This is a genomic window from Nocardioides sp., assembly GCF_030019515.1.
Lineage (GTDB): Bacteria > Actinomycetota > Actinomycetes > Propionibacteriales > Nocardioidaceae > Nocardioides.
On the sequence record NZ_JASEEQ010000014.1, the window covers coordinates 57,672 to 114,274 of the forward strand.

The 56,603-nt window shown below is 71.5% G+C and carries 53 protein-coding genes and 1 pseudogene (2 of these 54 cut by a window edge); 13 read left to right on the forward strand and 41 right to left on the reverse strand.

The genetic code is table 11. The features are described 5' to 3' along the window. The 14 genes from QMC84_RS18125 to QMC84_RS18190 form a co-directional block, all read right to left on the reverse strand. On the reverse strand, positions 1–262 hold the start of the coding sequence (locus QMC84_RS18125) for a cytochrome P450 (protein ID WP_300377142.1). Its footprint begins 914 nt before the window's first position; only the first 262 of its 1,176 coding nucleotides appear in the window; it begins with the start codon at positions 260–262; its stop codon lies off the left edge, out of view. Then, on the reverse strand, positions 234–635 hold the full coding sequence (locus tag QMC84_RS18130; RefSeq protein WP_300377144.1) for a cytidine deaminase: 402 nt from the start codon (positions 633–635) through the stop codon (positions 234–236). Before QMC84_RS18130 ends, QMC84_RS18125 begins: the two co-directional genes overlap by 29 nt. Beyond that, positions 635–1,903: an ABC transporter permease gene (locus QMC84_RS18135; protein ID WP_300377146.1), complete on the reverse strand. Its 1,269-nt coding sequence runs from the start codon at positions 1,901–1,903 to the stop codon at positions 635–637. Before QMC84_RS18135 ends, QMC84_RS18130 begins: the two co-directional genes overlap by 1 nt. Beyond that, a complete protein-coding gene (locus tag QMC84_RS18140) occupies positions 1,900–3,018 on the reverse strand; it encodes an ABC transporter permease (protein ID WP_300377148.1) in 1,119 nt (372 codons plus the stop codon). The genes QMC84_RS18135 and QMC84_RS18140 overlap by 4 nt, the downstream gene beginning before the upstream one ends. Then, positions 3,015–4,565, reverse strand: a complete 1,551-nt coding sequence (locus tag QMC84_RS18145; protein ID WP_300377150.1) for an ABC transporter ATP-binding protein — start codon at positions 4,563–4,565, stop codon at positions 3,015–3,017. The genes QMC84_RS18140 and QMC84_RS18145 overlap by 4 nt, the downstream gene beginning before the upstream one ends. 126 nt (positions 4,566–4,691) lie before the next feature. Continuing rightward, positions 4,692–5,759 (reverse strand): BMP family ABC transporter substrate-binding protein, encoded by a 1,068-nt coding sequence (locus tag QMC84_RS18150; protein WP_300377152.1) that lies wholly within the window; start codon positions 5,757–5,759, stop codon positions 4,692–4,694. 142 nt (positions 5,760–5,901) lie between these two features. Further along, positions 5,902–7,110 carry an amidohydrolase gene (locus QMC84_RS18155; protein ID WP_300377154.1) on the reverse strand — a complete coding sequence of 403 codons (1,209 nt, stop codon included), beginning with the start codon at positions 7,108–7,110 and terminating at the stop codon, positions 5,902–5,904. A gap of 67 nt (positions 7,111–7,177) precedes the next feature. Further along, entirely contained in the window at positions 7,178–8,164 is a 987-nt protein-coding gene (gene meaB / locus QMC84_RS18160) for a methylmalonyl Co-A mutase-associated GTPase MeaB (protein ID WP_300377156.1), read from the reverse strand. Next, the gene (scpA, locus tag QMC84_RS18165) at positions 8,164–10,326 is read right to left on the reverse strand and encodes a methylmalonyl-CoA mutase (RefSeq protein WP_300377158.1); all 2,163 of its coding nucleotides are present in this window, start codon (positions 10,324–10,326) and stop codon (positions 8,164–8,166) included. Before scpA ends, meaB begins: the two co-directional genes overlap by 1 nt. Further along, positions 10,323–12,050 (reverse strand): methylmalonyl-CoA mutase family protein, encoded by a 1,728-nt coding sequence (locus QMC84_RS18170; RefSeq protein ID WP_300377160.1) that lies wholly within the window; start codon positions 12,048–12,050, stop codon positions 10,323–10,325. Before QMC84_RS18170 ends, scpA begins: the two co-directional genes overlap by 4 nt. A gap of 63 nt (positions 12,051–12,113) precedes the next feature. Beyond that, the gene (locus QMC84_RS18175) at positions 12,114–12,857 is read right to left on the reverse strand and encodes a hypothetical protein (protein WP_300377162.1); all 744 of its coding nucleotides are present in this window, start codon (positions 12,855–12,857) and stop codon (positions 12,114–12,116) included. Positions 12,858–12,930: 73 nt separating this feature from the next. Continuing rightward, entirely contained in the window at positions 12,931–13,707 is a 777-nt protein-coding gene (locus QMC84_RS18180; RefSeq protein ID WP_300377164.1) for a succinate dehydrogenase/fumarate reductase iron-sulfur subunit, read from the reverse strand. A gap of 10 nt (positions 13,708–13,717) precedes the next feature. Continuing rightward, positions 13,718–15,577, reverse strand: coding sequence for a fumarate reductase/succinate dehydrogenase flavoprotein subunit (locus tag QMC84_RS18185; RefSeq protein WP_300377166.1), 1,860 nt, complete (start codon positions 15,575–15,577; stop codon positions 13,718–13,720). After that, positions 15,577–16,359, reverse strand: a complete 783-nt coding sequence (locus QMC84_RS18190; RefSeq protein ID WP_300377168.1) for a hypothetical protein — start codon at positions 16,357–16,359, stop codon at positions 15,577–15,579. Before QMC84_RS18190 ends, QMC84_RS18185 begins: the two co-directional genes overlap by 1 nt. Positions 16,360–16,551: 192 nt before the next feature. On the opposite strand from QMC84_RS18190, the gene QMC84_RS18195 reads away from it, so the two are divergent. The 4 genes from QMC84_RS18195 to QMC84_RS18210 all read left to right on the forward strand — a co-directional run bounded on the left by QMC84_RS18195 (position 16,552) and on the right by QMC84_RS18210 (position 20,382). Beyond that, positions 16,552–16,704: a hypothetical protein gene (locus QMC84_RS18195; protein ID WP_300377169.1), complete on the forward strand. Its 153-nt coding sequence runs from the start codon at positions 16,552–16,554 to the stop codon at positions 16,702–16,704. A gap of 194 nt (positions 16,705–16,898) precedes the next feature. Then, positions 16,899–17,600 (forward strand): succinate dehydrogenase cytochrome b subunit, encoded by a 702-nt coding sequence (locus tag QMC84_RS18200; protein ID WP_300377171.1) that lies wholly within the window; start codon positions 16,899–16,901, stop codon positions 17,598–17,600. 20 nt (positions 17,601–17,620) lie between these two features. Beyond that, positions 17,621–19,639, forward strand: coding sequence for a fumarate reductase/succinate dehydrogenase flavoprotein subunit (locus tag QMC84_RS18205; protein WP_300377290.1), 2,019 nt, complete (start codon positions 17,621–17,623; stop codon positions 19,637–19,639). Continuing rightward, positions 19,639–20,382: a succinate dehydrogenase/fumarate reductase iron-sulfur subunit gene (locus QMC84_RS18210; RefSeq protein WP_300377173.1), complete on the forward strand. Its 744-nt coding sequence runs from the start codon at positions 19,639–19,641 to the stop codon at positions 20,380–20,382. Before QMC84_RS18205 ends, QMC84_RS18210 begins: the two co-directional genes overlap by 1 nt. Positions 20,383–20,393: 11 nt before the next feature. Here QMC84_RS18210 and QMC84_RS18215 read toward each other — a convergent pair whose 3' ends face one another. From QMC84_RS18215 to QMC84_RS18235, 5 genes are all read right to left on the reverse strand, one after another. Then, positions 20,394–21,431 carry a TIGR03032 family protein gene (locus tag QMC84_RS18215; protein WP_300377175.1) on the reverse strand — a complete coding sequence of 346 codons (1,038 nt, stop codon included), beginning with the start codon at positions 21,429–21,431 and terminating at the stop codon, positions 20,394–20,396. Continuing rightward, complete coding sequence (locus tag QMC84_RS18220) at positions 21,428–23,266, reverse strand: ELWxxDGT repeat protein (RefSeq protein WP_300377177.1); 1,839 nt, start codon at positions 23,264–23,266, stop codon at positions 21,428–21,430. Before QMC84_RS18220 ends, QMC84_RS18215 begins: the two co-directional genes overlap by 4 nt. A gap of 103 nt (positions 23,267–23,369) precedes the next feature. Next, complete coding sequence (locus QMC84_RS18225) at positions 23,370–23,894, reverse strand: 2'-5' RNA ligase family protein (protein WP_300377179.1); 525 nt, start codon at positions 23,892–23,894, stop codon at positions 23,370–23,372. Between the two features lie 10 nt (positions 23,895–23,904). After that, a complete protein-coding gene (gene trpS, locus QMC84_RS18230; RefSeq protein WP_300377181.1) occupies positions 23,905–24,963 on the reverse strand; it encodes a tryptophan--tRNA ligase in 1,059 nt (352 codons plus the stop codon). Then, positions 24,869–26,536: a cellulase family glycosylhydrolase gene (locus tag QMC84_RS18235; protein WP_300377183.1), complete on the reverse strand. Its 1,668-nt coding sequence runs from the start codon at positions 26,534–26,536 to the stop codon at positions 24,869–24,871. The genes trpS and QMC84_RS18235 overlap by 95 nt, the downstream gene beginning before the upstream one ends. Positions 26,537–26,609: 73 nt before the next feature. Here QMC84_RS18235 and QMC84_RS18240 point away from each other — a divergent pair. Further along, positions 26,610–27,065, forward strand: a pseudogene (locus QMC84_RS18240) (GNAT family N-acetyltransferase); the annotation flags it as partial. A 74-nt stretch (positions 27,066–27,139) separates the two neighbouring features. Here QMC84_RS18240 and QMC84_RS18245 read toward each other — a convergent pair. Further along, entirely contained in the window at positions 27,140–28,375 is a 1,236-nt protein-coding gene (locus QMC84_RS18245) for an MFS transporter (RefSeq protein WP_300377185.1), read from the reverse strand. A 127-nt stretch (positions 28,376–28,502) separates the two neighbouring features. Here QMC84_RS18245 and QMC84_RS18250 point away from each other — a divergent pair, with 127 nt between their 5' ends. Next, a complete protein-coding gene (locus QMC84_RS18250) occupies positions 28,503–29,114 on the forward strand; it encodes a TetR/AcrR family transcriptional regulator (RefSeq protein ID WP_300377187.1) in 612 nt (203 codons plus the stop codon). Between the two features lie 10 nt (positions 29,115–29,124). Here the strand turns inward: QMC84_RS18250 and QMC84_RS18255 are convergent, their stop codons facing one another. From QMC84_RS18255 to QMC84_RS18290, 8 genes are all read right to left on the reverse strand, one after another. Next, entirely contained in the window at positions 29,125–29,520 is a 396-nt protein-coding gene (locus QMC84_RS18255) for a sensory rhodopsin transducer (protein WP_300377189.1), read from the reverse strand. A 33-nt stretch (positions 29,521–29,553) separates the two neighbouring features. Continuing rightward, complete coding sequence (locus QMC84_RS18260; protein ID WP_300377191.1) at positions 29,554–30,663, reverse strand: sugar ABC transporter permease; 1,110 nt, start codon at positions 30,661–30,663, stop codon at positions 29,554–29,556. 98 nt (positions 30,664–30,761) lie between these two features. Then, on the reverse strand, positions 30,762–31,478 hold the full coding sequence (locus QMC84_RS18265; RefSeq protein WP_366145765.1) for an ATP-binding cassette domain-containing protein: 717 nt from the start codon (positions 31,476–31,478) through the stop codon (positions 30,762–30,764). Positions 31,479–31,567: 89 nt separating this feature from the next. After that, the gene (locus tag QMC84_RS18270) at positions 31,568–32,659 is read right to left on the reverse strand and encodes a sugar ABC transporter substrate-binding protein (protein ID WP_300377193.1); all 1,092 of its coding nucleotides are present in this window, start codon (positions 32,657–32,659) and stop codon (positions 31,568–31,570) included. Positions 32,660–32,714: 55 nt separating this feature from the next. After that, positions 32,715–33,485, reverse strand: coding sequence for an SDR family oxidoreductase (locus QMC84_RS18275; RefSeq protein ID WP_300377195.1), 771 nt, complete (start codon positions 33,483–33,485; stop codon positions 32,715–32,717). Continuing rightward, the gene (locus QMC84_RS18280) at positions 33,485–34,147 is read right to left on the reverse strand and encodes a bifunctional 4-hydroxy-2-oxoglutarate aldolase/2-dehydro-3-deoxy-phosphogluconate aldolase (protein ID WP_300377197.1); all 663 of its coding nucleotides are present in this window, start codon (positions 34,145–34,147) and stop codon (positions 33,485–33,487) included. Before QMC84_RS18280 ends, QMC84_RS18275 begins: the two co-directional genes overlap by 1 nt. Positions 34,148–34,155: 8 nt before the next feature. After that, complete coding sequence (locus QMC84_RS18285; protein ID WP_300377199.1) at positions 34,156–35,115, reverse strand: sugar kinase; 960 nt, start codon at positions 35,113–35,115, stop codon at positions 34,156–34,158. Continuing rightward, positions 35,108–36,244 (reverse strand): mandelate racemase/muconate lactonizing enzyme family protein, encoded by a 1,137-nt coding sequence (locus QMC84_RS18290; RefSeq protein ID WP_300377201.1) that lies wholly within the window; start codon positions 36,242–36,244, stop codon positions 35,108–35,110. Before QMC84_RS18290 ends, QMC84_RS18285 begins: the two co-directional genes overlap by 8 nt. 100 nt (positions 36,245–36,344) lie before the next feature. Here QMC84_RS18290 and QMC84_RS18295 point away from each other — a divergent pair, with 100 nt between their 5' ends. Continuing rightward, entirely contained in the window at positions 36,345–36,989 is a 645-nt protein-coding gene (locus tag QMC84_RS18295; RefSeq protein WP_300377203.1) for a GntR family transcriptional regulator, read from the forward strand. 33 nt (positions 36,990–37,022) lie between these two features. Here QMC84_RS18295 and QMC84_RS18300 read toward each other — a convergent pair whose 3' ends face one another. Together QMC84_RS18300 and QMC84_RS18305 are read right to left on the reverse strand one after the other, a co-directional pair. After that, the gene (locus QMC84_RS18300; RefSeq protein WP_300377205.1) at positions 37,023–37,544 is read right to left on the reverse strand and encodes a hypothetical protein; all 522 of its coding nucleotides are present in this window, start codon (positions 37,542–37,544) and stop codon (positions 37,023–37,025) included. Next, positions 37,537–39,750, reverse strand: coding sequence for an NADP-dependent isocitrate dehydrogenase (locus QMC84_RS18305; protein WP_300377207.1), 2,214 nt, complete (start codon positions 39,748–39,750; stop codon positions 37,537–37,539). Before QMC84_RS18305 ends, QMC84_RS18300 begins: the two co-directional genes overlap by 8 nt. A 197-nt stretch (positions 39,751–39,947) precedes the next feature. On the opposite strand from QMC84_RS18305, the gene QMC84_RS18310 reads away from it, so the two are divergent. Beyond that, positions 39,948–41,003, forward strand: coding sequence for an MIP family channel protein (locus QMC84_RS18310; RefSeq protein ID WP_300377209.1), 1,056 nt, complete (start codon positions 39,948–39,950; stop codon positions 41,001–41,003). Here QMC84_RS18310 and QMC84_RS18315 read toward each other — a convergent pair. Next, a complete protein-coding gene (locus QMC84_RS18315) occupies positions 40,984–41,667 on the reverse strand; it encodes a hypothetical protein (RefSeq protein WP_300377211.1) in 684 nt (227 codons plus the stop codon). The genes QMC84_RS18310 and QMC84_RS18315 overlap by 20 nt on opposite strands. Positions 41,668–41,739: 72 nt before the next feature. On the opposite strand from QMC84_RS18315, the gene QMC84_RS18320 reads away from it, so the two are divergent. Beyond that, on the forward strand, positions 41,740–42,726 hold the full coding sequence (locus QMC84_RS18320) for a malate dehydrogenase (RefSeq protein ID WP_300377213.1): 987 nt from the start codon (positions 41,740–41,742) through the stop codon (positions 42,724–42,726). Between the two features lie 30 nt (positions 42,727–42,756). Here the strand turns inward: QMC84_RS18320 and QMC84_RS18325 are convergent, their stop codons facing one another. The 6 genes from QMC84_RS18325 to QMC84_RS18350 all read right to left on the reverse strand — a co-directional run bounded on the left by QMC84_RS18325 (position 42,757) and on the right by QMC84_RS18350 (position 48,612). Further along, on the reverse strand, positions 42,757–43,788 hold the full coding sequence (locus QMC84_RS18325; RefSeq protein WP_300377215.1) for a hypothetical protein: 1,032 nt from the start codon (positions 43,786–43,788) through the stop codon (positions 42,757–42,759). Between the two features lie 40 nt (positions 43,789–43,828). Continuing rightward, a complete protein-coding gene (locus QMC84_RS18330) occupies positions 43,829–44,161 on the reverse strand; it encodes a DUF3017 domain-containing protein (RefSeq protein ID WP_300377217.1) in 333 nt (110 codons plus the stop codon). Beyond that, positions 44,158–45,009 (reverse strand): bifunctional methylenetetrahydrofolate dehydrogenase/methenyltetrahydrofolate cyclohydrolase, encoded by an 852-nt coding sequence (locus tag QMC84_RS18335; protein WP_300377219.1) that lies wholly within the window; start codon positions 45,007–45,009, stop codon positions 44,158–44,160. The genes QMC84_RS18330 and QMC84_RS18335 overlap by 4 nt, the downstream gene beginning before the upstream one ends. Before the next feature lie 22 nt (positions 45,010–45,031). After that, positions 45,032–46,612, reverse strand: coding sequence for a bifunctional phosphoribosylaminoimidazolecarboxamide formyltransferase/IMP cyclohydrolase (gene purH / locus QMC84_RS18340; RefSeq protein ID WP_300377221.1), 1,581 nt, complete (start codon positions 46,610–46,612; stop codon positions 45,032–45,034). Between the two features lie 108 nt (positions 46,613–46,720). Next, positions 46,721–47,347: a phosphoribosylglycinamide formyltransferase gene (gene purN / locus QMC84_RS18345; RefSeq protein ID WP_300377223.1), complete on the reverse strand. Its 627-nt coding sequence runs from the start codon at positions 47,345–47,347 to the stop codon at positions 46,721–46,723. After that, positions 47,344–48,612, reverse strand: coding sequence for a DUF6350 family protein (locus tag QMC84_RS18350; protein WP_300377225.1), 1,269 nt, complete (start codon positions 48,610–48,612; stop codon positions 47,344–47,346). Before QMC84_RS18350 ends, purN begins: the two co-directional genes overlap by 4 nt. A gap of 93 nt (positions 48,613–48,705) precedes the next feature. On the opposite strand from QMC84_RS18350, the gene QMC84_RS18355 reads away from it, so the two are divergent. The 3 genes from QMC84_RS18355 (at position 48,706) to QMC84_RS18365 (ending at position 51,960) form a co-directional block, all read left to right on the forward strand. Beyond that, a complete protein-coding gene (locus QMC84_RS18355) occupies positions 48,706–50,535 on the forward strand; it encodes a hypothetical protein (RefSeq protein ID WP_300377227.1) in 1,830 nt (609 codons plus the stop codon). Between the two features lie 125 nt (positions 50,536–50,660). After that, complete coding sequence (locus QMC84_RS18360) at positions 50,661–51,173, forward strand: SigE family RNA polymerase sigma factor (RefSeq protein ID WP_300377229.1); 513 nt, start codon at positions 50,661–50,663, stop codon at positions 51,171–51,173. Then, a complete protein-coding gene (locus QMC84_RS18365; RefSeq protein ID WP_300377231.1) occupies positions 51,166–51,960 on the forward strand; it encodes a hypothetical protein in 795 nt (264 codons plus the stop codon). The genes QMC84_RS18360 and QMC84_RS18365 overlap by 8 nt, the downstream gene beginning before the upstream one ends. Positions 51,961–52,072: 112 nt before the next feature. Here QMC84_RS18365 and sucD read toward each other — a convergent pair whose 3' ends face one another. The 3 genes from sucD to QMC84_RS18380 all read right to left on the reverse strand — a co-directional run bounded on the left by sucD (position 52,073) and on the right by QMC84_RS18380 (position 54,735). Then, complete coding sequence (sucD, locus tag QMC84_RS18370) at positions 52,073–52,966, reverse strand: succinate--CoA ligase subunit alpha (protein ID WP_300377233.1); 894 nt, start codon at positions 52,964–52,966, stop codon at positions 52,073–52,075. Positions 52,967–52,985: 19 nt separating this feature from the next. Next, on the reverse strand, positions 52,986–54,146 hold the full coding sequence (sucC, locus tag QMC84_RS18375) for an ADP-forming succinate--CoA ligase subunit beta (protein WP_300377235.1): 1,161 nt from the start codon (positions 54,144–54,146) through the stop codon (positions 52,986–52,988). A 157-nt stretch (positions 54,147–54,303) separates the two neighbouring features. Then, positions 54,304–54,735 (reverse strand): cobalamin B12-binding domain-containing protein, encoded by a 432-nt coding sequence (locus tag QMC84_RS18380; RefSeq protein ID WP_300377236.1) that lies wholly within the window; start codon positions 54,733–54,735, stop codon positions 54,304–54,306. Between the two features lie 186 nt (positions 54,736–54,921). Here QMC84_RS18380 and QMC84_RS18385 point away from each other — a divergent pair, with 186 nt between their 5' ends. Beyond that, positions 54,922–55,884, forward strand: a complete 963-nt coding sequence (locus QMC84_RS18385; RefSeq protein WP_300377238.1) for a M23 family metallopeptidase — start codon at positions 54,922–54,924, stop codon at positions 55,882–55,884. A gap of 4 nt (positions 55,885–55,888) precedes the next feature. Here the strand turns inward: QMC84_RS18385 and pcrA are convergent, their stop codons facing one another. Beyond that, positions 55,889–56,603, reverse strand: the final stretch of a protein-coding gene (gene pcrA, locus QMC84_RS18390; RefSeq protein ID WP_300377294.1) for a DNA helicase PcrA. The gene runs 1,694 nt beyond the window's last position; the window shows 715 of its 2,409 coding nt (coding positions 1,695–2,409); the start codon falls outside the window, past its right edge; its stop codon occupies positions 55,889–55,891.

The window sequence follows — 56,603 nt, forward strand, 5'->3', positions numbered from 1 at the left end:
GCTCGTTCTCCATCATCTGGTTGCGGTGGAGCAGGTTGAACGGCTCGAGGTGGTCGAGCGGCTCCTTGTCCTTCCAGAGCCGGCCCAGCCGCCGGTCGCGCTGCACCTGGCCGACCGTCGCGTGCGCGAACGTCAGGTACCGGCCCGTCGGCTCGTGCCACGCCACCGGGTGCCGGGCGCGCTCGCGCGCGAAGTGCGGGTAGGGGTCGGCGACGACGGCGGGGTCGGTCAGGTCAATCGAGGTCGTCGGGACCGAACGCATCCGGCAGCACCTCGTCCATCCGCTTGACACCCGAGACCGTCCACAGCAACAGGCCCGGTCCGCCGTTCTCGTGCAGCAGCTGCCGACACCGCCCGCAGGGCATGATGATCTCCCGCTCGCGGTTGACGCACACGAAGTGGGTCAACCGGCCGCCGCCGGTGATGTGCAGCTGGCTGACCAGCCCGCACTCGGCGCACAGGCCGACGCCGTACGACGCGTTCTCGACGTTGCAGCCGACCACGGTGCGGCCGTCCTCGGCGATCGCCGCGGCGCCGACCGGGAAGCGCGAGTACGGCACGTACGCGTGCGACATCGCCTCCTCGGCCGCCGCCTTCAGCGACTCCCAGTCGAACGCGGTGTCCTGGGTGCTCACTAGCCTGCGCTGCCCTTGCGGTAGATCTGCCCGTCGGCTGTCGGCATCCGTAGTCGTTGCGAGGCGAAGGCGAGCACCAGCAGCGTGATCACGTACGGCGTCATCCGGGTGAAGTCACCCGGCACCTCGTCGATCGCGAAGTACAGCGCGCCGAGCGCGAGCGCCACGAACCCGGTGATGACCGCGGCCCGCTGCTGGCCCTGCCGGGCCTGCCAGACCGCCATCGCGAGCGCCAGCGCCGCCAGCGCGAGGAGCAGCGCGTGCACCGACTCACCGCCCTGGCGCAGGCCGAGCGTCTCGGTGTAGCCGAACAGGCCGGAGCCCGCGAGCAGGCCGCCCGGGCGCCAGTTGCCGAAGATCATCGCCGCGAGGCCGATGTAGCCACGGCCACCGGTCTGCCCGTCGCGGTAGTTGCTGGACGCCACCATCGCGAGGAACCCGCCCGCCAGGCCGGCCAGGCCGCCGGAGACCAGCACGGCGGTGAACTTGTAGCGCAGCACGTGCACGCCGAGCGACTCGGCCGCGACCGGGCTCTCACCGCAGGAGCGCAGCCGCAGGCCGAACGGCGTGCGCCACAGCAGCCAGTAGCTCAGGAGCAGCAGCAGCATGGCGAGGATCACCAGCAGCGACAGGTTCGTCACCAGGGCCCGCAGCACCGCCGCGAGCTCGGAGACGACGAAGAGGTCCTTCTTCTCGACGTCGAGCAGGTTGCTGCTCAGCGAGTCGACGGTGATCGTCTGCACGTCGGGGATCTTCGGCGACTGCGTCTGGCCCCCGCCGGGCAGCCCGACGAAGGTCAGCGAGGCGAGGTACTGGACCGCGCCGAGCGCGATGATGTTGATCGCGACACCGGAGATGATGTGGTCGACGCCGAAGATGACGGTGGCGACGGCGTGCACGAGACCGCCGAGGACACCCAACAGGATCGCGCCGGCGACGCCCGCCCAGGCACCGTAGTGGTAGCCGAAGTAGCCGGCCCCCCAGGTGCCGAGGATCATCATGCCCTCGAGACCGATGTTGACGATGCCGGCCCGCTCCGACCAGAGGCCGCCGAGACCGGCGAGCATGATCGGCACGGTCGCGATGAACATCGCCGAGACGGTGCCCGACGAGGTCAGGTCGTTGGCGCCGGTGATGATCTCCAGCACCGACAGCGCCGCCAGGATCACGAAGAACGCGACGACCAGCCACCAGCGCGGCAGTCGGCGACGCGGCTTGGCGACGGCGGCCGGTCGGGCCGCGTGGGTGGCGGTGGCAGGGACACTCATGCCGGGACCTCCTCGGCCTTGTCGTTGGACGCCTCGCCGCGTTCGCTCTCGAGGGCGCGGGCCACCTGTTGCTGTTCCAGGCGCTGACGGTACCGGCGCACGATCTCGTAGGAGATCACCACGGTCAGCACGATCACGCCCTGCGTGATGGCGACGATGTCCGGCGAGACGCCGACCAGGATCTGCAGCGGGTTGGACTGCTCGTCGAGGTAGGCGAACAGCAGCGCGCCGAGCGCGATCCCGATCGGGTTGTTGCGGCCGAGCAGGGCGATCGCGATCCCGGCGAAGCCGAGGCCGGACTGGAACGTCGAGCCGTAGGTGTAGGAGTCGCCGAACAGGATCGGGAGGCCGACCAGGCCGGCAATGGCTCCGGAGATCAGCATCGCGGTGACGGTCATCCGCTTCACGCTGATGCCGCTCGCGACCGCGGCGGTGGTCGACTGCCCGGTCGCGCGCAGGTCGAAGCCGAACCGGGTCCGGTTGAGCACGAACCAGAAGGCGAAGCCGACCACGGCGGCGATGATGATGAAGCCGTAGACGCTGCTGGTGCCGTCGCCGAGGCCGATGTTGGGGATCCGGCTGCCCTCGGGGATCTGCTTGGTGCCGATCTGGTTGCTGCCCTCCTCGCGGACCGCGACCTGGCGCAGCAGGTAGGCGACGAGGCCGGTGGCGATCGCGTTGAGCATGATCGTGGAGATGACCTCGCTGACGCCGCGGGCGGCCCGCAGCACGCCGGCGATGCCGGCCCAGATCGCGCCGACCGCCATCGCGCAGACGATCGCCAGCGCGGTGTTGAGGTAGCCCGGGAGCCACGCCTCGCCGGCCACGACCGCGGCGGTGAAGGCCGCGACGCGGTACTGCCCGTCGACGCCGATGTTGAACAGGTTCATCCGGAAGCCGACGGCCACCGCGATGCCGGAGAGGTAGAGCACGGTGGCGTTGTCGATGATGTTCGCCAGGTTGCGGGTCTCGGGGACCGAGAGGATCTGGTCCCACACGTCGAGCACCGGGTCGCCGGCCGCCAGCAGCACCAGGCTGGTGATCGCGAACGCCGCGACCAGGGCCAGGACGGGTGTGCTGATGGCCAGCATCAGCCGGGTCAAGCGGCCGATCATGCCGGTGCCCCCGCCCCGGTCATCGCCGAGCCGAGTTGCTCGGGCGTGACGTCGTCGGGGTCGAAGCTGCCGACCAGGCGGCCTCGCAGGATGACCTCGATCCGATCGGAGAGCCCGATCAGCTCATCGAGGTCGGCAGAGATCAGCAGCACGGCCAGCCCTTCGCGTCGAGCCCTCTTGATGTGGTCCCAGATCGCGGCCTGGGCGCCCACGTCGACCCCGCGGGTCGGGTGGCCGGCGATCAGCAGGATCGGGTCGCTGCTCATCTCGCGACCGACGATCAGCTTCTGCTGGTTGCCGCCCGACAGCGCCCGCGCCAGCACGTCGGGGCCGGGGGTGCGCACGTCGTACTCGGTGATGATCCGCTGGGTGTCCTCGCGGGCCGCGCCGCGGTGGATCAGGCCGTGGCGTACGCCGGGCGGGCGGGTCTGGTGGCCGAGGATCCGGTTCTCCCACAGTGGGGAGTCCAGCAGCAGCCCGTGCCGGTGCCGGTCCTCGGGGATGTAGCCGACGCCGGCCTCGCGGCGCTGGCCGGTCGAGCGGTCGCTGAGGTCGGTCCCGTCGAGCTCGATCCGTCCGGTCGCCCCGGGACGCATGCCCATGATCGACTCGACCAGCTCGGCCTGGCCGTTGCCCTCGACCCCGGCGATGCCGAGGATCTCGCCGCGGTGGATCTTGAACGAGATGTCCTCGAGCAGCGGCCGACCGCCCGGGTTGGGCAGCGAGAGGTCCTCCACCGAGAGCAGCACGTGGTCGGTGACCGTGGAGGCCTCGGTGGACGGCGAGGGCAGCTCGGAGCCGACCATCAGCTCGGCGAGCTGGCGGGCGGTGACGCCGGCCGGGTCGACGGTCTTCACCGTCGTGCCCCGCCGGATCACGGTGATCTCGTCGGCGACGGAGAGCACCTCGTCGAGCTTGTGGGAGATGAAGATGACGCTGAGCCCCTCGTTCTTGAGCTCGCGAAGGTTGCCGAACAGCTCGTCGACCTCGTGCGGGACGAGCACGGCGGTCGGCTCGTCGAGGATGACGATCTGCGCGCCTCGGTAGAGGACCTTGAGGATCTCCACGCGCTGGCGGGCGCCGACACCGAGGTCCTCGACCAGGCGGTCGGGCTCGATGCCGAGGCCGTAGGCGTCGGAGATGCGCTGGATCTCGGCGCGCGCCTTGGCCCCGATGCCGTGCCGCTTCTCCGCGCCCAGCACGACGTTCTCGAGCACGGTGAGGTTGTCGGCGAGCATGAAGTGCTGGAAGACCATGCCGACGCCGACCTTGATCGCGTCGGCCGGCGAGTGCAGGGAGACCTGCTGGCCGTTGATCTCGATCGTGCCCGAGTCGGGCGGCTGCACGCCGTACAGGATCTTCATCAGCGTGGACTTGCCGGCGCCGTTCTCCCCGACGATGGCGTGGATGGTGCCGCGACGGACGTCGATGTTGATGTCGTCGTTGGCGATCACGCCGGGGAACCGCTTGCCGATGCCGCGCAGGCGGACGGCGATGTCCGGGGCTGGGGAGGTGGGCTCCGTCGCGGACGGGGCAGGAGTGGGCACGATCCGTGACCTCCTTGTCAGGCTCGAGCGCTGACGCTACCGGTTGGGCGGCGTGGGGGCGCGACGGGCCCGCGGGGCAAGGTGCCCCGCGGGCCCGTCACTGATGATGCGTGGTTCAGCCGTGGATCACTTGGGCTCGGTCGGGACCGTGATCTTGCCGTCGATGATCTGCTGCTTGTAGTCGTCGAGCTGACCGGTGATGTCATCGATCATGCCGCCGCTGGTGGAGTAGCCCACCCCGTCGACCGACAGGTCGTAGGTGGTGACGCCGGTCGGGAAGCTCCCGTCGTTGACCTGCTTGAGGTACTCGTAGACCGCGACGTTCACGTTCTTGAGCATCGAGGTCATGATGACGTCCTGGACGGACGGGTCGGCGGTGTTGTACTGGTCGGAGTCGACGCCGATGGCGAGGTTGCCCGACTCGGAGGCCGCCTCAAAGACGCCGCCACCGGAGCCACCGGCGGCGTGGTAGACGATGTCGGCGCCGGCGTCGTACATGCCCTGCGCCGCGGTCTTGCCCTTGGCCGGGTCACCGAAGCCGGAGAAGTCCGGAACCTGGGTCAGGTAGGTGACGTCGACCTTGACCTTCGGGTTGACGGCGGCGACACCGGCCTCGTAGCCGGCCTGGAACTTCTGGATCAGCGGGGTCTCGACGCCGCCGATGAAGCCGACGTGGTCGGTCTGGGTCTTCAGCGCGGCAGCCGCGCCGACCAGGAACGAGCCCTGCTCCTCGGCGAAGACCAGGCTGGCGACGTTCGGGACGTCCGCGAGGCTGGAGTCGTCGATGATCGCGAAGTGCACGTCCGGGTACTCCGCCGCGACCTTGCCCACCGACGCGGCGTAGGCGAAGCCCACCGCGATGATCGGGTCGAAGCCGGCGTCGGCGAAGGTGCGCAGGCGCTCCTCGCGGGCGTTCTCGGCCTCGCCGTCCTCAGCCTCGGACTCGTTGGGGGTCATGCCGAACTCCTCGACCGCCTGGTCGAGACCGGCGGCCGCCGAGTCGTTGAAGGACTGGTCGCCGCGTCCGCCGACGTCGTAAGCCATGCCGACCTTGACGTCGGACTGAGGGGCGGAGGAGCTCGGGGTGTCAGACCCGGTGGTGCTGCTCTCGCCGTCACTGTCGCTGCTGCCGCATGCGCCGAGGGCCAGGATGCCGGCCGTCAGCAGGGCTGCGAACTTCGTGGTGCGTCGCAAGACGCCTCCTTCGTGTGCTGTGGACGCCCTCCCGGGCGCGAAACACCGCCACACTAGGGCCTGCATCCTGCCCTCACAGCCACATCACGAAGTTGTTATCGAGTCGATGCCAGACGACGCGAAGATCCTCATAAAGGTCCCCCTACGAGGTGACCAAGGACCCTGCCGCAACGTGCGCGAGGACCTTAGCGCCGATGGCCACGGCCCGCTCGTCGACGCGCAGGTTCCCCTGGTGCAGGTCGTACGTCGGGCCGCCCGGCGTCCGCGTGCCGAGGCGGCCCATCGCGCCCGGCACCCGGTCGAGGTACCAGCCGAAGTCCTCGCCGCCGAGGCTCTGCTGGGTGGGAACGTGCCCAACCTGCCCGACCACCCGGTCCACGGCGTGACCGAGCAGCACGATCGACTCGACGTCGTTCACGACCGGCGGCACGCCGCGCTGGTAGTCGACCTGCGCGTGCACGCCGTACGGCGCGACGATCTGCTCGACCAGCACCGGCACCAGCTTCTCCGCCTCCGACCAGGCGATCGCGTCGAGCATCCGCACGGTGCCACCGATCCGGCCGGTGGCGGGGATGACGTTGTGGGCGGATCCGGCGCGCACCACGCCCCACACCACGCTCACGCCGGCGCGCGGGTCCAGCCGCCGGGACAGGATCGAGGGCAGCTCGGTGACGACCTTGCCGAGCGCGTAGGTGAGGTCCTCGGTGAGGTGCGGGCGGGAGGTGTGCCCGCCGGCCCCGGTCAGCGTCACCTCGAGGTGGTCGGCGGCTCCGGTGATCGGCCCCTCGCGCAGCCCGACCCGGCCGACGTCCAGGCTCGGGTCGCAGTGCAGGCCGAACAGCTGGGCGACGTCGGCGAGGGCGCCGAGCTCGATCAGGGAGAGCGCCCCTCCGGGCATCACCTCCTCGGCCGGCTGGAAGAGCAGCCGCACCCGGCCGGGTAGCAGTCCCTCGTCGTGCAGCCGGGCGAGCGCGATCGCGGCGCCGACCAGCGCCGTGGTGTGCACGTCGTGGCCGCAGGCGTGCGTCACACCCTCGACGGTGCTCGACCAGGGGTCGTCGGTGAGGTCCGGCACGGGGAGCGCGTCGAGGTCGGCCCGCAGCGCGATGACCGCGCCGCCCGTGCCGATCTCGGCCAGCAGCCCGCTGCGGGGCAGCTCGGTGACCCGCCATCCGCTGCGGCGCAGCCGAGCGGCGACCAGGGCCGTGGTGCGCAGCTCGCGCCAGGAGAGCTCCGGGTGGGCGTGCAGGTCGCGCCGCAGCGCGATCAGCTCGTCGTGGGACTCGCCGACGGTCGTCTCGATGAGCGAGTCGACGCGCGTCGGCGGCGGGGTGGGCTCGTCCTCGGGCATCGAGTCGAGGTTAGTTCACCTGCCGTTCGCCCGCCGCATCGTGTCTCGCGGCGGGCCCGGGCGGCGGTCAGCGACCGTCGTCGAAGGCGGCGAGGATCCGGTCGGCTGCGACCGTCGCGGGCAGCTCGCCGGAGAGCACGGCGTCGCGCAGCTCCTCCCGGATCACGCGGACCCCGGGCGAGTGCCGCAGCCGCTGCTCGAGCTCGTCGCGGACCAGCGCCCAGGTGAAGTCCAGCTGCTGGTGGGCCCGCTTGCGGGCCAGGCCGTCGGTGCCCAGGTGGCTGCGATGCGAGAGGACCCGTGCCCACACGTCGTCGACGCCGACGTCGTCGAGCGCGGAGCAGGTCACCACCGGCGGGGCCCACTCGTCGCGGCCACGCACCAGGCGCAGCGCGCCCGCGAGGTCCCGGGCGGCGACCCGGGCCTCCTGCTGGCGGTCGCCGTCGGCCTTGTTGACCGCGATCACGTCCGCGATCTCCAAGATGCCCTTCTTGATGCCCTGGAGCTGGTCGCCGGTGCGGGCGAGGGTGAGGAACAGGAACGTGTCGACCATGCCCGCGACGGTGACCTCGGACTGGCCGACGCCGACGGTCTCGACGAGCACGACGTCGTACCCGGCGCCCTCGAGCACCCCCATCGCCTGCACGGTCGCGCGGGCGACCCCGCCCAGCGTGCCCGCCGACGGCGAGGGGCGGATGAACGCCCTCTGGTCCTGTGCGAGCCGGGCCATCCGGGTCTTGTCGCCGAGCACCGAACCGCCGGTGCGGACCGAGCTCGGGTCGACGGCGAGTACGCCGACCCGGTGCCCGGCGGCGGTCAGGCGGATGCCCAGCGCCTCGATGAACGTGGACTTGCCGACCCCGGGCACGCCGGAGATCCCGACCCGGACCGCGTCGCGGTCGTCGTGCGCGAGCTCGGTCAGGAGCTCGCGGGCCTGGGCCCGGTGCTGGGGACGGGTGGACTCGACCAGGGTGATCGCCCGCGCCACCGAGGCCCGCCGGCCCTCGCGGATGCCCTCGACGAGGCCGTCGACGAGGCCCGGGACGTCCGGCATCAGTGGCCGAGCTGCTCGCGCAGCCGGGCCAGCAGGTCGAGGGCGGACTCGGCGATGACCGTGCCGGGCAGGAACACCGCGGCGGCGCCCATCTCCCTCAGGGTCGAGACGTCGTCGGGCGGGATCACCCCGCCGATCACGATCATGATGTCCGGCCGGCCCTGGTCGGCCAGCGCCTTCTTCAGCGCCGGCAGCAGGGTGAGGTGTCCGGCCGCGAGCGAGGAGACCCCCACGATGTGGACGTCGGCGTCCACCGCCTGCTGGGCGACCTCCTCGGGCGTGGAGAACAGCGGCCCCACATCGACGTCGAAGCCCAGGTCCGCGAACGCGCTGACCACGACCTTCTGACCGCGGTCGTGGCCGTCCTGGCCCATCTTCGCGACCAGGATCCGCGGGCGCCGGCCCTCGGCCTCCTCGAACCGCTCGGTCTCCTCCAGCACCTGGGCGACGACAGCGTCGCCGGCCCGGTCCGCCTCGGCCCTATACACGCCGCTGATGGTACGGATCACCGCCTGGTGCCGCCCGTAGACCTTCTCCAGTGCGGCGGAGATCTCCCCGACCGTCGCCTTGGCGCGGGCGGCGTCGACGGCGAGCGCGAGCAGGTTCCCGTCCAGGCCGCCCGACGGGCCCTGGTCGGCGGCGCTGGTCAGCGCCTCGAGGGTGCGCTCGACCTCGTGGTCGTCGCGCTCGGCACGGAGCCGCTCGAGCTTGGCGATCTGCTGACGGTAGACGTCGTCGTTGTCGACCTTGAGGACGTCCAGCCGGTCCTCGGCGGCCAGCCGGTAGGTGTTCACGCCGATCACCTTCTGGCTGCCGGAGTCGATCCGCGCCTGGGTGCGGGCGGCGGCCTCCTCGATCCGCATCTTCGGGATGCCCTGCTCGATCGCGGCCGCCATGCCGCCGGCCTGCTCGGCCTCGAGGATGTGCGCCCAGGCGCGCTCGGCCAGGTCGTGGGTGAGCCGCTCCACGTAGTAGGAGCCGGCCCACGGGTCGATGGTGCCCGTGGTGCCGCTCTCCTGCTGGAGCAGCAGCTGGGTGTTGCGGGCGATCCGTGCGGAGAAGTCGGTCGGCAGCGCGATCGCCTCGTCCAGGGCGTTGGTGTGCAGCGACTGGGTGTGCCCCTGGGTCGCCGCCATCGCCTCGATGCAGGTCCGCCCGACGTTGTTGAACACGTCCTGCGCGGTCAGCGACCAGCCCGAGGTCTGGCTGTGGGTGCGCAGGCTGAGCGACTTGGGGTTCTGCGGGTCGAACTGGCGCACCAGCCGGGCCCACAGGGCCCGCGCGGCGCGCATCTTGGCGACCTCCATGAAGAAGTTCATGCCGATCGCCCAGAAGAACGACAGCCGCGGCGCGAACCGGTCGATGTCGAGGCCCGCGGCCAGGCCGGCGCGGATGTACTCGACGCCGTCGGCCAGCGTGTAGGCCAGCTCCAGGTCGTTGGTCGCCCCCGCCTCCTGCATGTGGTAGCCGGAGATCGAGATCGAGTTGAAGCGCGGCATCCGCTCGGCGGTGTACTGGAAGATGTCGCTGATGATCCGCATGCTCGGAGCCGGCGGGTAGATGTAGGTGTTGCGGACCATGAACTCCTTGAGGATGTCGTTCTGGATCGTCCCCGCGAGCTGCTCCGGCTTCACCCCCTGCTCCTCGGCCGCGGCGATGTAGAGCGCCATGATCGGCAGCACCGCGCCGTTCATGGTCATCGAGACCGACATCGCGTCGAGCGGAATGCCGTCGAACAGCGTGCGGGCGTCGTAGATCGAGTCGATCGCCACGCCGGCCATGCCGACGTCGCCGCGCACCCGCGGGTGGTCGGAGTCGTAGCCGCGGTGGGTGGCCAGGTCGAACGCGACGCTCAGGCCCTTCTGCCCGGCCGCGAGGTTGCGGCGGTAGAAGGCGTTGGACTCCTCGGCGGTGGAGAAGCCGGCGTACTGCCGGATGGTCCACGGCTGGGTGGTGTACATCGTCGGGTACGGGCCGCGCAGGAACGGGCTCAGGCCCGGCAGCGTGTCGAGCGCGTCGAGGCCCTCGAGGTCGGCGGGCGTGTAGAGGCCCTTGATCTCGATGCCCTCGGGGGCCAGCCAGGAGCGGTCGTTCCCGTCGGCGGCGGCGCCCGCCTCCGCACCGGTGAGCGGCAGCCCGCGGAAGGTCTTCGGGACGGTCACGACAGCTTCTCCCTCGTCCGGGTCAGGAAGTCCAAGGCGTCGGCCCCGAGCGCACAGGAGTCGTCGACCGCCTCGGCGAGCGGGCCGGCGGGCTTGCCCGCCAGGATCACGTGCCGGGCGCCGGCCGCGCGCAGGGCGGCGGCCGCGTCGGCCCCCCACTCGGCGTAGGTGGGGTCCGAGCCGGCCAGGCAGACCACCGGCTGACCGGCGTACGCCGCGGCCACCTCGCCGGGGTCGGCCGTGGGGCCGGCGACCTCGACCGCGACGCCGCCGGCGGCGAGCAGGTTGGTGGCGAACGTCGCGCGGGCGGTGTGCTGGGCGACGGTGCCGAGCGTCGCCAGGAACACCGGGGCGGCGACGGGGTCGTCACGCAGCGCCTCGAACGCCGCCCCGTAGGCGCGCACGTCGTTCCAGCCGTCGTACGCCGCACGCTGCGGCAGCACCTCGGCGGCGTTCGGGAACTCGGTGAGGCCGGTGACCGGCCGCTTGCGCCGGGCGATCTCGGCGTCGCGCCTGGCCACGGTCTCGGCGATCGCCTCGTCGAGGACCCGGTCGGCCTCGGGATCCTCGTCGAGCCGCCCGAACAGCTCCCAGGCCGTCAGCGCCAGGTCGTCGGTGAGCTTCTCGACGGCGTAGGCGCCGCCGGCCGGGTCCGCGACGTGGGCGACGTGCGCCTCGTCGATGAGCAGGTGCGAGGTGTTGCGCGCGACCCGGCGCCCGAGCTGCTCGGGGCGACCCAGCGGGCCGTCGAAGGGCAGCACCGTGACGGAGTCCGCGCCGCCGACGCCGGCGGCGAAGGCCGCGACCGTGGTGCGGAGCATGTTCACGTACGGGTCGTAGCGGGTCATCATCGGGCGGCTGGTGACCACGTGCTGGCGCTGGGGGACGTCTCCGGCGCCGCTGAGCTCGAGCACCCGCGCCCAGAGCCGCCGTGCGGCACGGAGCTTGGCGATGGTCGGGAACTGCTCGGCGGTGGCCGCGTAGCGGAACTCGACGAGCCGGGCCGCCTGCTCGATCGCGATGCCGGTGTCGGCGAGCGTGCGCAGGTACGCCGCGCCGGTCGCGACCGACCAGGCGAGCTCCTGGACGTCGGAGGCTCCCCGGTCGTGCACGACCGTGGCGTCGACGACGAAGCCCAGCACGCCGTGGTCGACCGCCTGGCGAGCGGCCTCGGCGGTGGCATCCTGCGCGGGCACGCCGAGGTTGGTCCCGGGGTGCAGCTCCCGGCCCTCGGCGTACGCGAGGAGAGCCGCGGGGTCGATCCCGTCGAGCACGACCGGGGCGAGGTCGAGCCGGACGCCCTCGAGGAGCGTGCCGAGATCGGTACCGCGCTGGAGCCACAGCGACGTGACGCCGCCCTCGAGGTCGACGAGGACCTCCTCGTTGGCGGCCTTCGCGTCGGCGCCGTCGACGTGCACCCGGACGTCCCAGTCACCCTGTCGGGGCGGGCGCCCAGTCGTCCGCACCTCCTCGAGCAGCGCTCGGGTCCCGAGCGGGGTGACGCCGATGCCGTCCAGGGTCGGGCGGGTGAGCTTCTTCCAGACCAGGTCGTCGGGGTCCTCGTCGGTCAGCCGGCGCGCCTTGCGCAGCACGGCGGCCGCGCCCTTCTCCCAGTCCGCGATCGTCCAGGCGTCCTCCGGGTCGGCGAGGTCCAGCGCTCCCTGCTCAGGCTCGAGCTGCGCAGGCTCCTCGAGGCCGCCTTCCACTCCACCGTCCACACTCATGCCCCGAACGATAGGTGCGCGGTACACCGCGAGGCCACGCGATGTGACGTTTTCGAGAGGAGGTCACGACCTAGGTCCCGGTGCCGCGGGCACAATGCCGGGGCTCCCGCGGGACGTCGCCAGCCAGGCCTCGACCGCATGCTGTACCGCCTCGTCGCGGGACAGCTCGCCCCGCACCGCGTCCACCCGCGTCGCGAGCGTCGCCGGGATCGTCACGGATGCGGTGCCCGCCGGGGGACCGAGCCGGCTGAGCGCCGAGACCACGACCGTGCCGAGGACGTCGAGGATCGCGAGCACGCCCATCCCGCGCAGCACGACGCCCGGCGGGTCGTCCTGGGTCACCAGGAGCGCGGACAGGGCGACGGCGAGCACGGTCGCGAGCGCCAGCGTCCCCGCCAGCAGCCACCGCACGGCCGGGCGACCCCGGGCGCCGAGCACGAGCAGCAGGCAGGCCTGCGCCAGCGTCGCGGCGGCCGTCGTCCCGACACCGAACGTGCGGCCCACCAGGTCGACCGCGTCCTGGCCGAGGTCGGCCCAGATGAGTACCAGCCCGGTGAGGATCGGGACGGCCACGACCGCGCCGCCAGCGACCCCGACGAGCTGGTACGGCGTACCGCCTGTCGCGAGGTAGCAGAGCACCGCGACGCTGGCGACGCCCACGAGCACGGTGGTCAGCAGCACCCGCCCCTCGGTGCGTCCGAGGGCACCGCCGCCCAGCAGCGCGACCACCCCCAGCAGCGCGGCCAGTGAGAACGAGCCGATCGTCAGGCGCACGATGTGCGTGCGAGCACCCGCCGTTGCCGTCATGCTCCATCGTCGCTCCGGGCGGTCCCGACCGGCAGCGGCACACGGCCCCCTTGGCGAGGACGTTGTACCTGCGCTACGCCTCGCTACGCCCGTCGTTGTCGCGGTTGCGGAGGCCGATCTTGCTGCCCAGCCAGACGAGCGGGTCGTACTTGCGGTCCACCACGCGCTCCTTCATCGGGATGATCGCATTGTCGGTGATCCGGATCCCCTCCGGGCACACCTCGGTGCAGCACTTGGTGATGTTGCACATCCCGAGGCCGGCGGCCCCCTGGGCGAGCGCGCGGCGGTCGTGGGTGTCGAGCGGGTGCATGTCGAGCTCGGCGTACCGCAGGAAGAACCGCGGTCCGGCGAAGGCGGGCTTGTTGTCCTCGTGGTCGCGGATCACGTGGCAGGTGTCCTGGCACAGGAAGCACTCGATGCACTTGCGGAACTCCTGGCCGCGCTCGACGTCGACCTGCGCCATCCGGCGCTTGCCGTCGGCGTCGCGCGGCGGTGGCGCGAACGACGGCAGCTCGCGGGCCTTCTCGTAGTTGAAGGAGACGTCGGTGACGAGGTCGCGGATCACCGGGAACGATCGCATCGGGGTGACCGTGACCGTCTCCGCCGGGTCGAAGTCGGAGAGCCGGGTCATGCACATCAGCCGCGGCCGGCCGTTCACCTCGGCGCTGCAGGAGCCGCACTTGCCGGCCTTGCAGTTCCAGCGGACCGCGAGATCACCGGCCTGGGTCGCCTGCACCCGGTGGATGGCGTCGAGGACGACCTCGCCCTCGGAGACCTCGACGTCGTAGTCGCCGAGGTCTCCGCCGCCCTGGTCGCCGCGCCAGATCCGCATCTTCAGCGTGTAGCCCATGACGGCCCCTTCACTCGAAGAACTTCTTGAGCTCGTCCGGCATCACCGGGAGCGGTTGGTGGGCGAGGTCGACGGCGGAGCCGTCGGCGGCCAGCCGGAGCACGAGGTTCTTCGCCCCCCACTCGGGGCTGGGTCCGGGGAAGTCGTCGCGGGTGTGCCCGCCGCGCGACTCCTCGCGCTCGAGCGCCGCCCTCGCGATGCACTCGCTGACCAGCAGCATGTTCCGCAGGTCGAGCGCGAGGTGCCAGCCGGGGTTGTACTGCCGGTGCCCCTCGACGGTCATCCGCCTGGCCCGCTCCCTGAGCCGCCTGAGCTCCTCGAGCGAGCGCTCCAGCTCGGGGCGGGTGCGGATGATGCCGACCAGGTCGTTCATCGACTGCTGCAGGTCCTGCTGGATCGTGTACGGGTTCTCGGTCCCTCCCCCCGGCCCGGTGGCGACCTCGAACGGTGCGAGCGCGTCGCGCTCGGCCGCCTTGACGTCCTCGGCGCGCACCGCCGGGCGTCCCTCGCCGAGCGAGACGCAGTACGACGCGGCAGCCTCCCCGGCCCGTCGGCCGAAGACCAACAGATCGGAGAGCGAGTTGCCGCCGAGCCGGTTGGAGCCGTGCATGCCGCCCGAGCACTCCCCCACGGCGTACAGGCCGGGCACCGCCGACAGCTCGGTGTCGGCGTCGACCTCGATGCCGCCCATTACGTAGTGGCAGGTCGGCCCGATCTCCATCGGCTCCTGGGTGATGTCGACGTCGGCCAGCTCCTTGAACTGGTGGTACATCGACGGCAGCCGCTTGCGGATGAAGTCCGGCGACCGGCGCGAGGCGATGTCGAGGTAGATGCCGCCGTGCGGCGTGCCGCGACCCGCCTTGATCTCGGAGTTGATCGCGCGCGCCACCTCGTCGCGCGGCAGCAGCTCGGGTGGCCGCCGGTTGTTCTTCTTGTCCTCGTACCAGCGGTCGGCCTCCTCGACCGTGTCCGCCGTCTCGTCCCGGAAGTACTCCGGGATGTAGTCGAACATGAAGCGCTTGCCCTCGGAGTTCGTCAGGATGCCACCGTCGCCGCGCACCGACTCGGTGACCAGCAGCCCCTTCACCGACGGCGGCCAGACCATGCCCGTGGGGTGGAACTGGACGAACTCCATGTTGATCAGGGCCGCCCCTGCTCGCAGCGCGAGGGCGTGGCCGTCGCCCGTGTACTCCCACGAGTTCGAGGTCACCTTGAACGACTTGCCGATCCCGCCGGTCGCGAGCACGACGGACGGCGCCTCGAAGACGACGAACCGGCCGGTCTCGCGCCAGTACGCGAACGCACCGGCGATCGCGCCGTCCACCTTCAACAGCTCGGTGACCGTGCACTCCATGAAGACGTCGATGCCGAGCGCCACGGCGCGCTGCTGGAGGGTGCGGATCATCTCCAGGCCGGTGCGGTCGCCCACGTGGGCGAGCCGGGCGTACCTGTGACCACCGAAGTCGCGCTGCGAGATCAGCCCGTCGTCGGTCCGGTCGAACAGGGCGCCCCAGTCCTCGAGCTCCAGCACCCGCTCGGGGGCCTCCTGGGCGTGCAGCTGGGCCATCCGCCAGTTGTTGAGCATCTTCCCGCCACGCATGGTGTCGCGGAAGTGCACCTCCCAGTTGTCCTCCGGCCAGCGGTTGCCCATCGCCGCCGCGATGCCGCCCTCGGCCATCACCGTGTGCGCCTTGCCGAGCAGCGACTTGCACACGATCGCGGTGCGCGCGCCCGCCTCGTGCGCGGCGATCGCCGCGCGCAGCCCCGCGCCGCCGGCGCCGACCACGACCACGTCGTACCGGTGCCGTTCCATGCCGCCCGCCTCGGCGCCGGACATCTCGTTGCCCGTCATCGGGTGCCGGTCCCCCATCAGAAGAATCTCGGGTCGTCGAAGGCGCCGGTGGCGAGCAGGTAGACGTAGAAGTCCACGATCGCGACCGAGAACAGCGAGTACCACGCGTAGGTGCCGTGGCGGTTGTTCAGCCGCGAGACCAGCGTCCAGATCCGGTAGCGGACCGGGTGCTTGGAGAAGTGCCGGAGCCGGCCGCCGGTGATGTGGCGGCAGGAGTGGCAGCCGAGGGTGTAGAGCCAGATCAGCACGACGTTGGCCACCATCAGCAGGGTGCCGAGGCCCATGTGGATGCCATCCGGCTCGCCCGGCGCCGGGCCGAAGGCCAGCACCGTGTCCCAGGTCAGGATCAGCGCGATGACCACGGCGGCGTACCAGAACCAGCGGTGCAGGTTCTGCAGGATCAGCGGGAAGCGGGTCTCGCCGGAGTAGGCGCCGTGCGGCTCGGCGACCGCGCACGCGGGCGGCGAGAGCCAGAACCCGCGGTAGTAGGCCTTGCGGTAGTAGTAGCAGGTCATCCGGAAGCCCAGCGGGAAGATCAGGACCACCAGGGCCGGCGACAGGCTCCACCACGAGAGCGGCTGGCCGAAGTCCGAGGATCCCGCCACGCAGTCCGCGGTGAGGCAGGGCGAGAAGAACGGCGAGAGGTACGGCTCGGCGTAGAAGTAGTCGCCCGCGAACGCGCGGTAGGTGGCGAACACGACGAAGCCGCTGAACACGATGAACGTGGCGAGCGGCGCGAGCCACCACCGGTCCTCACGCAGCGTCCTCGCGCCGATCCGGGCCCGCGTGGGCCCGTCCACACCTGTCGATCCTGGGGTCGTGCTGGGCGCGTCCGTCGACGCCATCGCCACCTCCGCCGGCTCCGGTGCTCACTGAGTCGTGTCTCGTGCCATGGGTGCTGCCTAGGTGAGTCTGCACACTCCGGGCCGGATGTGAAAGAGGCCACACCGCCGGGGTTCACCCGACATCCACCTGGCCGCAGCAGTTCGGTCATGCCACGGAGCGACTGTGACGACATGCGGATCGCGCTGGTGACCGAGAGGTTCTTCCCCGCGTCGGACGGCACGACGACCACCGTCAAGGCCGTCGCCGACCGGCTCGTCGAGACCGGCCACGAGGCGCACCCGCGTGGCGGAGCGCTGTGACCGGGTGCTGGTGACCTCGCGCTGGATGGTCGGTCGGCTGGCCGAGTTCGGAGTGGACGCGGGCCTGTGGGCGCCCCGCTCACGACGCCGCGACGGCCCGCGACGCCGAGGAGGTCCTGACTCGCCGGTAACCGGGCCTATGTCACACGCCCCGCGGGGCGTACCGGTCTGTCGCCGCGGTAGCGTGTTGCATCGTGGCAACGACGACCTTGGTCAAAGGGGCGCGAGCTTCACGCTCGACGATCACCCTGAAGCTCTTGATGGCCGCCAGCGGCCTCCTCTTCATCGCCTTCGTGCTGATGCACATGTACGGCAACCTCAAGGCCTTCGGTGGCCATGACACGTACAACGCGTACGCCGAGCACCTGCGCACGTTCGGCGAGCCGATCCTTCCGCGCGAGGGCCTGCTGTGGATCCTGCGGGTCGCCCTCATCGCCGCGCTGGTCCTGCACGTGTACAGCGCCTTCGCGCTGTGGCACCGGTCCGCGAAGGCGCGCACCACGAAGTACGTGATGAAGAAGAACCTCGCCTCCAGCCTGTCCTCGCGGACGATGCGCTGGGGCGGCGTCACGATCCTGCTCTTCGTCGTGTGGCACCTGATCAACTTCACGATCGGGAAGGTCAACGTGTCCGGCGGGTCGACCAACGACCCGTACAACCTGCTGGTGGACTCGTTCAACTCCTGGTGGCTGACGGTGATCTACCTGGTCGCGATGCTCGCGCTGGGGATGCACCTTCAGCACGGGGTCTGGAGCGCGGCGCAGACGCTCGGCCTCACCAACAACGCCCGCGCGCGCCGCAACGCCAAGAGCCTCGGCTGGATCCTCGCCGTGGTGATCGCGGGCGGCTTCTCCCTCGTGCCGATCTTCGTCCTCGCCGGCGTCATCTCCAAGTAAGGGCTGCACACATGACCGACATGCCGGACACCACCCTCACGCCCGAGCCCAGCCACGACGCGCCCGGCGCGCACGGCGACGACGCTGTGGGCTACTACCGCCCCGGCGACCCGGTCGCCGACGCGAAGGCGCCGGACGGCCCGGTCGCGGACCGGTGGAACACCCGCAAGTTCGAGGCCCGCCTGGTCAACCCGTCCAACCGGCGCAAGCTCGACGTGATCATCATCGGCACCGGCCTGGCCGGCGGTGCCGCCGCCGCCACGCTCGGCGAGGCCGGCTACAACGTGAAGTCCTTCTGCTACCAGGACTCCCCGCGCCGGGCGCACTCGATCGCCGCGCAGGGCGGCATCAACGCGGCCAAGAACTACAAGGAGGACGGCGACTCCGTCTACCGGCTCTTCTACGACACGGTCAAGGGCGGCGACTACCGCTCGCGCGAGTCGAACGTCTACCGCCTGTCCGAGGTCAGCGCGAACATCATCGACCAGTGCGTCGCCCAGGGCGTCCCGTTCGCGCGGGAGTACGGCGGCCTCCTCGACAACCGCTCGTTCGGCGGCGTGCAGGTCTCGCGCACGTTCTACGCCCGCGGCCAGACCGGCCAGCAGCTGCTGATCGGCGCCTACCAGGCGATGGAGCGCCAGGTCGCGGCCGGCACCGTCGAGCAGTACACCCGCCACGAGATGCTGGAGCTGATCGTCGCCGACGGCCGCGCCCGCGGCATCATCGCCCGCGACATGGTCACCGGCGAGATCCAGACCCACCTCGCCGACGTGGTGGTCCTGGCCAGCGGCGGCTACGGCAACGTCTTCTACCTGTCGACGAACGCCATGGGCTCCAACGTCACGGCGAGCTGGCGCGCGCACCGCAAGGGCGCGTACTTCGCGAACCCCTGCTACACGCAGATCCACCCGACCTGCATCCCGGTCTCCGGTGCCCACCAGTCCAAGCTGACCCTGATGTCGGAGTCGCTGCGCAACGACGGCCGGATCTGGGTCCCCAAGAACAAGGCGGACTGCGACAAGGACCCGCGCACGATCCCCGAGGAGGACCGCGACTACTACCTGGAGCGGATCTACCCCTCCTTCGGCAACCTGGTCCCCCGCGACATCGCCTCGCGCGGCGCGAAGAACGTCTGCGACGAGGGCCGCGGCGTCGGCCCGGAGGTCGACGGGGTGCGCCGCGGCGTCTACCTCGACTTCAAGGACTCGATCGGCCGCCTGGGCGAGGACGCCGTGCGGGAGAAGTACGGCAACCTCTTCGACATGTATCTGCGGATCACCGGGGAGAACCCGTACGAGGTCCCGATGCGGATCTACCCCGCCGTGCACTACACGATGGGCGGCCTGTGGGTCGACTACGACCTGCAGTCCTCGATCCCGGGGCTGTTCGTGGCCGGCGAGGCGAACTTCTCCGACCACGGCGCCAACCGGCTCGGCGCCTCGGCGCTGATGCAGGGCCTCGCCGACGGCTACTTCGTGCTGCCCCAGACGATCCGCGACTACCTCGCGGACGGGCCGTTCGAGAAGATCGCCGAGGACCACCCGTCGGTGGTGGAGGCCAAGAAGTCCGTCGAGGACCGGGTCGCCCACTTCCTGAGCACCAACGGCACCCGCAGCGTCGACTCCTACCACCGCGAGCTCGGCAACATCATGTGGGAGTACTGCGGGATGGAGCGGACCGCGGACGGCCTGAAGAAGGCGATCGACCTGATCCGCAGCCTGCGCGAGGACTTCTGGCGCAACGTCAAGGTCCTCGGCACCGCCGACAGCCTCAACCAGTCCCTGGAGAAGGCCGGCCGGGTGGCCGACTTCTTCGAGCTCGGTGAGCTCATGTGCATCGACGCACTCAACCGGCGCGAGTCCTGCGGAGGCCACTTCCGGGCCGAGTCGCAGACCGAGGACGGCGAGGCGCTTCGTCACGACGACCACTTCGCGTACGTCGCGGCCTGGGAGTTCGCCGGCGATGGCGAGCTGCCGGTACTGCACAAGGAAGACCTCGTCTACACGGCCATCGAGATGAAGCAGCGGAGCTACAAGTAATGAAGTTGACTCTCAAGATCTGGCGGCAGCCGGACGCGGCCTCGAAGGGCGCGATGCACACCTACGAGGTCGACGAGGTGACCGGGGACATGTCGTTCCTCGAGATGCTCGACGTGCTCAACGAGCAGCTCAACGTCAAGGGCGAGGACCCGGTCGCGTTCGACTCCGACTGTCGCGAGGGCATCTGCGGCACGTGCGGCCTGATGATCAACGGCCAGGCCCACGGTCCCGAGGTCACGACCACCTGCCAGCTGCACATGCGATCGTTCAACGACGGCGACGAGATCGTCATCGAGCCCTGGCGCTCCGATGCCTTCCCGGTGATCAAGGACCTGGTCGTCGACCGCGGCGCGTTCGACCGGATCATCCAGGCCGGCGGCTTCATCTCGGTCAACACCGGCTCCGCCCCCGAGGCGCACTCGGTCCCGGTCCCCCGCGAGGACGCGACCCGCGCCTTCGACGCGGCGACCTGCATCGGCTGCGGAGCGTGCGTGGCCGCGTGCCCGAACGGCTCGGCGGTGCTGTTCATGGGCGCCAAGATCACCCACCTCGGCGAGCTCCCCCAGGGCCAGCCGGAGCGCGACGACCGCGTCGTCAGCATGGTCGCCCAGCACGATCACGAAGGGTTCGGCGGCTGCACCAACATCGGCGAGTGCGTCGCGGCCTGCCCCAAGGAGATCCCGTTCGACGTGATCTCCCGCCTCAACTGGGACCTCCACCAGGCCATGCGCCACGGTCACTAAGCCACTCAGGCTCAGGCCGGCAGCAGCCAGACCTCGTCGTCGCCGCCGAGGGTGGGGCAGCGGGTGCCGGGGAGGACCTGCACGTCGAAGATCTCGGTGACGCCGGCGTCGAACTGGAGCGTGGCGACGGTGTTCCCGGTGGCCAGCTCGATCACGCCCACGCCGCACAGGAGCTGGTCGTGGTACGCCGCGATCGGGGCGCCGCCGAAGATCGCGGTCTCGCGGATCTTCGACAGGCCCACGAACGCGAGGCCGCGGTGCAGCGCGAGGCCGCGGGAGTAGCCCGGGACGACTGCGACCGCGTCCCGCCGGCCGGTCGCGACGTCGACCCGCTCGAGCCGGCCCATGCCGGAGTTCAGCACGAACAGGTCGCCGTCGTACCAACGCGGCGAGTGGGGCATCGCCAGGCCGGTCGTGACCGGCTCACCCGACGCGACGTCGAGCACCGCCCCGCTGTCGTTGCGCACCGCGCGCCAGCCGGCGGCCGTGTCGGTCTGCGCCATCACGGTGACGAACGCCGGTGCGCCGTCGCGCATCGCGAGGCCGTTGAGGTGGCAGCGGTCCTCCGCGGCGAGCCCCGAGACGAACCGCGGTCGCCAGCGCGGCACGAAGCTGTAGGTCGGGTCGAGACCGGCCAGGCAGGAGAACAGCGTGTTCACGACCCACAGGTCCGGCCGGCCGTCCTCGGTGGTCCCCCACGCGACCTCGTGGCACTGGATCGAGCCGGTGACGATCGACGTACGCGGCAGCCAGCACCGGTCGTGGCGGCCGGCGGGCGCGATCCGGGGCGCGAGCTCGGAGTGGTCGCTCAGCGACCAGACCTGGCCCTTGCCACCGACCGCGATCCGATCCGACCCGACCGCGATGCCCATGGCCTGGTCGAACCTGCGGAACGAGAACGTCGGCCGGCCCTCGTGCACGCCGATGGCGACCAGCTGACCCGCCTGGTAGGTCGAGACCAGCAGGGAGCACCCGGCCTCCTCGAGCACCCCCGGGAAGGAGGCGCTGTGGTGGAAGCCGACCGCGGTGGCATCCCCTGCAGCGCTCAACGCATCCTCAGCGTGTACCGGTGGACCACGCTGGCTCCGGTCCCGCCGCACGGCGTGAACGTGAACCGCGCCCGGACCTGCAGCTCGCCCGTCCTCCGCAGCTCTCGCAGGCCGGCCCTGGTCGGCCTCAGCGTCACCGCGGTGGTGCCCGCCCTGACCATGTCGGTGGTCGACCGGCGGATCTCCGATCCGGCCACCGGGGCGACCACCAGGGTGCCGGCACCGTCGACCGACACCTTCAGGCGCAGCGTGCCGGCGTCGGTGTCGGCCCTGCCCTTCGACGGTACGGCGAACCCGCCGCCCTTGTTGATGTCCGCGACCAGGCTCGTGCCTGTCGGAGTGCCGTCGGACTTCCAGAGCTCGCTGCCGTGGGTGCCGTCGTCCGCGCGGAAGAACACGGTCCCGCCGACGGCGGCGAGGGAGGTCGGGCTGTAGCTGACGCCGGACGGCTGGATGTCCTCGACCATCACGGTGCCGGACTCGGTGCCGTCGGACGTCCAGAGCTCCCGGCCGTGGAACCCGTCGCCGGCAGTGAAGAACAGCGTGCCCGCGGCGCCGACCAGCCAGTACGGCGAGCTGCTGTAGACGTCCGGGTTGATGTCCTTGACCATCACGGTGCCCGCCTCGGAGCCGTCCGACCTCCACAGCTCCTGCCCGTGGACGCCGTCGTCGGCGCGGAAGAACAGGGTCCCGGCCACATCGGTCAGGCCGGTGGTCCCGTAGTAGGACTCGGCGCCCGGATCGACGTCCTTGACCAGGACCGTGCCCGCCTCGGAGCCGTCCGACTTCCACAGCGCCCGGCCGAGCTCGCCGTCGTCGGCGGTGAAGAACAGCGTGTCGCCCACCGCGGTCAGGTAGTCGGGACGCGCGGATCCGGCCCCCGGGTTGATGTTCTTGACGAGAACGGTCCCCGCGCCGGTCCCGTCCGACTTCCACAGCTCGGCGCCGTGGACGCCGTCCCGGGCGGTGAAGAACACCGTGTCCCCGGCCGCGACGAACCCGCTGGGCGTCCCGCCGTACTCACCCGGCCTGATCTCCTTGAGCATCGCCGTGCCCGCGCGGGTGCCGTCCGAGGTCCAGAGCTCGCGGCCGTGGGTGCCGTCGTCGGCGGTGAAGAACAGCGTGTCGCCCACCGCGGCCAGGTTGGAGGGGCCGTTGTCGTAGTAGCCGCCACCCGACGGGAGGCCGGTGACCCTGACCGTGCCGGCGCGGGTGCCGTCGGACCGCCACAGCTCCCGGCCGTGGCTGCCGTCGTCGGCGGTGAAGAACAGCGTGTCGCCCACCGCGGTCAGCGAGGACGGTCCGCTGTAGTAGGACTGGCTGCCGGGATCGATGTCCCTGACCATGACGGTGCCGGCCGCGGTCCCGTCGGACCTCCACAGCTCGCGGCCGTGCGTCCCGTCGTCGGCGGTGAAGAACAGGGTCCCGCCCACGGCGGTGAGCTGCGACGGCCGGTCGTAGTAGCCGTCGGTCGTGATCAGGTCCTTGACCAGGACGGTGCCGGCCGCGGTCCCGTCCGACTTCCACAGCTCCCGGCCGTGGACCCCGTCGTCGGCCATGAAGAAGATCGCGCCTGCGACCTCGGTGATGTCCGACGGCGAGCTGGCCGGCGTCGGCACACCACCCCCGCACTGCACCCGGGCGCTCGCGGCGCTCGAGGCGCTCGAGGGAGCCGCGAGGGCCGGCACGGGTGCCGCCAGACCGGCCAGACCGACGGCGGCCGCGGTCGCGGCGCCGGCGGCGCGGCCCACCCGGGCCCGGCGCCGGAGCTCCTTGGCTCGGACGGCCCTCAGCCGGAGCGCCTTCTCGCGTGCAGTTCGACGCCGACGACTCATGTCAGACCTCCGCTACCGGGACGTGGCTGGATGCTACGCAGTTCAGACGCCCTCGGCGCACGTTTGGTTGCCATCCGGTGGTCGGCGACCCGGCTGGCGCCGGTCAGCGACCCCGGACCGCCTGGAGCGGGAAGTCGCGGGTGGGGCGCCAGCCCAGGTGGGGGTCGTGCCCGTAGAGGTGGAACCGCTCCACCTCGAACCGGCACTCGAACCCGGCGAGCTCGTCGAACGCCTGGTCGAGCAGGTCGTCGTCGAGGTGGTGCGCGACGGTCACGTGCGGGTGGTAGGGGTACTGCAGTTCGACGTCGAGCGGACCGCGGCACAGCGCCTTGGCGAGCTGCTCACAGCGCGAGATGCCCTGGACCAGGGTCACGAAGACGACCGGTGAGACCGGCCGGAAGGTGCCCGTGCCGCGCAGGTGCACCCGGAACGGGCCGGACCTGGCGGCCACGTCCTCGAGGTGCCGCTCGACCTCGGCCATCCGGTCCGGCTCGACCTCGGTCGGTGGCACCAGCGTGATGTGGGTGGGGATCATCGCGGCGGTGTGGTCGCCCACGGCCTTCCGGTAGTCCTGCAGCTCCGAGGCCCAGGGCTCCGGGATCGCGACCGCTACGCCAATCGTCGACACGGGGCAGACCCTACTGGCCCGCCGCGACGAAGCCGACCCGCTGGTAGACGTCGCGCAGGGTCGCGGCCGCCACGGCGCCGGCCTGCTCGGCGCCCCGGCGCAGCACGTCGGTCAGGAAGGCCTGGTCGTCGAGCAGCTCGAGGGTGCGCTCGCGGAACGGCGTCACGAACTCCACGACCGTCTCGGCCAGCTCCTTCTTGAGGTCGCCGTACCCACGCCCCTCGTACTCCTCCACGAGGTCCGGGACCGCGCGCCCGGTGAGCGCCGAGAAGATCGTCAGCAGGTTGCTGACGCCGGGCTTGGTCTCGGGGTCGAAGCGGATCTCGGAGCCGGAGTCGGTGACCGCGGAGCGGATCTTCTTCGCCGAGGCCCGCGGGTCGTCGAGCATCTCCACGATGCCGGACGGCGAGGAGGCCGACTTGGACATCTTCGAGGTCGGGTCCTGGAGGTCGGTGATCTTCGCGGTCGCCTTGAGGATGTAGGGCTCGGGGAGCCGGAACGTCTTCTTGTAGCGGCTGTTGAAGCGCTGGGCCAGGTCGCGGGTGAGCTCGAGGTGCTGGCGCTGGTCCTCTCCCACCGGCACGTAGTGGGGCCGGTAGAGCAGGATGTCGGCCGCCTGGAGGATCGGGTAGGTGAACAGGCCGACGCTGGCCGCGCCCTCGCCGCCCTTGGCGGACTTGTCCTTGAACTGGGTCATCCGGCGGGCCTCGCCGAAGCCGGTCAGGCACTGGAGCACCCAGCTGAGCTGGGCGTGCTCGGGGACCTGCGACTGCACGAAGATCGCGGACCGGTCGGGGTCGATGCCCATCGCGATCAGCTGGGCGGCCGCGCGGAGGGTCCGCTCGCGCAGCACCTTCGGGTCCTGCTCCACCGTGATCGCGTGCAGGTCGGCGATGAAGAAGAACGGCTGGTACTCCTCCTGGAGGTCCACCCACTGCCGCAGCGCGCCCAGGTAGTTGCCGAAGTGGAACGAGTCAGCGGTCGGCTGGATCCCGGAGAGGACCCGTGGGCGGGACGTTCCCGAGCCCTGGACGGACGCCGAGACCTCGGGGGCGGTCGTGGTGGACATGGCGTCCATTGTTCACGACCGGCCGGCGCCGACGGTCACAGGGCCCGTGCTCACGGGGCGCCACGACCAGCCGCACGGCGGTGGCACCGCGGCCCTGGACGACCACGAGCACGCTGGCGCCCTGGCCGGAGACGACGCGGCCCCCGGTGACGCGCACCCGGTAGCCGTCCGGGTAGACCAGCCGCGGCAGGCTCACGGTGGTCCGGCTCCCCGCCGCGAACCGCCCGCCGCCGGCGCGACGGGTGCTCCAGGTGGCCCGGAAGGCCCGGCTGTCGCGGTCGAAGGAGTACGCCGTCGGCACGCCGGCCACGGCCAGCGGGTGCGGCACGACGATCGCGGTCAGCTTCTGCCGGTCGACGTTGTCGCCGACCGGGGGCCGGGACGGGTCGAGGACCAGCGCCTGGGTGGCGCCCGGTCCGGTGGTGGTCGGGTCGTCGCAGCCGCAGTAGGCCCAGTACTGCCAGCCGACCCGGTGGGCCGCCGCCCGGTCGACCATCGTGGTGAGGGTGGTCCGGTCGGTGGTCGCGCCGAACTCGGTGAGCAGCGGCGGGTGCCCGAGGTCGGTGCCGTGCTGGACGGCGTTCTGGAACACCAGGTCGTCGAAGGTGTCGCAGGCCTGCTGTCCCGCCCCCTCCGCATCCGCCTCCGCGGTCAGGCAGTAGTCGTGGAAGGAGAAGCCGAGCCGGTCGCCGGTCGGCGCGACGTGGGTCCGGGCGCCGTTGTTGAACAGCACGTTCGGCTCGTAGAACACCGTGGTGCGGCGGTCCACCGCGCGGATCGCGTCGGCGGCCCGCTGCGAGAACGCCTGCAGCTGGGCGTCGAACACCGGGCAGCCGGCCGGGTTCGCGCAGGTCGACCACGCCGAGCCCGGCCAGGGCTCGTTGAACAGGTCCAGGCCGAGGACCCGCGGGACGCCGGCGAAGTAGTCCGCGACGTGCGCCCAGGCGGCGGCGTACCGGTCCTGGAGGCCGACCCCGCCCGGGCCGGCGTCGTTGGCCCAGAAGTGGTCGAAGGCGCGCAGCAGCGGGGCCATGCCGAAGTAGTTGTACGGGAAGCCGAGCTGGGGCTGGGCCGGGAGGCCTTCGTCCTGGACCGCCCAGTCGGGCGCCCCCTCGCCCTGGAACCGCTCGTTGTAGAGGTCCTGGTGGAAGTCCAGCAGCGTCCAGATGCCGTGCGCGGCCAGCACCTCGGTGGTGTGCCGGATCCGCGCCAGGTAGGCGTCGTCGTACTCCCCCGGCTCCGGCTCCACGGCCTTCCAGATCAGCCCGAGCCGGACGGTGGTGAGGCCCTGGCGTGCCAGGAACCGGGCGTCGTCGCGCCCGAACCCGACCTCGTCGGGGGCGTACGGCGCGACCTTGTAGACCATGTTGAGCCCGTGCAGCACCAGGACCCGGCCCTGCGGGTCCACGATCCAGCGGCCGGCGGTCCGGGCCCGGGTGCCGCCGTCCGACGAGGCGGCACCCGTGGACGGCGAGGAGGGTGAGGACGGTGAGGACGTCGCGGCCGGCACGGGAGCGACGAGCAGGAGGCCGGACAGGAGAGCGGGGGCCACGAGACCGGCGAGGAGACGCATGCCGGGGCAACGACCCGGCGGGGCGCCGGTTATCGGTTTGTCCCGTCACACCCGGGGTTGGCAGGGTGTGCGCATGCCGACCGAGCCGACCCGCCCGCTGGACAACCCGGTGGTCGAGGGCGACGGCGTCCGGCTCCGTCCGTTCACCGACGCGGACGTGCCGCGGATCGTCGAGGGGATCGGCGATCCCGGCACCCAGTACTGGCTCGCGTTCCTGCCCCGCGACCCCGGCGTGGCGGAGGCCCGCGCCTACATCGACCAGGTCGCGGAGCGGCTCGCGACCCGGCACACCATCACCTGGGCGGTCTGCGCGCCTCCGGACGAGACGCTGCTCGGCGTGGTCGGCATCTACCGCATCGCCGAGGAGCCCGAGGTCGGGTACTGGACCCATCCGGAGGCCCGCGGGCGCGGGATCACGACGCGTGCGGCGGGCCTGGCGATCCGGCACGCGTTCGAGACGCTCGGGCTGGACCGGCTGGCGGGCTACGCCTCGGCGCCGAACCTCGCCTCGGCGCGGGTGCTCGAGGCCAACGGGATGCGGCGTACGGGCGTCCGGCCCGAGGCCGTGCACACCGGCGACGGCACCCCGGTCGACCTGGTCGGCTACGAGCTGCTGGCCTCGGAGTACGCCGGAGCAGACTCGTCGCGCCCGTGGACCGAGGCCGACCACAGGAGCACGGCCACGCCGACCACCGACAGCGCGCCGCCCACCAGCGCCGGCGCGCGGTAGCCGTAGCCGGCGGCGATCACGACGCCGCCGAGCCAGGCGCCCAGGGCGTTGGCGAGGTTGAGTGACGCATGGTTCATCGCGGCGCCGAGGGTCTGCGCCTCGCCGGAGACCGCCATCAGCCGCAGTTGGAGGTTGATCACCAGCACCGAGCCGATCGCGGTGACCAGGAACACGGCCGGGAGTAGCAGCCAGCCGTGCGGGGCGGCCGCCCAGACGACGAGCATCACCAGGCCGGAGCCGACGCCGGACCAGATCAGGGACCGGAACACCGACCACTCGGCGAGTCGCCCGGCCAGCCAGGTGCCGGCGACCATCCCGACGCCGAAGGCTGCGGTGAAGACCGGCACCGTGGACTCCGCGAGCCCGCCGACCTCGGTGACGGTGGGGGCGATGTAGGAGTACACCGCGAACAGCCCGCCGAAGCCGACGGCGCCCGCCAGCAGCGTGAGCATCGCCTGGCCGTTGCGGAAGAACAGCATCTCGCGGCGCCCGGTCGCGGCCGGGTTGCCGGGGCAGGAGGGCACGAAGAGCAGGATCATCACGATCGTCGCGGCCGAGATCACCGCCGTCGAGAGGTACGCCGCGCGCCAGCCGGCCTGCTGCCCCAGCCAGGTCGCGGCAGGGACGCCGACCACGTTGGCGACCGAGAGCCCGAGCATCACCGAGGCCACCGCGCGACCCCGCCGCGCCGGCGGCGCGAGGCTCGCGGCGACCAGCGAGGCGACCCCGAAGTAGGCGCCGTGCGGCATCCCGTCGAGGAACCGGGCGACGAAGAGCACGCCGTACCCGGTCGCCACCGCACTGAGCAGGTTGAACGCGGCGTAGGCGGCCATCAGGCCGACCAGCAGGCCGCGGCGTGGCAGCCGGGCACCGAGCACCGCGATCAGCGGGGCGCCGACGACCACGCCGAGCGCGTACGCCGAGATCACGTGGCCGGCGCCCGGGATCGAGACGCCGATCCCGTCGGCGATCTGCGGCAGCAGCCCCATCGTGACGAACTCGGTCGTGCCGATCGCGAAGCCGCCGAGCGCCAGCGCCAGCACCGCGAGCGCGAAGTGCGAGGCGCGGCTGCTCGGGGCCAGCCCCGCGGCAGGCGCGGTGGTCGTCATGGGTGGGGCGAGGCCTTCCGGTCGTCGTGGCACTGCCAGTCTGCAACCGGGCGCCCCCCGGCGCCTATTCCACGGGGGGGATGGTCGAGCTGGTGATGGTCGTGGCGGAGCGTGAGAGGCTGGCGCCATGGCGGTGCGGTCGGGCGTGTACCGGGGCGTGCCCGCCGAGGCGCGGGTCGCGGGGCGCCGCGCCCGGCTGATGGAGGCGACGCTCGCGGTCTGGGCCGAGCCGGCCACCAGCACCACGATGACCAGGATCTGCGCCGAGGCCGGGCTCACCGAGCGGTACTTCTACGAGAGCTTCCGCAACCTCGACGAGGCGCTCACCGCGGTGCTCGACGCGATCGCGGTGGAGATCGAGGAGCGCTCCTCGACCGCGTCCGAGGCGGCCGGGGACGACCCCACCCGACGGGTGGTGGCCTCGGTGCGGGCGTTCGTCGAGCTGCTGCTGGACGACCCGCGCAAGGGTCGGGTCGCGATCATCGAGGCCGGCACGATGCCTGCGCTGCGGCATCGGCGTACCGAGCTGCTGCACCACTTCGCGAGCCGTTCCGCCGAGGAGGCCCGCACGCTGTGGGGTGGCTCGCGTCGCAGCGGGCACGACGACGAGATCGCCGGCGCGCTGTTCATCGGCGGCATGGCCGAGCTGATCGGCCGGTGGCTGACCGGCTCCCTGGAGGCGACACCGGACGAGATCGTCGACGCCGCCGCCCGCAGCTTCCTCGGTCTCTACCGCTGACTCAGCCGCGTCAGCTCACCGGATAGGCGATCGTGGACATGAGTGCATTGGCCGCCTGTCGGCTGTCGAGCCTGGTCTGCTGGACGACGACGGGGATGTCGCTGCGGATCACGCAGGAGAAGTCGACGCCGACCGGGATGGGTTCAGGATCGGTGAGGTCGTTCACCCGCTGGTGCAGCGCCCGTCGGGCAGGGACGTCGAGCACGTACGGGCCGGCAGGTTCTCGGTCAACGAAGTAGATGTCGATCGAGACGGTCGCGTCGCTGTCCGACGCGTTCAAGATGCACACGGTGTCATGGCTGGTCATCTCGGGCTCGGGCCCCGTGCTAGCCGGCGGGATCCAACCATCTGCGATGACCCAGGTGGCCGCACCGATAGGCGCACGTCGGGTTGGGCTGTCGATCACTACTGTCCTCCGTCTGGTGTGGTGTGAGTGCTGTTAAGCGGGCCCGCCCGCCTTGCGGCGGCGTTCGCGGGCACGGGCGTCGACGGTGACGGACAGCAGCAGCACGGCTCCGGTCACCAGGAACTTGATCGAGGTGACATAGCCGAGCAGGTCCATCCCGTTCGAGATCGAGCCAATGACGAGCGCCCCCAGGAACGCAGCCCAGACGCTGCCGCGCCCTCCGAACAGGCTGGTCCCGCCGATGACGGCTGCGGCGATCGCGTTCAGGAGCAGGTCGCCCGCACCGGAACTCTGGTTCACCGCGAACAGCCGAGATGCCGCGACGACGCCGCCGAGCGCGGCGGCTCCACCGGCAGCAGCGAAGACGAACACGCGGATGCCGTTGACGTTGATGCCGGCCCGCCGTGCTGCTTCGGCGTTGCCGCCGACGGACATGATGTGCCGGCCGAGACGGGTGCGACGGATCACCGTGTCGAAGACGACGATCAGGCCGAGCAGCAGCACCAAGGCGTAGGGCACGCCCCGGTCGGCGTTGAGCACGGCGACACCGACGCTGCCGACGCCCGCAGCAATCGCCACTCGCAGCAACGCCCACGACGGGTTCGGCACACCCAGCCCCTTGGCGACCCTGCGCCGGCGCTGTTGGACGGACCCAGCGGCCACGACGAGGAGGACGACGACCAGGGCGACCCAGCTCAGCCAGGCAGGCAGGAAGCCTTGTGCGAGACGTGTGATGCCAGGGTCGGTGATGTTGACGGTTCCGGTCCCGCCCAGGACTGCAAGAAGCGCTCCCTGCCAAGCGAGGAGCCCAGCAAGAGTGACGACGAAGGACGGCACCGCGGTGCGGGTGATCCACAAGCCGTTGAACACGCCGATGGCGACGCCGAGGGCGACGGCGGCCAGGATGGCCACCAGGCCCGGAAGGCCGGCGCGCACGTTGAGCACCGCCATCACCCCGGCAGCGAACCCACTGAGGGCACCGACCGACAGGTCGATCTCGCCGATCAGCAGGACGAGAACCACACCGACGGCAATGGTCCCCGTGGCCGCGATCTGGAGCGTGAGGTTCGTCAGGTTGGCCGGACTGATGAAGTTCTCGTTCATCGATCCGAACACGAGCCAGATGATCGCCAGTGCGGCCAAGACCGGGAGGAAGCTCAGGTCGTTCGACCTGCCGCGGCCGGCGGTCACCGTGGACCTCAGGGCACGAAGTCGTCCGGTCGCGCCGGCGGAGATGGCAGTCATGCGTGGTTCCGTTCGTTCTGGTTGAGGACGTCGGCTCCCGTGATGGCGGCGACGATCTCGTCCTGGTTGGTGTCTGCGATCCGGTACTCACCCGCGAGAGTGCCGAGCCGAAGGACAACGGCCCGGTCTGCGACCTTGAATACGTCGCCGAGGTTGTGGCTGATCACCAGGACCGCGATGCCCCGATCCCGCAACCGCCGTATCAGCTCGAGCACCTGCGCGGTCTGGGCGACCCCCAGAGCCGCCGTGGGCTCATCGAGCAACATGACCCGGGGCGTTCCGAGCAGTGCCCGGGCGATGGCGACCGTCTGACGCTGACCGCCGGAGAGCGAGGCGACAGCCGTGCGCACCGAAGCGAGAGTTCGCACCGCCAGCTCGTCCAGCAGCCGTCGGGTGTTGAACTCCATCTCCTCCTCGTCGAGGAGTCGACCCCGGCCGTGTCGCGGCTCCTGACCCAGGTAGAGGTTGGCCACTACGTCCAGGTTCTCGCACAGGGCGAGATCCTGGTACACAGTGGCGATTCCCTGGGCGACGGCGTCGTGGGGGCTCGAGATGGTCGTGGGCTTGCCGTCGATCACGAAGTCGCCCGTGTCGAGCGCGTGCACCCCCGCGAGCGCCTTGACCAATGTCGACTTGCCCGCGCCGTTGTCGCCGACGAGTGCCGTGACCTCACCGGCGCGCAGCTCGAGATCCACGTCAGCGAGGGCTCGCACCGCCCCATAGCTCTTGCTGGCGCCGGTCAGCCGGAGGTAGCTGCCCGTGTCCGGCGCTGGGCGGTCGCTCTCAAGGGCACTGGCCGGCGTCACTTGATCCCTGCCTGGACGCACGCATCCGCGTACTCCGCGGTGCAGATGTCCTCAGCCGTCCAGTACCCGTCGGCGACGACGGTCTTGGCCATGTTGTCCCTGGTGACGGCGACCGGGGTGAACAGCACCGAGGGCACCTGCTCGAACCCGTTGTCGACGTCGGTGAACTCCAGGTCAGCGGGTGCCTCCTCGCCGCGCAGGAGAGCGACCGCGAGCTGGACGGCAGCCATGCTCTGTTGCTTGATGGACCGGTACACGGTCATGCCCTGCGTGCCCACGAGGATCCGCTGGAGTCCGGCGACTTCAGCATCCTGGCCGGTCACGGGCGGAAGGGGGTCGACACCCGCGGCGACCATGGCAGCGATGGCGCCGCCGGCCGTGCCGTCATTGGCCGCATAGACGCCACCGATCGAGTTCGCCCCGAGTGCGGTGATGGCCTGCTCCATCTCACGCTGGGCCTTGTCCGGGCTCCAGTCAGGGGTGTCGTACTCGCGACCGATCATCAGGTCACTCGCGTCGATCTCCTGGTGAGCGCCGCTCTTGAACAACCCTGCGTTGTTGTCGGTGGGCGAGCCGTTGATCATCACGATGGTGGAGCCGGGCTCGGTGTTGTCCACCAGCCACTTCCCCTGGAGGGCGCCGACCGCCTCGTTGTCGAACGACACGTAGTAGTCGATGTCGGCGTCGAGGATCAGGCGGTCATAGGCGATGACCGGCACGTTGCGGCTGTGCGCCTGTGCAGCGATCGCAGCTGCTGACTTGGAGTCCACCGGGTCGAGCACGATGACCTTCGCGCCGTTCACGAGGGCTGCCTCCGCCTGTTGCTGCTGCCGCTGGGCGTCCTGCTCGGCGTTGCTGTACAGGACCTCACAGTCGGGGCACAGCTGCTCCATGTTCTTGAAGAACCACGGCCGGTCCTGGGTCTCGTACTGGGCGGTCTTGGACTCCGGCAGGAGGAAGGCGATCTTCCCCGAGGAGCTCGACTGGTCCTGCGCGCTGGATGCGCCGTCACCTGACCCGCCGCACGCGCTCACGAGGAAGAGCGATGCTGCCGCCAGACACACAGCTGTCATTCGGTTGCGCTTCATGGGTGTTCTCCGTTCGGTTTGGTGGTGCGGTGGTGTGGTCCGAGAGCGATTGGGTTCAGACACTGATCGATGCCTTGGCCAGCACCCCGCCGTCGCAGACGAGGTGAGAGCCGGTGACGTAGCTCGATTCCTGCCCGAGGAGCCAGAGCACGGCTCGGGCCGGTTCCGTCGGGTCAGCGATGCGACCCAGCGGGATCTCGCGCTCGACCTGCTCGCGCATCACGTCACGGTCGGCCTGGGCGACGGCTGCCCACATCAGGGGCGTCTCGGTGGCGCCAGGAACCACGGCGTTCACCCGGATGCCGTGAGCGGCATAGTCGACCGCCAGGGAGCGGGTCAGCGCACTGACCCCACCCTTGGACGCCGCGTAGGCCGAGGCGCCACCTGCCGCGAAGCCGACGAAGGCAGCCGGCGAGGAGCACAGGACCAGCGCTCCTCGGGTGCGCGCCGCGACCATCCTGCGAAGCACATCCCTGGCTGCGAGGAATGCGCCAGTCAGATTGACGTCGACGACATCACGCCAAACGTCCTCGGGCAGTTGGTGCGCGAGGCCACCACGGTCCACACCGGCGGCGGCGACGAGCCCCGTGATCGGCCCTGACGTTCGTTCCGCGGCGTCCAGCACCGTGCTCAGGGCAGTGCCGTCTGTGACGTCGCACGCGTACGCGTGCACATCCCCAGCCGTGGCTGCCTGCACCGTCTGCTGGGCGGCTGCGTGGTCCCTGTCGAGCACCGACACCCGAACCCCGGCAGCGGCGGCGAGGACCGCGGTGGCGCGCCCGATGCCGGAACCGCCCCCCGTGACCGCGATGTGCTGGTCGGCCATCAGATCCCTCCTTGCGTGAAAGCGGCTCTCGCCGCGACGGCGCTTGTGACGACTGCTCGAGCACGATCCAGAAGCGCGACTCGATCGGCATCGGACCTGAGGACGCGTGGGCTCAAGCTGCCCCCGATGCCAACGGCAAGCGCTCCCGCAGCGATCCAGGCGGGGGCATCGACAGCGTCGATGCCCCCGGTCGGAATCAATGCCGTATCGGGGAAGGGGCCATGCAGGGCGGACAAGTAGCCCGGCCCCATCGCCGAGGCGGGGAAGACCTTCACGGCCTCTGCTCCACGGGAGACGGCTCCCATCAACTCGGTCGGCGTCAGCACCCCGGGGATGAAGGGGACGGAGCCGCACCTGTCGAACAAGAGCTGCAGGTCGTCCGGCATCCCGGGCGAGACGAGGAACTGTGCTCCGGAGGCCAGCGCGGCGTCCGCCTGGGCCGCGTTCAAGACCGTGCCGGCGCCGACCAGCACACGTCCGTCCAGCTCGTGCACCAGCCTAGAGATGACCGTGTCGGCGGATGGAGTGGTGAACGTGATCTCCAGGGCGGTCACTCCTGCCTCGACCAGGAGCCGTGCGACCTCGACCGCATCGGATGCTGACCTCGAGCGGAGGACGGCGATGACGGCGGCTTGCCGCAGCTCGTCGAGAACGGGGTTCATCGGCCGTCCTACCGCTCGGTCCGGGGAGCTGTGGCACCGAGCGCTGCCATCGCCTCGGGTTCAGTGGGGAACCCGTCGTGGTCTCCTACGACGGTGACCACGTGTGCCGCACAGAGCTCCGCCAGGCGCAAACACTGCAGAGTGGGCCAGCCGCGGAGATACCCGGAGAGGTAGCCGGCAACGAAGGCGTCCCCGGCCCCCACCGGGTCCACCACCTGCAAAGGGCGGGCGACGATGGTCGTGACGCCGTCCTGGTCCACTGCATAGGCGCCGGATGCGTCGTGCACGACCAGAGCCTTCGCTCGCAAGGTGGCGAACCTGTCCACCGCGTCGCCGACGACGTCGATGCCGAGCAGCTCCTCAGCCTCCATCGCGGAGAAGAACAACAGGTCGGCTGCGGAGACGAACGGCTCGAGGAACCCCATGGGCGGACGACCGCCGCAGAGCTGGTGCCGGATGTTGGCATCGAACGAGACAGTGACGCCTCGGCGGGTCGCACGAGCGAGCAGCTCGTGCAGGAGCTCCTCGACACTGGCGGAGAGAGCCGGCGTGATCCCGGTCAGGTGCAGGATGCGGCCTGACAGCAGGTAGTTGAAGTCGGCCCCCGCGATGTCCATCCTGGTCGCCGCCGAGTGACTGCGGTGGTACGAGACCCGGAGACCACGAAGACCCACGGTCTCCTTCACGTAGACCCCGGTGGCCGCGTCCGGGTCGGTGCGCACGCACTCGTCATGCACGGACTCTGCGCGCAGCACCGCCCGGATCGCCCGGCCGGCTGCGTCGTCACCGACCCGTCCAACCCAGCCGGCCCGGTGGCCCAGCCGCGAGAGCCCGATCGCCACGTTGAGCTCGGCTCCCCCGACAGCGAACGAGGCCGTGCCCCCGGGACGCAACGCGCCGTCGGGGACGGGCGCGAAGACACCGAGTGCCTCTCCGACGGTGACGAGGTCCATAGCCAGTTCAGACATCGAACAACGACGCGCCATCGGTGTAGCGATCCAGGGCATCGCCGTCGAGGCTGACGCCGAGACCCGGAACGTCAGGGATCTCGAGCATGCCGTCCTGGTCGAGCTTGAGATCTGCCTGTCCGAGCTCGTCGATGTACGCAGAGCCCGTCCGGTACTCGACCAGGTCGGTGGCGGGGATCGCCGAGGCGAGCTGGAGGTCGGCCGCAAGACCGACCACGGTGTTCCAGCCGTGTGGGATCAGCTTGACGCCGTACTCCTGCGCGACCCACGCGATCCGCCGCGCCTCACTCAGGCCACCGACCTTGGTGACATCCGGCTGCACGATGTCCCAGGCACGGGCTTGGAGGTAGGGAGTGAAGCTCTGACGACGAGTCAGCGTCTCGCCGCCGGAGATGTGCACGGGAGAGGAGTCGCGCAACTTGACGAAGTCCTCCAGCGCATCCGCGACCAGAGCCTCCTCGAACCAGGCCACCGCGTACTGATCCAGCATGGCGGCAGTACGAAGGGCCCACTTGTAGTCGCCGGCCCAGTGGGCGTCGCTGCCACCGGCATCGACAGCCAGCAGGGCGTCCGCGCCCACCGTCTCCCGCGCGGCCCTGACGATCTGCTCGTCGGTCTGCGCATCAACCCGCCCGAAGGGGCCCCACCCGATCTTGTAGGCCCGGAAGCCGGCTTCGCGCAGCGCCTCCAGCTCGGCGCACATGCGAACGGGCTCGTCCATCAGCACCGACGCGTAGGGCATGACCCGATCGCGGTAGCGACCGCCCAGGAGCCGGCCCACCGGCTGACCGGTGACCTGCCCGAGGATGTCCCACAACGCGGTGTCGATGCCGCTGATGGCGTGGGTGATGGCCCCACCTCGGCCCAGCCAGAAGGTGTTCTGGTGGAGCTTCTCCGTGACCCGCTCGGGTTCGAGCGCGCTCTCGCCCACGAGAAGCGGCGAGATGACGTCGAGCGCCGCCCGTACCAGGTTCTCGCTCGTGAAGACGCTGCCGAGACCGACGACGGCCTCGTCCGTGTGGACCGCGACGAGGGTGTGCACGACATCGTTCGGCGTCAGCTCCTCGGTCCATCCCCCCAGGGGAGTCGCCCCCCGCAGACCGGCCGTTCGAACCTCACGGATCTTCATAACCCTCGCTTCCAAAAGATGTGCCCGGAACCTATCGTCGATTGTTGACAATCGTCAATGGGTATAGTGGAAGAAGTTTCCACCGTCGAAAGCAGGCCCTGTGCGCGCTCCTCTCCCTCGGATCAATGGCGACTCGAGACGCCATCAGGCGGCGCAGATCCTGCGCGAGGCGATCGTGACCGGGCAGCTGAAACCCGGCGACCGGCTACGCGAGCTCGAGCTCTCCGAGCAGCTTCAGGTCAGTCGCGGCCCACTGCGCGAAGCACTTCGACAGCTCGAGCAGGAAGGCTTGCTCATCTCCTACCCCTACCGCGGGACCGAAGTCCTCGGCGTCACGCAGGAGGAGATCGAGGAGATCCTCATCCCGATCCGGATGACGTTGGAGAGGTTCGCGGTCAGGCATGCATTGCCGACCATGGGCGAGGAAGAGCTCGCGGACCTGGAAGGCATCGTGGACGACATGCGTCGCGCTGCGTCCGACGGTGATGGCCGTGCCCTCAGCGACGCCGACATCCAGTTCCACGACCGGATCATCGAGCAGGCCGATCAGCCGCACTGCCGACAGATCTGGGACATGATCCAGCCCCGTGTGTGGGCCTATTTCCGTCGTGATGCCGACACACACGCGTCGTTGGACGAGGTGGTCGCGCAGCATGAGAAGTACCTCGAAGCGCTGCGCACCGGCGACCTCGAGACGGCACTGGCAGCGGTCGACCAGCACCTCACCGACATCCCCGGTTCTTGACGTCGACGACGGGGCAGCCGGTGGTGGCTCCGTTCAGGGGGTGGCCGTGACCTCGGACTGCACGATCGCGACCTCGCCGCTGGCCGGCACGCAGGGCTCGCCGGCGAAGGTGCCGGCGGGGCCGAAGCCTCCGCTCGTCGAGATCTGGTCGCCGTCGTGGGCGACCACGTTGCCGTCGGAGTCGAGCAGGGTGAGCCGGTCACCTTCGCGGGTGGCCTGGTAGCCCGCCGGCCAGACCGCCCACACCTTCCCGGGGTCGGCGCCGTCCTGGCCGGCCTCGAGGTAGACGCAGCGCTGGTCGTCGAGCCGCAGCACGCCCTGGATCAGGGCGTCGCCGCCGCCCGACGCCGGCGCCCAGCCGGAGGTCGGCAGCCGGACCGTGACGCCGCTGCCCGCCCCGTCACCGGACGAGACCAGCGCGACGATGCCGAACCCGATCGCCGCGATCACGAACGGCACCACCGCGGCGATCGCGTAGCCGCGATTGCTCAGCGCCTGCGGGCGGGACCAGCGGTCGTAGGGCTGGTCCCGCTCGTCGGGCGTCGGGTCAGCCAAGGGTGGCCAGCACCTCGTTGAGGGTCGCCGAGGGCCGCATGACGGCGGACGCCTTGGCGTCGTCGGGTCGGTAGTAGCCGCCGATGTCGACCGGCGAGCCCTGCACCGCGAGCAGCTCGTCGACGATCGTCTGCTCCTGGGCGGCGAGCGTCTCGGCCAGCGGCTTGAACGCGGCCGCGAGGTCGGCGTTCTCGGTCTGGTTCGCCAGCTCCTCCGCCCAATACAGCGCCAAGTAGAAGTGCGAGCCGCGGTTGTCGATGCCGCCGAGCTTGCGGGTCGGCGACTTGTCACGGTCGAGGAAGGTGCCGGTCGCGCGGTCCAGGGTGTCGGCGAGGACCTGGGCGCCCGGGTTGTCGGCGTACCCGGCGAGGTGCTCGAAGGACGCGGCGAGCGCGAAGAACTCGCCGAGGCTGTCCCAGCGCAGGTAGTTCTCCTTGACCAGCTGCTGCACGTGCTTGGGCGCCGAGCCGCCGGCGCCGGTCTCGAACAGCCCACCGCCGGCCATCAGCGGGACGACCGAGAGCATCTTGGCCGACGTGCCGAGCTCGAGGATCGGGAACAGGTCGGTGTTGTAGTCGCGCAGCACGTTGCCGGTCACCGAGATGGTGTCCTCGCCGCGGCGGATCCGCTCCAGGGAGTACGCCGTCGCGAGCTCGGGCGTCAGGATCTTGATGTCCAGTCCGTCGGTGTCGTGCTCGGGCAGGTAGGCATTGACCTTTGCGATCAGGGTGGCGTCGTGGGCGCGGGTCTCGTCGAGCCAGAACACCGCCGGCGCACCGCTCGCCCGGGCGCGGGTGACGGCGAGCTTGACCCAGTCGCGGATCGGCGCGTCCTTGGTCTGGCAGGCGCGCCAGATGTCGCCGGCCGCGACGTCGTGCTCGATCAGCACCGCACCCGAGCCGTCGACGACCCGCACCGTGCCGTCGGTCGGGATCTCGAAGGTCTTGTCGTGGCTGCCGTACTCCTCGGCGGCCTGGGCCATCAGGCCGACGTTCGGCACCGAGCCCATCGTCGCCGGGTCGAACGCGCCGTGCTCGCGGCAGTCGTCGATGACCGTCTGGTAGACCCCGGCGTAGGAGGAGTCCGGGATCACGGCGAGGGTGTCGGCCTCCTGGCCGTCGGGGCCCCACATGTGGCCGGACGTGCGGATCATCGCCGGCATCGAGGCGTCCACGATCACGTCGGACGGCACGTGCAGGTTGGTGATGCCGCGGTCGGAGTCGACCATCGCGAGCGCGGGGCCGTCCGCGATCGCCTGCTCGAAGGCCGCCTTGATCTCGGCGCCGTTCGGGAGCCTGTCCAGCCCGCCCAGGATGCCGCCGAGCCCGTCGTTCGGGCTGAGGCCGGCCGCGGCGAGGTCGTCGCCGTACTTCGCGAAGACCGGCTCGAAGAACGCGCGGACCACGTGACCGAAGATGATCGGGTCCGAGATCTTCATCATCGTCGCCTTGAGGTGCACGCTGAACAGCACGCCCTCGCTCTTCGCGCGGGCGATCGCGTTGCGCAGGAAGCCGTGCAGGTGGGCGACCTGGAGGACCGTGGCGTCCACGACCTCACCGGCCAGGACCGGCAGCGAGTCCTTCAGGACGGTCGTGGTGCCGTCCTCGGCCTCGAGCACGATGCGCAGGGTGTCGTCGGCGGCGAGCACCACGGACTTCTCGTTGCTCTTGAAGTCGTGCTCGCCCATGGTGGCGACGTTGGTCTTCGAGTCGTGGCTCCACGCGCCCATCCGGTGCGGGTAGGCCTTCGCGTACTGCTTGACCGACGCGGGCGCGCGGCGGTCGGAGTTGCCCTGGCGCAGCACGGGGTTGACCGCCGAGCCCTTGACCTTGTCGTAGCGCGCGCGGACGTCCTTCTCCTCGTCGCTCTGCGGGCTCTCGGGATAGTCCGGCAGGTCGTAGCCCAGCCCCTGGAGCTCCTTGATCGCGGCCTTGAGCTGCGGGGCGGAGGCGGAGACGTTGGGCAGCTTGATGATGTTCGCCTCGGGCCGCTTGGCGAGCTCGCCGAGCTCGGCCAGCGCGTCGTCGATGCGCTGCTCGCCGGTGAGCCGCTCGGGGAACTGCGCGATGATCCGGCCCGCGAGCGAGATGTCCCGGGTCTCGACCTCCACACCGGCCTTCGCGGCGTACGCCTGGATGATCGGCAGGAACGAGTACGTCGCGAGCAGCGGCGCCTCGTCGGTGTGGGTGTAGATGATCGTGGCCATGCGCGACGACTCCTGAAGCTCGAGAAAGTTCCTTGACGTCAAGATACCTGACAGGTCCGCTGGAGCCACCTTCGCACCGGCTCTCGAGGCGGGTCCAGCCGGGTCCGCTCCTGAGTAGAGTGCTGTCGCCGCGTCCGCGGGGGACGCGCGCGCGAGCCCGCGCGAGCCCGAGCAAGCCCAAGCAAGGGAGCACGACCGTGTCCGAGTCCGTCCAACCCTCCGGCGCCGAGCCGGGGGCCGCAGCCGCTCCGACCCTGAGGCAGCAGCTCGCCGCCGAGGTGATCGGGACGTTCGTGCTGGTGTTCTTCGGCTGCGGCTCGATCGTCTACGCGAGCGAGGCCGACGCGACCATCACCGTCACCACGGTCGGCCTGACCTTCGGCCTGGCGGTGATGGTGATGATCTACGCGTTCGGCCGGATCAGCGGGGGCCACTTCAACCCGGCGGTGTCGGTGGGCGCGGCCGTGGGCGGCCGGATGTCGTGGACCCGCGCCGGCTGGTACGTGCTCGCCCAGCTGGTGGGCGCGGTCCTCGCGGCCCTCATCCTCTTCCTGCTGCTGCACGGCTTCGACGGCTTCGACCCCGAGCGCAACATGGGCCAGAACTTCTTCGGCGACCAGGGCAGCGGCTACGCCTGGTGGGCGGCGTTCGTCCTCGAGGCGCTGCTGAGCGCCGTCTTCGTGGGCGTCATCCTCGCGGTCACCGACGAGCGCAACGAGCACCCGGCCCTCGCCCCGCTCACCATCGGCCTGACCCTCGCCGCCATCCACTTCGTGGCGATCCCGGCGACCGGCACCTCGGTCAACCCGGCCCGCTCGATCGGCCCGGCGCTGTTCGCCGGCCCGGACGCGATCACCCAGCTCTGGCTGTTCATCCTCGCCCCGACGCTCGGAGCCGCCATCGCCGGCTTCGGCTACCCGCTGCTCTTCGGCCGCGTCGGCGAGCCGGTCCCCGGGTCGGGCCTCATGCTCCGGCGGCCGCGCACCGCGGCGCAGGTGCCCGGCTACGCCGCGCCCGACCAGTACCAGCAGCAGTGGAACCAGGAGACCCCGTCGGCGTACGCCGCCCCGATCGTCCAGGACGGCTGGCAGTGGGACCCGGTCGGCCAGCAGTGGCACCCCGTCGGGCAGACGCCCGAGCAGTGGCGCGCCCAGCAGGCCGCCGAGGAGCAGGCCGCCCGGGCCGCGGAGCAGCCGGGGCCCGAGGACGAGCCGGGCGACGGCGGGACCCGGATCAGGCCGCCGGCGCAGTAGGTCCCTGCACCAGCCGCACGGTCCGGTAGCTGCTGGACACCTCACGAGCCTCCACCAGGCCGATGTCCCGGCCGTAGGAGAGCTCACCGGTGGCGCCGGGCTCGAGCGCGCTGTGCCGCTCGACGAGCAGGAGACCGTCGTACGACCCGGCGGCGACCTCGGCGCTCTCGTCGAGCGACGCCACGCGAGCCGTGTCCTCGACGACCCCGGGCCGGTAACCGGTCCGGTAGCCATCGCCCACCCGGGGCCGGGCCAGCATCGCGACGCCGGCCTCGGCGCCGTCCTCGCCCGCCCGCCAGCTGCCGGCGCGGCCGAACCACCACACGTTGCCGCGGTCGTCCTGGGCGAACCAGTCGGTCACCACGCCGGACGGCTCGGTCGTCACCCGGCTGGTCGTCGCGACGCCGGCGACCCGGGGGCCGGGCTCCACGGTCACCCGCATCCGGTGCGCGCCCGTCGCGTCGGTGACGGCGTAGACCCACGAGTCGCCGACCTCGAGCGGGAACCAGGGGTTGTCGACGGTCGCCACGAAGTCGTCGGGGTCCGGGGACGGGGTCGGGATCGTGAGCTCGTCCACGCCGGCCGGCGGGCTCGGCGCCGAGGCGGTGCCGCACCCCGCCAGGAGGGCGAGCGCGGCCGCCAGGAGGAGGGGCCGCACGGTCATGGACCCCAGCATCGCAGGGCGCGCGGCCGCTGCTAGCGTCGGGACGAGAAACCGTCGCGTGAAGGAGTCGTCGTGAGCTCTACCCCGTTGAAGGTGGCCGTCACCGGCGCCGCCGGCCAGATCGGCTACAGCCTGCTGTTCCGTCTCGCGAGCGGGTCACTGCTCGGCGACCGTCCGATCGAGCTGCGCCTGCTGGAGATCACGCCGGCCCTCAAGGCGCTCGAGGGCGTCGTGATGGAGCTCGACGACTGCGCCTTCCCGAACCTCGCCGGCGTCGAGATCGGCGACGACGCCGAGAAGATCTTCGACGGCGTCAACCTCGCCCTGCTCGTCGGCGCGCGCCCGCGCGGTCCGGGCATGGAGCGCGGCGACCTGCTGTCCGCCAACGGCGCGATCTTCACCGCCCAGGGCAAGGCCCTGAACAACGTGGCCGCCGACGACGTCCGCATCGGCGTGACCGGCAACCCCGCGAACACCAACGCGCTGATCGCGATGACCAACGCCCCCGACATCCCGCAGGCCCGCTTCTCCGCGCTGACCCGCCTCGACCACAACCGGGCGATCTCGCAGCTGGCCGCGAAGACCGGCGCGCCGGTCACCGACATCAAGAAGATGACGATCTGGGGCAACCACTCCGCGACGCAGTACCCCGACCTGTTCCACGCCGAGATCGGCGGCCGCAACGCCGCCGAGGTCATCGGCGACCAGGACTGGATCGAGAGCACCTTCATCCCGACCGTCGCCAAGCGCGGCGCGGCGATCATCGAGGCTCGTGGCTCCTCCTCGGCCGCGTCGGCCGCCTCGGCGACCATCGACGCCGCCCACGACTGGCTGTTCGGCAGCGCCGACGCCGACTGGGTCTCGATGGCGGTCGTCTCCGACGGCTCCTACGGCGTCCCCGAGGGCCTGATCTCCTCGTTCCCGGTCACCACCAAGGACGGCGACTGGGAGATCGTCCAGGGTCTCGAGATCGACGACTTCTCGCGCGCCAAGATCGACGCCTCGACCGCCGAGCTCGCCGACGAGCGCGACGCGGTCAAGGAGCTCGGGCTCATCTGAGCAGGCCGGATCTGCAGCAACTCGGCCGAGTCAGCCCAGCAGGGACCTGACCTCGGCCGAGTCGTAGAACGGCGCGAGCCGGGCGCGGATGATCCGTTCCAGCTCGCCGGACTCGCGCAGCGCGGCCACGGCGTACGGCGCCGCCCGCACCACGTCGGCCACCACGTCGGCGCGCTCCAGGCCGAGCTCGTCGAGCAGCTCGGTCGGCGTGTAGCCGCCGAACCGCTCGAGCAGCCCGTCGACCGCGGCCTCGACCAGCCCGGCGGCCGGCTCCCCCGCTGCGGCGGTCGCGACCAGGTCGTGCACGGCGTCGACGAGCCCGGCGAGCTGCTCGCGGGTGACGCTGCGGCTCAGCCCCGAGATCGGCTCGTCCGCGGCCAGGTCCCAGACCTGCAGCACGGCCTCCCGGGTCGTCGGGTCTCGCACGGTCTCGACCAGGATCTTGTTGAGCCGGCCGACGGCGTAGGTGCCGCCCCGGCCGACCGTGTCGCCGATCAGCCCCTCGAACTGCTTGTCCGCCACGCCCATCACCTTCGAGGCGGCGCTGGTGCCGAACGACATCAGCGAGCCCAGGCCGGGCACCCGGTCGGCGACCGCCTTGTTGGCCTGCAGCACCTCGCCGACGATCCGGCCCATGAACCGCGAGGCGACGGTCCCGACCAGAGGGCTGGCGGTGAGCCGGTCCAGCCCCCGCTCGAGCACCGGGCTCAGCGCGATCAGCTGGTCGAGCAGCGCCTCGATCTGATCCCGCTCGACCAGCTCGCCGAGCAGGTGCTGCTCGACCGGCCCGTCGTGCGCGACGTCGGCGAGGACTTCGACGACCGCGCCGGCGGCGGCGCTGCCCGGGACCGTCTGCAGCAGCCGAGTCGCGGTCGCGGCGAGGGCGTCGCGGTCGACGAGGTCCGCGATCGGCTGCCCGGCGGATGCCGCGAGCAGATCCTCGGCGAGCCCGGCGACGGTCTCCGTCACCGCGTCGCCGCTCAGCCGGGCCAGGTGGTAGGCCACCTGGGCGTCGAGGAGCTGCTCGGCCAGGGCCGCGGCGGGGCTGGGGTCTGCGGTCACGGCCCGACGGTACGCGACGGTGCCGTTGGGGCGGCGCGGGCTACAGCGGCTGGTCGGGGATCGAGCCGGCGAGCAGGATCAGCGCGACGCCGACGCCGGCGAGCAGGAGGCAGTCCCACCAGCGCCGTCGTACGGCGAGCATGCCGGCGTCCCGCGCCGGCAGCACCGCCCGGACCACGGCTGCGAACAGCAGCGCGCCGGCGATCCAGCGGATGCCCTGGCGCCACGCGCCGGTGGTGATGATCCCGAACCCGATCGCGGTGACCGCGATGACCACGAGGTAGGACGCGCCGCCGATCGTGGAGGGATAGCGCCGACCCCGGTCCTCCGCGGAGGCGGGCTCCTCCTCGGGCAGTGGCTCGAGGTCGCTCACGAGTCCGTCTGCTCGGCCATCGCCACGATGTTGGAGAGCAGCATCGCCCGGGTCATCGGGCCGACGCCGCCGGGGTTGGGCGAGACCCAGCCGGCCACGTCCCACACCTCGGGGGCCACGTCCCCGGCCAGCTTGCCGTCGACGCGGGAGACCCCGACGTCGAGCACGGCCGCACCCGGCTTGACCATCGCGCCGGTCACGATGCCGGGCACGCCGGCCGCGGCCACCACGATGTCGGCGTTGCGCACGTGTGCGGCCAGGTCGCGGGTGCCGGTGTGGCACAGCGTCACCGTCGCGTTCTCGCTGCGGCGGGTCAGCAGCAGCCCGAGCGGGCGTCCGACGGTGACGCCACGGCCGACCACCGTGACCTCGGCGCCGGCGATCTCGACCCCGTGGCGGCGTAGCAGCTCGACGATGCCGTTGGGCGTGCACGGCAGCGGCGCGGCCTTGCCGAGCACCAGCCAGCCCAGGTTCGTCGGGTGCAGGCCGTCGGCGTCCTTGTCCGGGTCGACCATGCCGAGCACGCGGTTCTCGTCGCGGCCCTTGGGCAGCGGCAGCTGGACGATGTAGCCGGTGCAGGCGGGGTCCTCGTTGAGCACCCGGACGGCGTCCTCGATCTCCTCCTGGCTCGCGGTCGCGGGCAGGTCGATCCGGATCGACTCGATGCCGACCTCGGCACAGTCCTTGTGCTTGCCGTTGACGTACCACCGCGACCCGGGGTCGTCGCCCACGAGGATGGTGCCGAGCCCGGGCCGGATCCCGCGCTCGTGCAGCGCCGCGACCCGGGTCGTCAGCTCGCCCTTGATCGCCGCCGCGGTGGCGGTGCCGTCCAGCTTCTGTGCGGTCACGTGGTCATCCTCGTCGGTGGGGTCAGTGCGCGAAATGCCGGGTGCCGGTGAAGTACATGGTGACGCCGGCCGCCTTGGCCGCCTCGACCGTGAGCTCGTCGCGGACCGAGCCGCCGGGCTGCACGATCGCGGTGACGCCGGCGTCGATGAGGATCTGCGGGCCGTCCTCGAACGGGAAGAACGCGTCGGAGGCGGCGACCGAGCCCGCGGCCCGGTCCCCCGCCCGCGAGACGGCGAGCCGGCAGGAGTCGACCCGGTTGACCTGGCCCATGCCGATGCCGACCGAGGCGCCGTCCTTGGCGAGCAGGATCGCGTTGGACTTCGCGGCGCGGCACGCCTTCCAGGCGAACGCGAGGTCGGCGAGCACCGCCGCCGGGGCGGGCTCCCCCGCCGCCAGCGTCCAGGTCGACGGGTCGTCGCCGGGCGCGTCGACGTGGTCGCGCACCTGGACGAGCACGCCGCCGCTGACCTGGCGGAGCTCGGTCGAGCGCTCCTCGGCCGGGCCGTCGCAGCGCAGGATGCGGATGTTCTTCTTGCCCTGGAGCACCTCGACCGCGCCCTCGTCGTACGCCGGGGCGACGATCACCTCGGTGAACACGTCGGCCACCTGGCGGGCCATCTCGACCGAGACCGGCCGGTTGACGGCGATCACACCGCCGAAGGCGCTGACCGGGTCGCACTCGTGGGCGCGGCGGTGGGCCTCGGCGACGTCGGCGCCGACGGCGATCCCGCAGGGGTTGGCGTGCTTGATGATCGCGACGGCCGGCTCGTCGAAGTCGTACGCCGCCCGCCGGGCCGCGTCGGTGTCGACGTAGTTGTTGTAGGACATCTCCTTGCCGTGCAGCTGCTCGGCGCCGGCCAGGCCGCCCGTCGAGCCCGATGACTCGGTGTAGAGGGCCGCGTCCTGGTGCGGGTTCTCGCCGTAGCGGAGCACCGCGGACTTCGTCCAGGTCTCCCCCGCGAACGCCGGCCAGCCGTCCTCGGCGGGGACGTACGTCGAGGCGAACCAGCTCGCGACCGCGACGTCGTACGCCGCGGTGTGGGTGAAGGCCTCGGCGGCCAGCACCTTGCGCTGCTCGAGGGTGAAGCCGCCCTCGGCGACGGCCGCGAGCACGTCGGCGTAGCGCTCCGGGGAGGTCACGATCGCCACGGAGGGGTGGTTCTTCGCGGCCGCTCGGACCATCGAGGGACCACCGATGTCGATCTGCTCGACGCACTCGTCCGGGGTCGCCCCCGACGCCACGGTCTCGCGGAACGGGTAGAGGTTGGACACCACCAGGTCGAACGGCTCCACGCCGAGGTCGGCGAGCTGCTGGACGTGGGAGTCCAGGCGCCGGTCGGCGAGGATCCCGGCGTGCACGCGCGGGTGCAGCGTCTTGACCCGGCCGTCGAGGCACTCCGGGAAGCCGGTCAGCTCCTCGACCTTGGTGACCGGGAGCCCCAGGCCCTCGATCAGCCTCGCCGAGCCGCCCGTCGAGACCAGCTCGACGCCGGCGTCGTGCAGGCCCCGGACCAGGTCCTCGAGGCCGGTCTTGTCGTAGACGGAGAGGAGCGCTCGCCGGACGGCGACGCGGTGCTCGGGCGTGGACACAGGTTCGGACACGGAGAACTCCTGCTCGGAAGGGGGAGCACCCAGGCGGTCGATGCTCCGTGCGTCACTCCCCGGTGGTCACCCACCTGCGCCAGTCGTGTGCAGACCAGCATAGGACCGTCAGCCCTCGTCGCCGAACCGGGTGCGCCGGCCCTCGACGGTCCATCCGGCCCGGGCCATCCGGCCCACCGTGTCGACCAGCATCGCGCGCTCGGCGACCTTGATCCGCTCGTGCAGCGTGTCCGCGGTGTCGTCGTCCTCGACCGGCACCGCCCGCTGAGCGACGATCGGGCCGGTGTCGACCCCGGCGTCGACCACGAACAGCGTGCACCCGGTCACCTTGACGCCGTACGCGAGGGCGTCGGCCGGCCCGCGCATGCCGGGGAACGACGGGGACAGCGCGGGGTGGGTGTTGACGACCCGGCCGCCGAACCGGGTGAGGAACTCGGCACCCACCAGCTTCATGAAGCCGGCGAGCACGACCAGGTCGGGCTCGAAGCCGGCGACCGTGTCCGTGACGGCTCGGTCCCAGTGGTCGCGGCTGGTGAACTGCCCGACCTTCCGCACGAACGTCGGCACACCGGCCCGCTCGGCGCGGGCGAGGCCCTCGATGTCGTCGCGGTCGGCGCCGACGGCAACGACTCGGGCGCCGTACGACGGGTCCGCGCACGCGTCGAGCAACGCCTGGAGGTTGGTCCCGGACCCGGAGACGAGCACCACGAGACGAGCGGGGCGGCGTGGGGTCACACAGTGGATTCTAGGGAAGCGCTGCGATGGGCCCGACGCTGCCACCAGGTCATGAGAACGCCGCCGACCAGACCGCCCAGGCCGAAGGCGGTGATCGCGTGCACGAGCACGTCGAACGCGAACGGTCCGACCTCGCGCATCCGGCCCGGCCCGACGGCCCCCCCGGCCACGGCGGCGAGCAGCCCGAGCAGGAGACCGGCCAGCGCGCCGCCCACGCAGCCGCGCAGCGCGCCGTGGTCCCAGCGCAGGGTCGGGTAGCGGCGCTGCGACCGGGCCACCGCCGCGGCCGCGACCAGCGGCGGCAGCGCGAGGAGGTACGCCGTCCAGCCCGGCGTCGGGCCGTTCGCGGGCAGCGCGGCGAGCAGCGGGAACATCGGCAGCGGCCCGAGCGCGACGCCGGTCGGGGACACCAGCGTGTGGACGCCCACCGCGAAGCCCGGGCCGAGCAGGTAGGAGCCGGTGAACACCACCGCGTTGGGGACCAGGGTCGCGGTCAGGGCCGTGTAGACGGTGCCGTCACCGGCGCCCAGGTGCAGCCGGGACATCACGTTGGCCGCCGTACCGAGGTCGAGCGCGAACGCGACCAGGAAGACGGACGCGGAGAGCGCCAGGTAGCCGCCGAGGACCCGCAGGCACGCCGCGCCCGCGGCGCGCACCGACGCGGGGACGAACGCGGCCCAGATCGCCGCGCGTCCCGACCCGACCGAGATCGCGACCAGCCCGAACGTGGCGCACAGCAGCACCGACCAGCCGACCACCCGGGGCAGCGAGGGCGCGGTCTCGGCGGTGGCCGCGAGGCGGAACGTGACGAAGGCCACCAGCAGGTAGCCGGCGAGGAACGCGGCGGCCGCGGTCGGGACCGTCCAGTCGCGCTCCCCGTCGGCGATCCGGTCCGCGTCGGGACCGTGGCCGGACACCGAATCGCCGACGCGGTGCCCGAGACGCCACACGGCCCAGGCGGCGAGCGCGGTCAGGCCGAGGGGTACGACGCTCACCGCGACCCCGTCGACGTGGATACCGGAGCCGTGGGCCAGCAGCCAGCCGAGCGCCCCCACGCGGAGCCCGTCGCGTGGGGTTCCGTGCGCGCCCGCGTCAGCCAGGAACCAGCCCACGACTCCGACGGCCAGGCAGATCAGGAGGGTCGCCAGCGCCGCGCTCGCCCCGCCCAGCACCGCGACCAGGACCAGCGGCCGGCGGTGGCGAGGGTCCGAGCGGTCCGCGCCTGCGAGGCGGGCGGCGGCCGAGCCGGTGAGCAGCGAAGTCATGGCTCGGCCATCATCACCCGCCCCGGCGGGTCGGTCCGGGCTCCCACGCCGGTTCGGCTCAGATGTCCCGATCCGGCTACCGTGGACGACGCCATGAGGGACCCCGGTCAGTTCGACGAGTTCTACAAGGACGTCCGCACGCGCCTGCTGCTGCTGACGTACTGCCTGACCGGCGACCTCGGATCCTCCCGCGCCGCGGTCCGGGACGCGTTCGTGGTGGCCTCGCACCACTGGCGCAAGGTGTCCCGCCTGGAGGACCCGGAGGCCTGGGTCCGGGTCCGCGCCTGTGCGCACGCGCAGCGGCGCCACACCGCGAAGCTCTGGCACCGGGAGAAGGGCCTCGACCCCGAGGTGAAGGCCACCCTGGACGCGCTCGGCAAGCTGCCGCTCGTCCAGCGCAAGGTGCTGCTGCTGACCGAGCTGACCACGGCCTCGCTCGCCGAGATCGCCCGCGAGGCGAGCCTGCCCCGCCAGGACGCCGAGCGCGAGCTGCAGACCGCGACCGCCCAGCTCGCCATGCTGCGCGAGGTGCCGACCACGAGCATCCGCACCCTCTTCGACCCGATCCGCCTGCACGTCGAGGACGGCCGCTGGCCCCGGGCCACGATCATCCGGCGCTCCGGCGCGGCGCGGCGTCGGACCCACACGGTGATCGGCGTCGCCGCCACGGTCGCCGCGCTGGTCGTCACCGGCACCCTCGTCACCGACGCGGGCGGCGTGCGCCCGACGCTCGCCGGCGAGCGGATGGAGGCCCCTCAGAGCCACAAGCCGTCCGGCTCACCCACCCCGGACCCGGTCGCCGTGCCCGAGGACACCCTCCTCACCGCCGAGCAGGTCGGATCCCAGGTGCCCGGCTCGGGCTGGGCGGTCACCCGCACCGACGACAACTCCGCCGGCGACGGCCTGGTGATGCCCTGCCAGGCCGGTCGGTACGCCGACCCACGCGGCACCGCGGCCCTGGTGCGGGTCTTCGAGTCCTCGGGCAAGGGCTCGGCCGAGGCCGTCCAGGCCACCCAGGCGTCCGCGACGAAGAAGGCAGCGGAGCGCGGCTTCCGGACCGCACTCTCCTGGTTCGCCGGCTGCGCCGACCAGCGCTCCCAGCTGCTCGAGACCCGCGAGGTGGCCGGTGTCGGCGACGAGGCGATGCTCGTGGTGCTCCGCACCTGGGACGAGCCCGGCTCCACTGTCGTCGCGGGCGTCGCGCGCACCGGGCGGCTCACGACCGCCGTCGTCAGCCGCTCCCCGCTCGGCCGGGGGCCGAAGCTGACCAGGTCCGCCGCCCTGCTCGGGTCCGCGGTGACCGAGCTCTGCGGCCGCACCGGCGCCGGGGCCTGCTCCGCGGACCCCCGCCTGAGGACGGTGGCACCGGTCCCGGTCGCCACCGTGCCCGGCATGCTCGCCGAGGTCGACCTGCCACCGGTCGGGAAGGTACGCCGGCCCTGGGTCGGCACCGAGCCGCGTCAGGCCCGCGACAACGCGGCCGCGACCGGGTGCGACCGGACCGACTTCAGCGCCAAGCCGATGACGAACGACGCGACCCGCACGTTCCTGGTGCCCGGCGCGAACCTGCGCGACGAGTTCGGCCTGACCGAGACGGTCGGCACCCTCCCCGAGCGGCGGGCCGCGGGCTTCGTCGACGACGTCCGCGACCGGCTGGCGAGCTGCTCGAAGAAGCAGATGGGCACCGATGTCGACCGGATCCGCCACCTCGAGGCCAAGCACCGCGACCTGACGATCTGGCGAGTGACCACGGAGATCAGCGACCAGCGGTCGGTGAGCTACCTGATGGGCATCGTCCGCGACCGGACCTCCGTCGCACAGGTCGGCTTCGTCCCCGACCCGGCCGGCGGGATGTCCGCCGACGCCTTCGTCGCCCTGGTCGACCGCGCGCTCGCGCGGCTCGACGCGATGCCGCGCCCCTAGCCAGGACCCTGCCGGCTGACCTGCGCAGAAATCCTCCCTGAGCGTGCAACCGTGGTGCGCGGTGAGGCGTATCCCTTCCGACTCGGCACCGAGCCGAGCCGCACACAGACGGGAACCCAGGGTCGATGGACGAGCTCGAGTTCGACGAGTTCTACAGCGCGTCGTTCCAGCGCGTCGTCGGCCAGGTCTACGCGATGATCGGCAACCGGGACGAGGCACAGGAGTGCGTCCAGGAGGCCTTCGCGCGGGCCTGGGCCCACCGGCGCAAGCTGGACCGCGCCGAGCACCCCGAGGCGTGGGTGCGGACCACGGCGTACCGCCTCGCGGTGAGCCGCTGGCGCCGTACGACGCGGGCCCGCAGGCCGGTCGACCGGGCGCTCGGCGCGCCGACCGAGACGGCGCCGCCGAACGAAGCGCACGTCGCGCTGGTGGCCGCGCTCAAGCAGCTGCCCGAGGCGCAGCGGCAGGCGCTCGTCCTGCACCACATCGCCGATCTCCCCGTCCACGACGTCGCCCGTGAGGTCGGCGTCCCCGAGGGCACCATCAAGGCCCGGCTCAGCCGCGGCCGCGCGGCGCTCGCCGCGATGCTCGCCGACGAAGGACCCGGCGGTTTCCAGGAAGGAGCGAGCCATGCGTGACCCGATCGAGGAGCTCGAGAACTTCACCGTCCCAGGACCGCCCATGACTCCCCTGCCCGCCGCCGAGGTGCGCCGACGCGGCAACCGCATCCGGCGCCGCAACACGGCGCTCGCCGGTGCCGCCGCCGTCGCCGTCCTCGCTGCGATCGTCACGCCGGTCGCGCTGCTGGCCGGCGACCAGCAGGACCGCGACATCCAGCCCGCCCCCGCTCCCGAATGGCACCAGACCGTGCCCGACGGCTTCCCGCTGGCGAACGGCCTGTTCGGCGACCCGCCGGTCACCGAGAAGTCCGGCGTCGACGACATCGTGCTGTGCGGGACGACCGCCTGGTCGCCCGACGGCCCCGTGTCCACCGCCGACCTCGCCGGCGCCCGCTTCGAGGAGAACGAGGCCTACCTCGGCCGCACGCTCGCCCTGTACGCCGACGGCGCCGCCGCCGAGCAGGCCCTCGGCTCGCTCCGCTCCGCCGTGGCGGACTGCCCGCGCGACGAGAACGGCAGCGGGCTGCCGCTGATCCAGGAGACGGTCCCGGTCGACCTCGGGCAGGACGGCTTCGCCTTCATCCAGCGCTCGAAGGACGGCGACCTCCTCGCCGAACTCACCCTCTGGGAGGTCGTCCGGTCCGGCAACGCGCTCTACGTCGACACCTCCTACGGCGCCGCCGGCGACGACCAGGCGGTGACGACGGCGATCTCGAACATGACCCACCGCTCCGAGGCGGTCCGCGCCCAGCTGTGCGTGTTCTCCGCCGACCCGTGCGCGCAGCCGGGGGGCGAGTCCGAGTAACCCGGCCCGCGCCCGGGTCGCCGGCCGCGGCCTCCACAGAGTGCGGTGTCTGGGATCAACCTGGTTCATCCCAGGCACCGCACTTTCCGACGCACCCCCGTGCGCGGGTGGATCAGAGCGAGGCGAGGACCTCACGCATGATCGCGGCGGTCTCGGACGGCGTCTTGCCGACCTTCACGCCGACGGCCTCGAGGGCCTCCTTCTTCGCCTGCGCGGTGCCGGAGGAGCCGGAGACGATGGCGCCGGCGTGGCCCATGGTCTTGCCCTCGGGCGCGGTGAAGCCGGCGACGTAGCCGACGACCGGCTTGGTCACGTGCTCCTTGATGTACGCCGCGGCCCGCTCCTCGGCGTCGCCGCCGATCTCGCCGATCATCACGATCGCCTTCGTGTCCGGGTCGGCCTCGAACGCCGCGAGGGCGTCGATGTGGGTGGTGCCGATGATCGGGTCGCCGCCGATGCCGATGGCGGTCGAGAAGCCGTGGTCCCGCAGCTCGTACATCATCTGGTAGGTGAGCGTGCCGGACTTCGACACCAGGCCGACCGGGCCGGAGCCCGCGATCGTGGCGGGCGTGATGCCGGCCAGCGACTCGCCCGGCGTGATGACGCCGGGGCAGTTCGGGCCGATCATCCGGGTGCCGCCCGTGTTCGCGGGGCTCTGCAGGTACGCGAACACCTCGGCGGTGTCCTGCACGGGCACGCCCTCGGTGATGACGACGAGCAGGCCGATGCCGGCGTCGATGGCCTCGATGCAGGCGTCCTTGGTGAAGGCCGGGGGGACGAACACGACCGACACGTCGGCGCCGGTCTCGGCCATCGCCTCCTTCACCGTGCCGAACACGGGCAGGTCCTTGCCGCCCAGCTCGATCGAGGTGCCGGCCTTGCGGGCGTTCACGCCGCCGACGATGTTGGATCCCGCCTCGACCATGAGGGTGGTGTGCTTGGAGCCCATGCCACCGGTCATGCCCTGGACGATGATCTTGGAGTCCTTGTTCAGGTAGATCGACATTGGTTCGTGGTCTCCAGTCTCAGGCGTTCGCGAGCTCGGCGGCCTTGTCGGCCGCGCCGTCCATGGTGTCGACCATGGTCACCAGGGGGTGGGCGGCCTCGTTGAGGATCCGCCGGCCCTCGTCGACGTTGTTGCCGTCGAGCCGTACGACGAGCGGCTTGGTGGCCTCGTCGCCGAGGATGTTCAGGGCGCCGACGATGCCGTTGGCGACCTCGTCGCAGGCGGTGATCCCGCCGAACACGTTCACGAACACGGCCTTGACCTGCTCGTCGCCGAGGATCACGTGCAGGCCGTCGGCCATCACCTGGGCGTTGGCGCCGCCGCCGATGTCGAGGAAGTTCGCGGGCTTGACCCCACCGTGCTTCTCCCCGGCGTAGGCGACCACGTCGAGCGTGGACATGACCAGGCCGGCGCCGTTGCCGATGATGCCGACCGAGCCGTCGAGCTTGACGTAGTTGAGGCCCTTGTCCTTGGCGACGGACTCGAGCGGGTCCTCCTCCTCGCGGATCACGAAGGACGCGTGGTCCTCGTGGCGGAACTCGGCGTTCTCGTCGAGCGACACCTTGCCGTCGAGCGCCTCGAGCCTGTCGCCGGCCAGCCGCGCGAGCGGGTTGACCTCGACCAGCGTGGCGTCCTCCGCCACGAAGACCTTCCACAGCGCGAGCACGGTCTGCACGGCCTGCTCGGTCAGCGCCTCGGGGAACTTCGCGTCGGCGACGATCTCGCGGGCCTTGGCCTCGTCGACGCCGGTGCCCGGGTCGATCGGGATCTGGCGCACGGCGTCGGGGTTGGTCTTGGCGACCTCCTCGATCTCCACGCCGCCCTCGACGCTGGCGATGCACAGGTAGCGACGGTTGGCCCGGTCGAGGAGGAAGGAGAAGTAGTACTCCTCCTCGATGCTGGCGGCGGGAGCGATGAGCACGCGGTTCACGCGGAGGCCCTTGATCTCCATGCCGAGGATCGCCTCGGCGTGCGTGCGAGCCTCCTCGGGCGTCTTGGCGAGCTTCACGCCGCCCGCCTTGCCGCGGCCACCGGCCTTCACCTGCGCCTTGACCACCACGACACCCAGCTGCTCAGCAGCGGCCTGGGCCTCGTCGGGGGTGTGGGCGACGATGCCGAGAGTGACCGGTACGTCGTGCTTGGCGAAGAGCTCCTTCGCCTGGTACTCCATCAGATCCACTGATCCACCATGTTCCTCTGTCGGAGCGGGCGGACGCATTTGACGTCCGCGCGCCGCTGGGATGTCGCTCGGGTGTCCTCGGGCACCCTAGTCCGCACCCCGCGCGTACGACGAGAGCGGCCGGACGTGACGCATGGCATACGACTCGTCGGTAACCTCAGTCGGCGAAGTGCTCCGCGACCCAGCCGGTGATCTCACCGGTCGTCGCGCCCGGGGTGAAGACCTTGGCGACGCCGAGCTCCTCGAGCACCGGGATGTCGTCCTCGGGGATGATCCCGCCCCCGAAGACCACGATGTCGGCGGCGTCCCGCTCCCGGAGCAGCTCGAGCAGCCGGCGGAACAGCGTCATGTGCGCCCCGGAGAGCACCGAGAGCCCGATCAGGTCGGCGTCCTCCTGGATCGCGGTCTCGACGATCTGCTCCGGCGTCTGGTGCAGCCCGGTGTACACGACCTCGTGGCCCGCGTCGCGCAGCGCGCGTGCGACGATCTTGGCGCCCCGGTCGTGACCGTCGAGGCCGGGCTTCCCGACCACGATCCGGACCCGCGGCGGGGTGGTGACCGGGCTCTCCGTGGGCGTGGTCGACGTCATGGCCGCAGGCTAACCCACTCGCGGGCCGGGGTGACCCTGACCACGTCCCTCCCCGATTCCGGGGCGAAACGGGTTCAGGTACCCGCCCGACTTGCCGAAGATTCCCCAGAAGGTTTCTCGCGCCCGTGATCTTTCCGTTACAGTCGGGCGTCGCCGTCTGAACCCCGAGCAGCGGAGAACTTATTCATGGGCAACCACCGAGCGGAACGTCGCGGCCCCAGCCGCCGTCCGTCGGATCTCCCGACCCCGCTCGAGGCCGTGACCCCGGTCGCCGTCGGCGGCAAGCGCCGGGCGACCCCGCCGGCCAAGGCCCCGAAGCTCCTGAAGACCGCGAAGCCTCCCAAGACCATGAAGGCCCGCCCGGCGGTGAGCGACACGCCGGGTGGTCGTGTCCACCGCCACTCCGCCCCCCGCGGGTCGCTCTTCCGCGGCCTCCCCTCGCCGCCGATCCTGCTCGGTGTCGCCGCGCTCGCGATCTCCGCGGGCGGAGCCCTCACGGCCGCGAACGGCGGGCTCGGCGAGGACGCCGCCCGGTTCACCCAGGCGAGCGCGCTCAGCGGCGCCAGCGACGTCTCCCGGGTCAGCCTGCTCGACCGCGGCACGATCAGTCGTGACTCCCGCCGGGATGCCCTCGAGGATCGCGCCGACGCGAAGCTCGTCGCGCAGGCCGAGGACCAGGCCCGCCAGCGCGACGCCGCGCTCGCGAAGCTGACCGCCCTCGCCCAGCAGCAGGCCGACAAGCTCCGGCTCAACCAGTGGGTGCTGCCCGTCTCCGGCTACCACCTGACCGCCGGCTTCGGCGAGTACAGCGGCCTGTGGTCGCACTACCACACGGGCCTGGACTTCGCGGCGCCCAGCGGCACCCCCATCGTGGCGATCGCCAACGGCGTGGTCACCTCCGTCGGCTACGACGGCGCGTACGGCAACAAGACCGTCATCACGCTCGACGACGGCACCGAGCTGTGGTTCTGCCACCAGACGTCGTACACCGTCAGCGAGGGCCAGGAGGTCCGGGCCGGCGACCTGATCGGGTACGTCGGCTCCACCGGCAACGTGACCGGCCCGCACCTGCACCTCGAGGTCCGCCCCGGCGCCGGCGACCCCGTCGACCCGTACCAGGCGCTCGTGGTCCACGGGCTCACGCCCTGACGCGCTAGAGCTTCTCTACCGGCGCATACCTGAGCAGCAGCCGCTTGACGCCCTCGGAGCCGAAGTCGATCGAGGCGACGGCCTTCTCGGCGACCCCCTCGAGGGCGACGACGGTACCCATGCCGAACGAGTCGTGCAGCACCCGGTCGCCGGGCTCGAGGCTGGGGATCTCGCGGGCCGGCTTGGCGCGGGCCGCGGCGTCGGCTCGGACGGCGGCGGCGGAGAAGTTCCGGCGGCCGGCCGCGGTCGGGGACCCGAGCCGGGCGGCGGAGCCGCTCGCGAGGTCGGGCCGGCCCCACCGGGTCTGGGCGGCCTCGGTGCGCCGCCAGTCGACCAGGTCCACCGGCAGCTCGTCGAGGAAGCGCGACCCGGGGTTGTGCGAGGGTGCGCCCCACGCCGAGCGGACCACGGCCCGGGAGACGTAGAGGCGCTCGCGCGCCCGGGTGACCCCGACGTACGCCAGCCGGCGCTCCTCCTCGAGCTCGTCATGGTCGCCGAGCGAGCGGGAGTGCGGGAACACGCCGTCCTCGAGCCCGGTGAGGAACACGACGGGGAACTCCAGCCCCTTCGCGGTGTGCAGGGTCATCAGCGTGACGACCCCGGCGTCCTCCGGGTCGTCGTCGGGGATCTGGTCGGCGTCGGCGACCAGCGCGACCCGCTCGAGGAAGTCGGCGAGGCCGGGCGCGAGCGTGCCCGCGTCGACGTCCGAGGGGTCGGCG

Bases quoted from the DNA above. Each gene is read 5' to 3' on its own strand.
- QMC84_RS18135 (WP_300377146.1), bottom strand. From the start codon at position 1,903: ATGAGTGTCCCTGCCACCGCCACCCACGCGGCCCGACCGGCCGCCGTC.
- QMC84_RS18140 (WP_300377148.1), bottom strand. From the start codon at position 3,018: ATGATCGGCCGCTTGACCCGGCTGATGCTGGCCATCAGCACACCCGTC.
- QMC84_RS18155 (WP_300377154.1), bottom strand. From the start codon at position 7,110: ATGCCCGAGGACGAGCCCACCCCGCCGCCGACGCGCGTCGACTCGCTC.
- meaB (WP_300377156.1), bottom strand. From the start codon at position 8,164: ATGCCGGACGTCCCGGGCCTCGTCGACGGCCTCGTCGAGGGCATCCGC.
- QMC84_RS18170 (WP_300377160.1), bottom strand. From the start codon at position 12,050: ATGAGTGTGGACGGTGGAGTGGAAGGCGGCCTCGAGGAGCCTGCGCAG.
- QMC84_RS18175 (WP_300377162.1), bottom strand. From the start codon at position 12,857: ATGACGGCAACGGCGGGTGCTCGCACGCACATCGTGCGCCTGACGATC.
- QMC84_RS18180 (WP_300377164.1), bottom strand. From the start codon at position 13,707: ATGGGCTACACGCTGAAGATGCGGATCTGGCGCGGCGACCAGGGCGGC.
- QMC84_RS18185 (WP_300377166.1), bottom strand. From the start codon at position 15,577: ATGGGGGACCGGCACCCGATGACGGGCAACGAGATGTCCGGCGCCGAG.
- QMC84_RS18195 (WP_300377169.1), top strand. From the start codon at position 16,552: ATGCCACGGAGCGACTGTGACGACATGCGGATCGCGCTGGTGACCGAG.
- QMC84_RS18205 (WP_300377290.1), top strand. From the start codon at position 17,621: ATGCCGGACACCACCCTCACGCCCGAGCCCAGCCACGACGCGCCCGGC.
- QMC84_RS18210 (WP_300377173.1), top strand. From the start codon at position 19,639: ATGAAGTTGACTCTCAAGATCTGGCGGCAGCCGGACGCGGCCTCGAAG.
- QMC84_RS18220 (WP_300377177.1), bottom strand. From the start codon at position 23,266: ATGAGTCGTCGGCGTCGAACTGCACGCGAGAAGGCGCTCCGGCTGAGG.
- trpS (WP_300377181.1), bottom strand. From the start codon at position 24,963: ATGTCCACCACGACCGCCCCCGAGGTCTCGGCGTCCGTCCAGGGCTCG.
- QMC84_RS18235 (WP_300377183.1), bottom strand. From the start codon at position 26,536: ATGCGTCTCCTCGCCGGTCTCGTGGCCCCCGCTCTCCTGTCCGGCCTC.
- QMC84_RS18245 (WP_300377185.1), bottom strand. From the start codon at position 28,375: ATGACGACCACCGCGCCTGCCGCGGGGCTGGCCCCGAGCAGCCGCGCC.
- QMC84_RS18250 (WP_300377187.1), top strand. From the start codon at position 28,503: ATGGCGGTGCGGTCGGGCGTGTACCGGGGCGTGCCCGCCGAGGCGCGG.
- QMC84_RS18270 (WP_300377193.1), bottom strand. From the start codon at position 32,659: ATGAAGCGCAACCGAATGACAGCTGTGTGTCTGGCGGCAGCATCGCTC.
- QMC84_RS18275 (WP_300377195.1), bottom strand. From the start codon at position 33,485: ATGGCCGACCAGCACATCGCGGTCACGGGGGGCGGTTCCGGCATCGGG.
- QMC84_RS18280 (WP_300377197.1), bottom strand. From the start codon at position 34,147: ATGAACCCCGTTCTCGACGAGCTGCGGCAAGCCGCCGTCATCGCCGTC.
- QMC84_RS18285 (WP_300377199.1), bottom strand. From the start codon at position 35,115: ATGTCTGAACTGGCTATGGACCTCGTCACCGTCGGAGAGGCACTCGGT.
- QMC84_RS18290 (WP_300377201.1), bottom strand. From the start codon at position 36,244: ATGAAGATCCGTGAGGTTCGAACGGCCGGTCTGCGGGGGGCGACTCCC.
- QMC84_RS18305 (WP_300377207.1), bottom strand. From the start codon at position 39,750: ATGGCCACGATCATCTACACCCACACCGACGAGGCGCCGCTGCTCGCG.
- QMC84_RS18315 (WP_300377211.1), bottom strand. From the start codon at position 41,667: ATGACCGTGCGGCCCCTCCTCCTGGCGGCCGCGCTCGCCCTCCTGGCG.
- QMC84_RS18350 (WP_300377225.1), bottom strand. From the start codon at position 48,612: ATGACTTCGCTGCTCACCGGCTCGGCCGCCGCCCGCCTCGCAGGCGCG.
- QMC84_RS18355 (WP_300377227.1), top strand. From the start codon at position 48,706: ATGAGGGACCCCGGTCAGTTCGACGAGTTCTACAAGGACGTCCGCACG.
- QMC84_RS18360 (WP_300377229.1), top strand. From the start codon at position 50,661: ATGGACGAGCTCGAGTTCGACGAGTTCTACAGCGCGTCGTTCCAGCGC.
- QMC84_RS18365 (WP_300377231.1), top strand. From the start codon at position 51,166: ATGCGTGACCCGATCGAGGAGCTCGAGAACTTCACCGTCCCAGGACCG.
- sucD (WP_300377233.1), bottom strand. From the start codon at position 52,966: ATGTCGATCTACCTGAACAAGGACTCCAAGATCATCGTCCAGGGCATG.
- QMC84_RS18380 (WP_300377236.1), bottom strand. From the start codon at position 54,735: ATGACGTCGACCACGCCCACGGAGAGCCCGGTCACCACCCCGCCGCGG.
- QMC84_RS18385 (WP_300377238.1), top strand. From the start codon at position 54,922: ATGGGCAACCACCGAGCGGAACGTCGCGGCCCCAGCCGCCGTCCGTCG.